The 55,367-nt window shown below is 68.1% G+C and carries 51 protein-coding genes, 2 other RNA genes and 3 pseudogenes (1 of these 56 running past the window's edge); 36 read left to right on the top strand and 20 right to left on the bottom strand.

Going from position 1 to position 55,367, the window contains the following annotated elements; translation table 11 throughout:
* From JHD63_RS01875 to JHD63_RS01865, 3 genes are all read left to right on the top strand, one after another.
* On the top strand, positions 1–507 hold the 3' portion of the coding sequence (locus JHD63_RS01875) for a pseudouridine synthase (RefSeq protein WP_012203381.1). The gene continues 237 nt to the left of window position 1, outside the view; only the last 507 of its 744 coding nucleotides appear in the window; its start codon lies off the left edge, out of view; it ends in the stop codon at positions 505–507.
* 95 nt (positions 508–602) lie between these two features.
* On the top strand, positions 603–1,925 hold the full coding sequence (locus tag JHD63_RS01870; RefSeq protein ID WP_198968960.1) for a sigma-70 family RNA polymerase sigma factor: 1,323 nt from the start codon (positions 603–605) through the stop codon (positions 1,923–1,925).
* Between the two features lie 154 nt (positions 1,926–2,079).
* The gene (locus JHD63_RS01865) at positions 2,080–4,566 is read left to right on the top strand and encodes a TonB-dependent siderophore receptor (RefSeq protein ID WP_198968959.1); all 2,487 of its coding nucleotides are present in this window, start codon (positions 2,080–2,082) and stop codon (positions 4,564–4,566) included.
* A gap of 44 nt (positions 4,567–4,610) precedes the next feature.
* On the opposite strand, the gene rnpB is transcribed toward JHD63_RS01865, so the two are convergent.
* An RNA gene (gene rnpB / locus JHD63_RS01860) (RNase P RNA component class A) lies at positions 4,611–5,043 on the bottom strand.
* 40 nt (positions 5,044–5,083) lie between these two features.
* The gene (locus JHD63_RS01855; RefSeq protein ID WP_198968958.1) at positions 5,084–5,866 is read right to left on the bottom strand and encodes an AraC family transcriptional regulator; all 783 of its coding nucleotides are present in this window, start codon (positions 5,864–5,866) and stop codon (positions 5,084–5,086) included.
* A gap of 109 nt (positions 5,867–5,975) precedes the next feature.
* On the opposite strand from JHD63_RS01855, the gene JHD63_RS01850 reads away from it, so the two are divergent.
* On the top strand, positions 5,976–6,872 hold the full coding sequence (locus JHD63_RS01850; protein WP_198968957.1) for a DMT family transporter: 897 nt from the start codon (positions 5,976–5,978) through the stop codon (positions 6,870–6,872).
* 55 nt (positions 6,873–6,927) lie between these two features.
* Entirely contained in the window at positions 6,928–7,848 is a 921-nt protein-coding gene (cysK, locus tag JHD63_RS01845; protein ID WP_198968956.1) for a cysteine synthase A, read from the top strand.
* 3 nt (positions 7,849–7,851) lie between these two features.
* Here cysK and JHD63_RS01840 read toward each other — a convergent pair whose 3' ends face one another.
* On the bottom strand, positions 7,852–8,352 hold the full coding sequence (locus JHD63_RS01840) for a kinase inhibitor (RefSeq protein WP_198968955.1): 501 nt from the start codon (positions 8,350–8,352) through the stop codon (positions 7,852–7,854).
* A gap of 95 nt (positions 8,353–8,447) precedes the next feature.
* Between JHD63_RS01840 and JHD63_RS01835 the strand changes: the two genes are divergently transcribed.
* Positions 8,448–10,115 carry an NAD(P)/FAD-dependent oxidoreductase gene (locus JHD63_RS01835; RefSeq protein ID WP_198968954.1) on the top strand — a complete coding sequence of 556 codons (1,668 nt, stop codon included), beginning with the start codon at positions 8,448–8,450 and terminating at the stop codon, positions 10,113–10,115.
* A 10-nt stretch (positions 10,116–10,125) separates the two neighbouring features.
* Here the strand turns inward: JHD63_RS01835 and JHD63_RS01830 are convergent, their stop codons facing one another.
* From JHD63_RS01830 to JHD63_RS01815, 4 genes are all read right to left on the bottom strand, one after another.
* Positions 10,126–10,494: a YXWGXW repeat-containing protein gene (locus JHD63_RS01830; RefSeq protein ID WP_198968953.1), complete on the bottom strand. Its 369-nt coding sequence runs from the start codon at positions 10,492–10,494 to the stop codon at positions 10,126–10,128.
* A gap of 25 nt (positions 10,495–10,519) precedes the next feature.
* Positions 10,520–11,101, bottom strand: a complete 582-nt coding sequence (locus JHD63_RS01825) for a GNAT family N-acetyltransferase (protein WP_233167490.1) — start codon at positions 11,099–11,101, stop codon at positions 10,520–10,522.
* A gap of 89 nt (positions 11,102–11,190) precedes the next feature.
* Complete coding sequence (gene htpX, locus JHD63_RS01820; RefSeq protein ID WP_198968952.1) at positions 11,191–12,066, bottom strand: protease HtpX; 876 nt, start codon at positions 12,064–12,066, stop codon at positions 11,191–11,193.
* A gap of 262 nt (positions 12,067–12,328) precedes the next feature.
* Positions 12,329–12,826: an IclR family transcriptional regulator gene (locus tag JHD63_RS01815; protein WP_233167489.1), complete on the bottom strand. Its 498-nt coding sequence runs from the start codon at positions 12,824–12,826 to the stop codon at positions 12,329–12,331.
* A gap of 521 nt (positions 12,827–13,347) precedes the next feature.
* On the opposite strand from JHD63_RS01815, the gene JHD63_RS01810 reads away from it, so the two are divergent.
* A complete protein-coding gene (locus tag JHD63_RS01810; RefSeq protein ID WP_370590369.1) occupies positions 13,348–13,581 on the top strand; it encodes a hypothetical protein in 234 nt (77 codons plus the stop codon).
* Between the two features lie 32 nt (positions 13,582–13,613).
* Here JHD63_RS01810 and JHD63_RS01805 read toward each other — a convergent pair whose 3' ends face one another.
* From JHD63_RS01805 to JHD63_RS01795, 3 genes are all read right to left on the bottom strand, one after another.
* Positions 13,614–14,405 (bottom strand): NYN domain-containing protein, encoded by a 792-nt coding sequence (locus tag JHD63_RS01805; protein WP_198968950.1) that lies wholly within the window; start codon positions 14,403–14,405, stop codon positions 13,614–13,616.
* Between the two features lie 379 nt (positions 14,406–14,784).
* Complete coding sequence (pyrC, locus tag JHD63_RS01800; RefSeq protein ID WP_198968949.1) at positions 14,785–15,858, bottom strand: dihydroorotase; 1,074 nt, start codon at positions 15,856–15,858, stop codon at positions 14,785–14,787.
* Positions 15,859–16,287: 429 nt separating this feature from the next.
* Positions 16,288–16,737 (bottom strand): GreA/GreB family elongation factor, encoded by a 450-nt coding sequence (locus JHD63_RS01795; RefSeq protein WP_198968948.1) that lies wholly within the window; start codon positions 16,735–16,737, stop codon positions 16,288–16,290.
* Positions 16,738–17,120: 383 nt separating this feature from the next.
* On the opposite strand from JHD63_RS01795, the gene JHD63_RS01790 reads away from it, so the two are divergent.
* From JHD63_RS01790 to JHD63_RS01770, 5 genes are all read left to right on the top strand, one after another.
* The gene (locus JHD63_RS01790) at positions 17,121–17,669 is read left to right on the top strand and encodes a TRAP transporter small permease (RefSeq protein ID WP_198968947.1); all 549 of its coding nucleotides are present in this window, start codon (positions 17,121–17,123) and stop codon (positions 17,667–17,669) included.
* On the top strand, positions 17,666–18,967 hold the full coding sequence (locus tag JHD63_RS01785) for a TRAP transporter large permease (RefSeq protein WP_198968946.1): 1,302 nt from the start codon (positions 17,666–17,668) through the stop codon (positions 18,965–18,967). Before JHD63_RS01790 ends, JHD63_RS01785 begins: the two co-directional genes overlap by 4 nt.
* Before the next feature lie 24 nt (positions 18,968–18,991).
* Positions 18,992–20,032, top strand: coding sequence for a DctP family TRAP transporter solute-binding subunit (locus JHD63_RS01780; RefSeq protein WP_198968945.1), 1,041 nt, complete (start codon positions 18,992–18,994; stop codon positions 20,030–20,032).
* Between the two features lie 151 nt (positions 20,033–20,183).
* Complete coding sequence (locus JHD63_RS01775; protein ID WP_198968944.1) at positions 20,184–21,125, top strand: AraC family transcriptional regulator; 942 nt, start codon at positions 20,184–20,186, stop codon at positions 21,123–21,125.
* A gap of 8 nt (positions 21,126–21,133) precedes the next feature.
* Positions 21,134–22,513 carry an amidase family protein gene (locus JHD63_RS01770; protein ID WP_198968943.1) on the top strand — a complete coding sequence of 460 codons (1,380 nt, stop codon included), beginning with the start codon at positions 21,134–21,136 and terminating at the stop codon, positions 22,511–22,513.
* Positions 22,514–22,595: 82 nt separating this feature from the next.
* Here JHD63_RS01770 and JHD63_RS01765 read toward each other — a convergent pair whose 3' ends face one another.
* The gene (locus tag JHD63_RS01765; RefSeq protein ID WP_198968942.1) at positions 22,596–23,561 is read right to left on the bottom strand and encodes a GlxA family transcriptional regulator; all 966 of its coding nucleotides are present in this window, start codon (positions 23,559–23,561) and stop codon (positions 22,596–22,598) included.
* Positions 23,562–23,657: 96 nt separating this feature from the next.
* Here JHD63_RS01765 and JHD63_RS01760 point away from each other — a divergent pair, with 96 nt between their 5' ends.
* Entirely contained in the window at positions 23,658–24,479 is an 822-nt protein-coding gene (locus tag JHD63_RS01760) for a dienelactone hydrolase family protein (protein ID WP_198968941.1), read from the top strand.
* Positions 24,480–24,721: 242 nt separating this feature from the next.
* On the opposite strand, the gene JHD63_RS01755 is transcribed toward JHD63_RS01760, so the two are convergent.
* From JHD63_RS01755 to JHD63_RS01735, 5 genes are all read right to left on the bottom strand, one after another.
* Entirely contained in the window at positions 24,722–25,459 is a 738-nt protein-coding gene (locus JHD63_RS01755) for an amino acid ABC transporter ATP-binding protein (protein WP_198968987.1), read from the bottom strand.
* Positions 25,460–25,502: 43 nt separating this feature from the next.
* Entirely contained in the window at positions 25,503–26,168 is a 666-nt protein-coding gene (locus JHD63_RS01750; protein WP_198968940.1) for an amino acid ABC transporter permease, read from the bottom strand.
* Positions 26,168–26,899, bottom strand: coding sequence for an amino acid ABC transporter permease (locus tag JHD63_RS01745; protein WP_198968939.1), 732 nt, complete (start codon positions 26,897–26,899; stop codon positions 26,168–26,170). The genes JHD63_RS01750 and JHD63_RS01745 overlap by 1 nt, the downstream gene beginning before the upstream one ends.
* Positions 26,900–27,027: 128 nt before the next feature.
* A complete protein-coding gene (locus tag JHD63_RS01740; RefSeq protein WP_198968938.1) occupies positions 27,028–27,927 on the bottom strand; it encodes an amino acid ABC transporter substrate-binding protein in 900 nt (299 codons plus the stop codon).
* Positions 27,928–28,249: 322 nt separating this feature from the next.
* Positions 28,250–29,221, bottom strand: a complete 972-nt coding sequence (locus JHD63_RS01735) for a LysR substrate-binding domain-containing protein (protein ID WP_198968937.1) — start codon at positions 29,219–29,221, stop codon at positions 28,250–28,252.
* A gap of 343 nt (positions 29,222–29,564) precedes the next feature.
* Here JHD63_RS01735 and JHD63_RS01730 point away from each other — a divergent pair, with 343 nt between their 5' ends.
* From JHD63_RS01730 to JHD63_RS01670, 15 genes and pseudogenes are all read left to right on the top strand, one after another.
* A complete protein-coding gene (locus JHD63_RS01730) occupies positions 29,565–30,734 on the top strand; it encodes an FAS1-like dehydratase domain-containing protein (protein ID WP_198968936.1) in 1,170 nt (389 codons plus the stop codon).
* 43 nt (positions 30,735–30,777) lie between these two features.
* On the top strand, positions 30,778–31,938 hold the full coding sequence (locus tag JHD63_RS01725; protein WP_198968935.1) for a CaiB/BaiF CoA transferase family protein: 1,161 nt from the start codon (positions 30,778–30,780) through the stop codon (positions 31,936–31,938).
* 93 nt (positions 31,939–32,031) lie between these two features.
* Positions 32,032–33,615, top strand: a complete 1,584-nt coding sequence (locus tag JHD63_RS01720; RefSeq protein WP_198968934.1) for a class I adenylate-forming enzyme family protein — start codon at positions 32,032–32,034, stop codon at positions 33,613–33,615.
* Positions 33,616–33,622: 7 nt separating this feature from the next.
* On the top strand, positions 33,623–34,789 hold the full coding sequence (locus JHD63_RS01715; protein WP_233167488.1) for an iron-containing alcohol dehydrogenase family protein: 1,167 nt from the start codon (positions 33,623–33,625) through the stop codon (positions 34,787–34,789).
* Between the two features lie 5 nt (positions 34,790–34,794).
* Positions 34,795–36,210, top strand: coding sequence for an aldehyde dehydrogenase family protein (locus JHD63_RS01710; RefSeq protein ID WP_198968932.1), 1,416 nt, complete (start codon positions 34,795–34,797; stop codon positions 36,208–36,210).
* A gap of 43 nt (positions 36,211–36,253) precedes the next feature.
* Positions 36,254–37,216, top strand: coding sequence for a Bug family tripartite tricarboxylate transporter substrate binding protein (locus JHD63_RS01705; RefSeq protein ID WP_198968931.1), 963 nt, complete (start codon positions 36,254–36,256; stop codon positions 37,214–37,216).
* A 43-nt stretch (positions 37,217–37,259) separates the two neighbouring features.
* Complete coding sequence (locus tag JHD63_RS01700; RefSeq protein WP_198968930.1) at positions 37,260–38,303, top strand: NAD(P)-dependent alcohol dehydrogenase; 1,044 nt, start codon at positions 37,260–37,262, stop codon at positions 38,301–38,303.
* 9 nt (positions 38,304–38,312) lie between these two features.
* Positions 38,313–39,104, top strand: a complete 792-nt coding sequence (locus JHD63_RS01695) for a crotonase/enoyl-CoA hydratase family protein (protein ID WP_198968929.1) — start codon at positions 38,313–38,315, stop codon at positions 39,102–39,104.
* Positions 39,105–39,116: 12 nt separating this feature from the next.
* Positions 39,117–39,683, top strand: a complete 567-nt coding sequence (locus JHD63_RS01690) for a DUF2889 domain-containing protein (protein WP_198968928.1) — start codon at positions 39,117–39,119, stop codon at positions 39,681–39,683.
* Positions 39,684–39,864: 181 nt separating this feature from the next.
* Complete coding sequence (locus JHD63_RS01685; RefSeq protein ID WP_198968927.1) at positions 39,865–40,686, top strand: SDR family NAD(P)-dependent oxidoreductase; 822 nt, start codon at positions 39,865–39,867, stop codon at positions 40,684–40,686.
* Complete coding sequence (locus JHD63_RS24935; RefSeq protein ID WP_370590371.1) at positions 40,662–40,754, top strand: hypothetical protein; 93 nt, start codon at positions 40,662–40,664, stop codon at positions 40,752–40,754. The genes JHD63_RS01685 and JHD63_RS24935 overlap by 25 nt, the downstream gene beginning before the upstream one ends.
* 14 nt (positions 40,755–40,768) lie before the next feature.
* Positions 40,769–41,389 (top strand): glutathione S-transferase N-terminal domain-containing protein, encoded by a 621-nt coding sequence (locus JHD63_RS01680; protein ID WP_198968926.1) that lies wholly within the window; start codon positions 40,769–40,771, stop codon positions 41,387–41,389.
* A 54-nt stretch (positions 41,390–41,443) separates the two neighbouring features.
* A pseudogene (locus JHD63_RS01675) lies at positions 41,444–41,575 on the top strand (IS3 family transposase); the annotation flags it as partial.
* The gene (locus tag JHD63_RS24930) at positions 41,565–41,681 is read left to right on the top strand and encodes an IS3 family transposase (protein WP_370590370.1); all 117 of its coding nucleotides are present in this window, start codon (positions 41,565–41,567) and stop codon (positions 41,679–41,681) included. The pseudogene JHD63_RS01675 and the gene JHD63_RS24930, both read left to right, overlap by 11 nt.
* Before the next feature lie 40 nt (positions 41,682–41,721).
* Positions 41,722–42,228 (top strand): annotated as a pseudogene (locus JHD63_RS01670) (IS4/Tn5 family transposase DNA-binding protein); the annotation flags it as partial.
* A gap of 117 nt (positions 42,229–42,345) precedes the next feature.
* Here JHD63_RS01670 and ssrA read toward each other — a convergent pair.
* The 4 genes from ssrA to ompA all read right to left on the bottom strand — a co-directional run bounded on the left by ssrA (position 42,346) and on the right by ompA (position 44,892).
* Positions 42,346–42,732, bottom strand: a transfer-messenger RNA (tmRNA) gene (gene ssrA, locus JHD63_RS01665).
* A gap of 12 nt (positions 42,733–42,744) precedes the next feature.
* The gene (locus JHD63_RS01660) at positions 42,745–43,410 is read right to left on the bottom strand and encodes an HAD family hydrolase (protein ID WP_198968925.1); all 666 of its coding nucleotides are present in this window, start codon (positions 43,408–43,410) and stop codon (positions 42,745–42,747) included.
* Positions 43,411–43,415: 5 nt separating this feature from the next.
* The gene (gene ubiG / locus JHD63_RS01655) at positions 43,416–44,135 is read right to left on the bottom strand and encodes a bifunctional 2-polyprenyl-6-hydroxyphenol methylase/3-demethylubiquinol 3-O-methyltransferase UbiG (protein ID WP_198968924.1); all 720 of its coding nucleotides are present in this window, start codon (positions 44,133–44,135) and stop codon (positions 43,416–43,418) included.
* An 88-nt stretch (positions 44,136–44,223) separates the two neighbouring features.
* On the bottom strand, positions 44,224–44,892 hold the full coding sequence (gene ompA / locus JHD63_RS01650; RefSeq protein WP_198968923.1) for an outer membrane protein OmpA: 669 nt from the start codon (positions 44,890–44,892) through the stop codon (positions 44,224–44,226).
* A 227-nt stretch (positions 44,893–45,119) separates the two neighbouring features.
* Between ompA and gyrA the strand changes: the two genes are divergently transcribed.
* The 8 genes and pseudogenes from gyrA to JHD63_RS23845 all read left to right on the top strand — a co-directional run.
* Complete coding sequence (gene gyrA / locus JHD63_RS01645) at positions 45,120–47,780, top strand: DNA gyrase subunit A (protein ID WP_198968922.1); 2,661 nt, start codon at positions 45,120–45,122, stop codon at positions 47,778–47,780.
* Between the two features lie 112 nt (positions 47,781–47,892).
* Positions 47,893–48,999 (top strand): 3-phosphoserine/phosphohydroxythreonine transaminase, encoded by a 1,107-nt coding sequence (gene serC / locus JHD63_RS01640; protein WP_198968921.1) that lies wholly within the window; start codon positions 47,893–47,895, stop codon positions 48,997–48,999.
* A complete protein-coding gene (gene pheA, locus JHD63_RS01635) occupies positions 48,996–50,096 on the top strand; it encodes a prephenate dehydratase (protein ID WP_198968920.1) in 1,101 nt (366 codons plus the stop codon). The genes serC and pheA overlap by 4 nt, the downstream gene beginning before the upstream one ends.
* A 2-nt stretch (positions 50,097–50,098) precedes the next feature.
* The gene (locus JHD63_RS01630) at positions 50,099–50,974 is read left to right on the top strand and encodes a prephenate dehydrogenase (protein ID WP_198968919.1); all 876 of its coding nucleotides are present in this window, start codon (positions 50,099–50,101) and stop codon (positions 50,972–50,974) included.
* Positions 50,975–50,977: 3 nt separating this feature from the next.
* Complete coding sequence (locus JHD63_RS01625) at positions 50,978–52,990, top strand: bifunctional 3-phosphoshikimate 1-carboxyvinyltransferase/cytidylate kinase (protein ID WP_198968918.1); 2,013 nt, start codon at positions 50,978–50,980, stop codon at positions 52,988–52,990.
* A gap of 155 nt (positions 52,991–53,145) precedes the next feature.
* The gene (gene rpsA / locus JHD63_RS01620) at positions 53,146–54,831 is read left to right on the top strand and encodes a 30S ribosomal protein S1 (RefSeq protein WP_198968917.1); all 1,686 of its coding nucleotides are present in this window, start codon (positions 53,146–53,148) and stop codon (positions 54,829–54,831) included.
* 78 nt (positions 54,832–54,909) lie between these two features.
* The gene (locus JHD63_RS01615) at positions 54,910–55,236 is read left to right on the top strand and encodes an integration host factor subunit beta (RefSeq protein WP_198968916.1); all 327 of its coding nucleotides are present in this window, start codon (positions 54,910–54,912) and stop codon (positions 55,234–55,236) included.
* A 37-nt stretch (positions 55,237–55,273) separates the two neighbouring features.
* Positions 55,274–55,367: pseudogene (locus JHD63_RS23845) on the top strand (DUF1049 domain-containing protein); the annotation flags it as partial.

The following is a 55,367-nucleotide window of genomic DNA, read 5'->3' as shown; positions in this document are numbered from 1 at the left end:
GGCCGGCCCTATGGCCGGGTGCGCAGCGCCCACTCCCTGCTGGGCGAAGCCAGCATGGCCCAGGTGGACACGCCCATGCCGCTGCTGGTGCTGGCCCAGCACTTCAAGAACCTGGAATCCTTCCTGCCCCTGCCGCTGCCGGCCAGCGGCCTCATCGTCTACACCCAGGACAAGCGCGTGGCGCGCAAGCTGGGCGAGGAAGGCATGTGGCTGGAGCAGGAATGCATCGTCGGCGTCGAGGGCCAGATCCACGAGGACGGCCTGGAGCTGATGAAGGCCGGCCTGCCGATCGGCAAGCGCCAGCTGCCGCCCTGCCGCGTGAGCTGGCAGAACGAGAACCACCTGCGCTTTGCGCTCAAGGGCATCGCGCCCGACGAGATCGACGCCATGTGCACCGAAGTGGGCCTGCGCGTGGTCAGCCTGCGCCGCCTGCGCATAGGCCGCCTCTCTCTGGCCAAGGTGCCCGAAGGCCAGTGGCGCTACCTGATGCCCTGGGAGCGGTTCTAGGCCGGCATTGCCGGGTGCGCGGCGGGCAGCGCATTTGGAAAATGAGAATCATTTCATAGAATGCGGGATTCCCGTGCTGCCTTCGGGCCTCCCGCATGCCCGCGCCCGCCTCTTTCTCTTCTTCCCTGCTGAGCACCTTCCAGGACAGCTACCACGAGCTGGTGCGCTTCGTGGCGCGCCGCGCCGGCCCGCAGGCCGCGCGTGACCTGGTGCATGACGCCTGGATACGCCTGGCCGAACGCCAGCGCGGCGAAAGCGATGCGCCCGCCGCGCCGGACAGTCCGCCAGGCGCCAGCCGCGCCTATCTCTACGCGGTGGTGGAGAACATCGCCATCGACCACCTGCGCCATGGCCAGCGCACGGCCGAGCGCTTCGACACCAGCGCGAGGGAAGGCGAGCCGCCCTCCCCCCTCAGCCCCGATGTGGCCGACACCCACTCCTACCGCCAGGCCCTGGCCGGGGTCGAAGGAGCCCTGGCGCAGCTGCCGGCGCGCTGCCGCGACATCTTCCTGGCCGACCGCATCGAGGGCGCCTCGCATGCCGAGCTGGCCGAGCGCCACGGCGTCTCGGTCAAAACCGTGGAACGCGAGGTCATGCGTGCCATGGACAGCGTGGAAGCCTCGCTGCGCCGCTGGCGCGGAGACACCGCAGCACCCGCACCACGCACGGGCCGCCGCCGCGCCCTGTCCACCCTGCTGGGGATGGCGGGCCTGGGTGTCGGCAGCCCGGCGATCTGGCTGGCCTGGCGTCAATGGATGCCGCAATATCAGGTGCGGCTGGCCACCGCCACCGGCCGCCTGCTGAACCAGCCCCTGCCCGACGGCAGCACCCTGACGCTGGACGCCGCCAGCCGTGCCGAGGTGGATTTCTACGCCACGCGCCGCCAGGTGCGGCTGCTGGCCGGCAGCGCCTTCTTCGCCGTGGCGCGCGACACGGAACGGCCTTTCGTGGTCCAGGCGGCGAACGTACAGGTCACCGTGCTGGGCACGCGCTTCGAGGTGGCGCTGGAGGACGATGCGGTGCTGGTCGCCGTCGATGCGGGCCGCGTGCAGGTGCGCGACGGCAGCGGCGCCCGGCATGAACTGGGTGCAGGACAGATGTTGCGCCTGGCGCCAGGCCAGACGGCCGCCGTGCAAACCGTTGCGGCAGTGGCCGCCTGGCGCGAGGGCTGGCTGGACTTCCAGAACACGCCGCTGGCCGAGGTCGCCCGCCGCCTGGAGCGCTACAGCCTGCAGCCCCTGCGCGTGGAGCCCGACGCCGCCGCCCTGCCCGTGCTGGGGCGCGTGCGCATTGCGGCGGCCCAGGGCTGGCTGCGCATGCTGCCGCGCACCCTGCCGGTCAGCGTGCAGGAAGAGGTGCAGGAAAAGGAGCAGGGCCCGGGAACCGGGCGCACCCTGGTCATCCGCCGCCGCAGCTGATGCGCTGATGCGCCCATAGCCCCGGAATGCACGGCGCATGCGCACCAGGCGTGAGGGAATGTCTGCGCCCGTTCGTATAGGCATGAGGACCCGGGAACGCGACGCATTCGCAGCCCGGGAATCGCCATTGCCCAGATCCGCCACGGGACCTTCCATGTCTTCCTTCCCCTCCAAGCCTTCCCGCCTTGTCTGCAGCCTTGCCCGCCACCATGCCGTTGCCGCGGGCATCGCGCTGCTGGCCCTGCAGCTGTCTCCAGCCGCTCTGGCCCAGGCGGCACCGGCCACAGCCACGGCCGCCAGCACCGACTTCCACATTCCCGCCCAGCCGCTGGACCAGGCACTGGCCCAACTGGCCCGCCAGGCTGGCCTGCAGCTGCTGGCCGCGCCCGAACTGGTACAGGGCCGCCGTGCGCCCGCCGTGGAAGGGCGCCTGAGCACCGCCGCCGCCGTGGCCCGGCTGCTGCGCGGCAGCGGGCTGGAAGGCCATGTGAACGAGGGCACGCTGGTGGTGGAAAAGCCCGCCGGCACCGTGGCCCTGCCCGAAGTCACGGTCTCCGCCGTGGGCGAGACCACGACCACCGAGGGCTCGGGCTCCTACACCACGGGGCTGATGAGCACCTCGACCAAGCTGCCGCTGTCCATCCGCGAGACGCCCCAGTCCCTCACCGTGGTCACCCGCCAGAAGATGGACGACCAGGGCATGCTGTCCATCGACGACGTGGCCAACAGCGCCACCGGCATCACCATCAACCGCTGGAGCGACGACCGGGCGCGCTATTTCTCGCGCGGGTTCGTGATCGGCTCCTTCCTGCAGGACGGCGTGCCCGTCTCGTATGAAACCGACACCTCCACCTACGACACCATGGCCATGTACGACCACGTGGAAGTGGTGCGCGGCCCCACGGGCCTGATGACGGGCGTGGGCGACCCTTCGGGCACGATCAACTTCGTGCGCAAGCGCGCGCCGCGCACCACCCAGCGCTCGGTCACCCTGCGCGGCGGCAGCTGGAACCAGGCCGTGGGCGAGCTCGATGTGGGCGGCGCCCTCAACGAGGACGGCTCGGCGCGCGGGCGTGTGGTGGCCTCGGCCCAGTCGCGTGACCACTTCATCGATGGCTACAGCAGCCGCCGCCAGCTGCTGTACGGCACCGCCGAGTTCGACCTGGGCCGCGACACCACGCTGAGCGTGGGCGGCTCCTATGTGAACGAAGACAACCCCGGCTCGCAATGGATGGGCGTGCCCATGGGCTTCGATGGCTCCTTCCTCGACATTGCGCGATCCAGGCGTTTCTCGCCCTCCTGGAGCAAATGGGACAAGAAGGAGGTCAGCCTGTTCGCCGACCTGGAGCACCGCTTCGACAACGGCTGGAAGGCCAGGCTGGCCGCGCGCGCCCTGCAGGCCAAGTCCGCGCTGGACGGCGCCTACCTGGTCTCGGGCGGCCTGGACGACCAGGGCCGCACGCGCTACGACGTGGCCGGCGGCCTGTACGACTACGACAAGCGCCAGCTCAGCCTCGATGCCTCGGCCCAGGGCCCCGTGCGCCTGTTCGGCCGCGAGCATGACCTGGCCTTCGGCGTCAGCCGCCGCACCATCCGCTGGAGCGACCAGGGCTACAGCTACCTGTCGCCCACGGGGGAATGGCTGATCGCCAATGGCGTCGATCCCTATACCTGGAACCCCGACTCGCTGGACCGCTCCGGCCTGCTGGCCGAAGACCTGTGGACGCGCCGCCAGAAGACCACGCTGACCTCGGCCTACGCCACGGGCCGCTTCCTGCTGGCCGAGCCACTGAACCTGATCGCCGGCGCGCGGCTGGACTGGTACGACTTCACCAACGTCCAGCGCCAGGGCAGCTGGAGCCGGGAGCGCGAATTCAGCGAGAAAGCCCATGCCACGCCCTATGCCGCGCTGACCTATGACATCAGCAAGACCTACTCGGCCTATGCCAGCTACACCAGCATCTTCCGGCCGCAGGATTTTCTGGATGTCTCGGGCAGCATGCTGGCGCCGGTGGAGGGCCGCAACTTCGAGCTGGGCCTCAAGGGCAGCTACCTGGACGAGCGCGTGAACCTGGCCGTTGCCGTGTTCAACACCACGCAGGACAACCTGCCCCAGGCCATCGCGGACATCAACTCCTGCACGGTGAAGACCAATTGCTACCGCTCCGTCGGCAAGGTCAAGAGCAAGGGGCTGGACATGGACATCAGCGGCGAGATCCTGCCGCGCCTAAACGCCGGCCTTGGCTATACCTTCACCCAGGCCGAGATCGCCAGCGACAGCACCGAAGGCGCCAAGGGCGCGCCCTATGCCAGCTACACGCCGCGACACCAGCTCAAGCTGTCGGCCATGTACCACCTGGGCGGCGAGCTGGGCGCATGGCGCGTGGGCGGCGGCCTGCGCTACCAGAGCCGCACCACGTCCGAGTCGCTGACCAGCGCCGAAGGCTATGCAATCCGACAGTCCGCCTATGCCGTGGCCGACCTGGTCATCGGCTATCGGGTGAACCGGCAGCTGGACCTGCAGATGAACATCAGCAACCTGTTCGACCGCCGCTATTTCGAGACCCTGGGCACGAACAACGGCGGCAACTATTTCGGCGTGCCGCGCAGGCTGCTGCTGACGGCCAAATACCAGTTCTGAACCGCCCATGAAAATGCCCCGCCGGTGGCGGGGCATGGAAGAAAGTGTGAAGCGCGCCGATAAGCCGGATTCTGTGCACGCGGTTGCCCGCATGTGACCGCCATTAATCTGGGCCGGGCGTCGCCGCCCGGCTCGGTGCTACCTACCCGCACACTCCGGGGGCCCCGTCAACGTGTGCCTACTTGGTATTGCTGCGCGTAGAGATTGCCCGTTTCACCCGGGGACGCGTTCCGCGTCCCCGGGTGGCTATGGGGCCCAGGCTTTCGCCTGGGCGTCTGGCTTGCGCCAGCCGTCGCCAGCTTGCGCTGGCACCCCATAGAACACCAAGTTGGCGGCACATGTCCCCGACTCGTCTCTGTTGCTCTGATCCTCACCTCACGGTGGACAGCCGTTAGCTGCTACGCTGCCCTGTGCAGTCCGGACGTTCCTCCAGTGCGGCCTTTCGGCACTTGCACCAGCGGCGGTCCAGCGGGCTTCACGGGGTGGATTATCGCCGCGACGCGAGGCGGCACGCCAGTCAGCCGGCGGCCTCGCGCCGGTACTGCTCGGGGGTGCTGCCGGCCTGGCGCTGGAACATGGCGATGAAGGCCGAGGCGGTGCCGTAGCCGAGGTCGAAGGCGATTTCCTGCACCGGGCGGCCGGCCTCGAGCGCGTCGATGGCGCGCAGGAAGCGCAGCCGCTGGCGCCAGTCGCCGAGCGACATGCCCAGTTCGCGCTGGCAGTGGCGCGCCAGCGTGCGCTCGGTGGTGTGGACCTGGGCCGCCCAGTCGGCCAGCGAGCGGCGGTCGCCCGGGTCCTCCATGAGGGCGGTGAGCACGCCGGCCAGCGCCGGGGTGTGCGCAAAGGGCAGGTAGCAGCGCTCGACCGGCGAGCGCGCCAGCTGGTCGACCAGCACCTGGGCCAGGCGCAGGTCGGCGGCGTCCTCGGGCACGTGCACCTGGCGTTCGGTGAAATCGGCCAGGATGCTCTTGATGATGGGCCGGATCTTCAGGGTGCACAGTTCTGCCGGCAGATCGGCGCACAGCTCGGGCGCCAGGTAGACCGAGCGGTAGACGACGGCGTGCGGCACGTAGCAGCTGTGCACCACCTGCGGCGGTATCCAGATCGCGTACTGCGGCGGCGACAGCAGGCGCTGGCCCTCGGCGTCGATCTGCAGCATGCCGTGCGCGGCATAGTTCAGGTGGCCCCAGGCGTGGCTGTGCGGCGCCGCGTGGCTGCCGGTGCCGAATTCGTCGTAGCGGAAATAGACCGACCCGGGTACGCCTTCCAGGTCCTGGATCTTGACGCTCAGGGGATCCATGCATGCTCCTCTGTTCATCGTCCGACGCGCCGGACGATATGTCCGAATCCAGCTATAAACATCAGGACGGACAGAGGGATGATAGCGGCCGGCTTTCAACCCGTTCGCTATGTGGCAATACGCATTCCCTCTGCTGGCCGTTCTCATCTGGTCCGGCAACACCGTCGTCAGCAAGATGGCGGCCGGCAGCATCGGCCCCGCTGAAATCAGCTTCTACCGCTGGCTGGTGGCCGGCCTGCTGTTCACCCCCTTCATGCTGCGGCCGGTGCTGCGCAACTGGCCAGCGATACGCCCGCACGCCGGCAGGATCGTGGTGCTGGCGCTGCTCGGCATGGTGGCCTGCCAGAGCCTGGCCTACTACGCGGCCTACCTGACCACGGCCACGCACATGGGCATCCTCAATGCGCTGATCCCGATCGCGGTGCTGGCGCTGGCGATCCCGCTGCTGGGCCAGCGCCTGACCGCAGGCGCCGTGGCGGGGGCGCTGCTGTCGATCACGGGGGTGCTGATCGTGGTCTCGGGCGGCCAACTGCGCAGCCTGGTGGCCAGCGGCACCGGCGCCGGCGACGCGCTCATGCTTCTGGCCGTGCTGGCCTATGCCGCCTACGCCATCCTGCTCAAGAAATGGGACCTGCGCGCCATCCCGGCGCTGCAACTACTGTATGCGCAGATCGTGGTGGCCATCGTCGCGCTGCTGCCGCTGTACCTGCTGTCGCCGCGCACCGGGCTGTCCGCGGCCAACCTGCCGCTGGTGCTCTACGCCAGCGTGCTGGCCTCGATGGCCGCCACGCTGCTGTGGATGCATGCCATCGCGCGCATCGGCCCGAGCCGCGCCAGCCTGTTCTTCAACCTGCTGCCGCTGTTCACCGCCCTGATCGCGGCTCTGACGCTGGGCGAGGCGCTGGCCGCCTACCACGCGGTGGGCGGCGCGCTGACCATTGGCGGCGTGCTTCTGGCCGAGCGCTGGCGAACGCCCCTGGGCGCCCGGCTGCCGGCGCGCGCCTGAGCCTCGAACGCCGCCACAATGGCGGCTTCGTTCAGCCACCGCCGCAAGGAGACCCATGAAGGCCACCAACGTCCTGCACACCATCGGCAATACGCCGCACATCCGCATCCACCGCCTGTTCGGCGACGCGCCGCAGCAGGTCTGGATCAAGTCCGAGCGCGGCAACCCCGGCGGCTCGATCAAGGACCGCATCGCGCTGGCGATGGTGGAAGACGCCGAGCGGCGCGGCGCGCTGCAGCCCGGCGGCACCATCGTGGAGCCGACCTCGGGCAATACCGGCATCGGCCTGGCCATGGTCGCGGCCGTCAAGGGCTACAAGCTGGTGCTGGTGATGCCCGACAGCATGTCGGTGGAGCGCCGCCGGCTGATGCTGGCCTATGGCGCGAGCTTCGACCTGACGCCGCGCGCCAACGGCATGAAGGGCGCGATCGCCCGCGCGCAGGAGATTGTGGCCAGCACGCCCGGCGCCTGGATGCCGCAGCAGTTCGAGAACCCGGCCAACGTCGAGGTGCACGTGCGCACCACGGCAGAGGAGATCGCGGCCGACTTCCCCGAGGGCATCGACGCACTGATCACCGGCGTGGGCACCGGCGGCCACATCACCGGCGTGGCGCGCGTGCTCAAGGCCAGGTGGCCCCGGCTGCAGGTGTTTGCGGTGGAGCCGAGCGCCTCGCCCGTGATTTCGGGCGGCGCGCCTTCGCCGCACCCGATCCAGGGCATCGGCGCGGGCTTCGTCCCGAAGAACCTGGACGTGGCGCTGCTCGACGGCGTGATCCAGGTCGACGCCGAGCCGGCGCGCGAGTACGCCCGCCGCAGCGCGCGCGAGGAGGGCCTGCTGGTCGGCATCTCGTCCGGCGCCACCCTGGCCGCCATCGCGCAGAAGCTTCCCGAGCTGCCGGCCCATGCGGTGGTGCTGGGCTTCAACTACGACACCGGCGAGCGCTACCTGTCGGTGGAAGGCTTCCTGCCGGCGTGAGGCTCAGCGGCCGTACAGGGCCGTGATCGACGCCTGCCCCAGCTTGGCGAAGTGGATGTTGAAGCCCACCATGGCCGCCGTGGCGTCGGCCGGTACGTCGAGCCGCGGCACCTTCAGCGCGTAGACGGTGAAGATGTAGCGGTGCGGCTCGTCGCCCGGCGGCGGGGCGGCGCCGCCGTAGCCCTCGCTGCCGAAATCGGTGCGCCCCTGCACCGCGCCCGCGGGCAGTGCGCCGCCGCTGCCGGCGCCTTCGGGCAGGCCGGTGCAGTCGGCCGGCAGGCCGTGCACCACCCAGTGCCACCAGCCGGAACCGGTGGGCGCGTCCGGGTCGTAGCAGGTCACGGCGAAGCTCTGCGTGCCGGCGGGCGCGCCGCTCCATTGCAGCGCGGGCGAGCGGTTGTCGCCCGCCGCGCCCATGGCGCTGTGCACATGGGCCTTGGGCAGGGCGCCGCCGTCCTGGAAGGCGGGGCTGGTGAGGATGAAGCGGCTGGTACTGTCGGCCATTGCGGACTCCTGGATGAAATCGACGGAGCCGCTACCGTATCATTTCGCGCCCCACCGACACCGTTTCTGCCCGATCACCACGGGCCTGACGCACCATGATCCGCCTCTCCGAAATCAAGCTGCCGCTCGACCATGCAGAGCAGGCCCTGGCCCAGGCCGTTGCCGCCGCGCTGGGCATCGCGCCCGAGGCCATCGCCCGGGTCCACGTGCACAAGCGCAGCTTCGACGCGCGCAAGCAGGAGCTGCGGCAGGTCTACATCGTCGACGTCACGCTGGCCGACCCGTGCGCCGAGCCCGCGCTGCTGGCCCGGCACGCGCAGCACCCGCACATCGCCGCCACGCCCGACATGGCCTGGTACCCGCCGCCGGCCGCGCCGGCGGGCCTGCCGCTGCGGCCGGTCGTGGTCGGCTTCGGGCCCTGCGGCATCTTCGCCGCGCTGGTGCTGGCGCAACTGGGCTTCCGGCCGCTGGTGCTGGAGCGCGGCAAGACGGTGCGCCAGCGCACCCGCGACACCTGGGGCCTGTGGCGCAAGAACACGCTCAACCCCGAGTCCAACGTGCAGTTCGGCGAGGGCGGCGCGGGCACCTTCTCCGACGGCAAGCTCTACAGCCAGATCAAGGACCCGCGCCACCTGGGCCGCAAGGTGATGCAGGAGTTCGTCCGGGCCGGCGCGCCGCCGGAGATCCTGTACGTGGCGCGCCCGCACATCGGCACCTTCAAGCTGGTGAAGGTGGTGGAGAACATCCGCGCGCAGATCGTGGCGCTGGGCGGCGAGATCCGCTTCGAGCAGAAGGTGACCGACGTGCTGATCGAGGACGGCCGCATGCGCGGGCTCGCCGTGCTCGACCAAGCCACGGGTGCCGTGCAGGAGCTGCGCGCCGACCACGTGGTGATGGCGCTCGGCCACAGCGCGCGCGACAGCTTCGAGATGCTGTACCGCCGCGGCGTGCACATCGAGGCCAAGCCCTTTTCCGTCGGCTTCCGGGTGGAACACCCGCAGGGCCTGATCGACCGCGCGCGCTGGGGCCGGCATGCCGGCCACCCGCTGCTGGGCGCGGCCGACTACAAGCTGGTGCACCACGCGAGCAACGGCCGCTCGGTCTACAGCTTCTGCATGTGCCCGGGCGGCACCGTGGTCGCCGCCACCAGCGAACCCGGCCGCGTGGTCACCAATGGCATGAGCCAGTATTCGCGCAACGAGCGCAACGCCAACGCCGGCATCGTGGTGGGCATCGACCCGCGCGACTACCCCACCGACTACCGGCACGTCGACCTGCCGCCCGAGGCCCAGGGCCGGCCCCATGCGCTGGCCGGCATCGAACTGCAGCGCCGGCTCGAATCCAACGCCTTCGCGCTCGGCGGCGGCACCTACGAGGCGCCGGGCCAGCTGGTGGGCGACTTCATCGCCGGCCGGCCCTCCACCGCCTTCGGCGCGGTGCAGCCCAGCTACAAACCCGGCGTGCGCCTGGGCGACCTGCACGCCGCCCTGCCCGCCTACGCCATCGAGGCCATGCGCGAGGCCTTCCCGGCCTTCGCCCGCAAGATCAAGGGCTTCGACCTGCCCGATGCGATGCTGACCGGGGTCGAGACACGCACCTCGTCGCCGATCCGCATCACGCGCGGCGAGGACTTCCAGAGCCTGAACGTGCGCGGCCTGTACCCGGCCGGCGAAGGCGCGAGCTACGCCGGCGGCATCCTGTCGGCGGGTGTGGACGGCATCAAGGTGGCCGAGGCCGTGGCGCGCGCAGTGGCCGCAGCATGACGGCAGCCGCTCAACGCGCAGCCCAGTGCCCCTCATGGAAGCGCCAGCCACCCGGGCCGCGATCCCAGCGGTGCGGCACCCAGACATAGCCCGGCCGCGGCGGCGCGGCCCAGTGGCCGGGACGCCAGACATAGCGTCCGCCCTCCCAGAACCAGGCTCCGCCGACCCAGACATGGCCCACGACAGGCGCCACGCCGATGACCTCGACCTGGGGCGGCGGCGGCTCGACCGGCACGTACGCGGCCGGCTCGCGCACCACCACGCGGGCCGGCGGCGGAGGCGGTGCGACGACGCAGCCGGACAGGAAGGCGGCCGCTCCCAACAACGCGGCCGGCAGTACGGAGCCGCGCCAGCGGCCCGTGGAAGAGGATGAGGACATGGTGCTCTCCAGAACAGGAATCTGCTCAACGCCGCGACCCGCAAGCTGTTGACGCCGCTGCATGAAGGCCCGGTAAAGCCCGGGCCGCGCCTTCCTGCGGCGGCACGGCCAGCGGGCGCTGCATATAGGCCGCGCCCGGGCCGTAGCCGGCAAGTTCCCCACCCGGCAGTTGCCGTGCCTGGTAGCCCAGGCGCTGCCAGTAGGCCACCGCATCGGCCAGCGCGACCAGCGCGGCCTGGCGCAGCCCCTGTTCCCGCGCCGCACGCGCGCCCGCCGCATGCAGGGCCGGCGCAACGCCCTGCCCGCGCGCGCGGCGCGCCACCGCGCAGTCGTGCAGGTACCAGCGGTCCGGCGGCGCCGGCAATGCGGGCAGTGGCACGCCCAGCGCAGGCACGGCGTCGCCGCGCCAGGGGTAGGAGACGAGGTAGCCCGCCAGCGTGCCGTCGGGTGCCTGCGCGGCCAGGCAGCAGGCCGGCGCCAGTTGCAGCCGGTTGGCGAAGAAATCATGGCCTTCCAGTTCGAACGTGGCACTGGCATAGGCCTCGGCCTGCAGCGCCAGCACTTCGGGCAGGTCGGCAGACCGCATGGGGCGGATGGAGATGGTCATCGAAGCGCGCAGCAGGGAAGCAGGAGACGTCAGAAACGACATCGCCGCGTCCCGGGGGGCGGACGCGGCGACGGACGGAGATCGAACGATCAGACCTGCCGGGCCTGCAGCGCGGCGATGCGCTCCTCGATCGGCGGATGCGAGGAGAACAGCTTGCCGATGCCGCCGGTGATGCCCATGGCCTGGATGCTCTTGGGCAGTTCGCCCGGCACCATGCCGCCCAGGCGGGCCAGCGCGTTGACCATGGGCTGCTTGCGGCCCATCAGCTGCGCCGCGCCGGCGTCGGCGCGGAACTCACGCTGGCGCGAGAACCAGGCGACGACGATGGCCGCGGCGAAGCCGAGCACGATGTCGAGCACGATGGTGGTGACCCAGTAGCCGATGCCGGGGCCGGAGCGGTTCTCGTTGTTCTTGTTGAGGAAGCTGTCGACCGCGTAGCCGACGACGCGCGAGAGGAACACCACGAAGGTGTTCATCACGCCCTGGATCAGGGTCATGGTGACCATGTCGCCGTTGGCGATGTGGGCCACCTCGTGGCCGATCACGGCCTCGACCTCTTCGCGCGTCATGCCCTGCAGCAGGCCGGTGGAGACCGCCACCAGGGCGCTGTTCTTGAAGGCGCCGGTGGCGAAGGCGTTCGGGTCGCCCTCGAAGATGCCGACCTCGGGCATGCCGATGCCGGCCTTGTCGGCGAACTTGCGCACGGTCTCGACGATCCAGGCCTCGTCGGCGGTGGCGGGCTGGTTGATCAGCCGCACGCCGGCGCTCCACTTGGCGACCGGCTTGCTGATCAGCAGCGAGATGATGGCGCCGCCGAAGCCCATGACCAGCGCGAAGCCCAGCAGCGCGCCCAGGTTGAGCCCGTTGGCGGTGAGGAAACGGTTGACGCCGAGCAGGCTGGCGACGATGCCCAGCACGACGACGACGGCCAGGTTGGTTAGAACGAACAGAGCGATACGTTTCATGAGTTCTCCGTGGGATGGGACCAGGCCCGTAGGATCCTTTGCGCGGAAATATGGAGGCGGACCCCGCCCCTTCAAGCCGCGCCGCAGTTCCCGCTCTGTTGTCGTCTATCTGTGCAGCCCTGCGAAGGCGTGAGGATAGAGTCGATCATAGGCGGAAAGTTCGCGCCCTCCGTGATACCGCGCTTCGGCAATGCTTCTTTTTTTGTAGCAGAAGGCCCCGACGGTACCTGGGCTTGCCTGGGATTCCTTTTGAATCCGGTCGTCATTCCTCGGGATAGATCTGCGCCGGCAGCGTCATGCCCGCCTGCCGCAGCGGCGGCAGCATGACGGGGCGCAATTCGCGCATCTCCATGTGCTCGGCGCGCACCGCGATGCCGATGGCCGCCACCGGCGTGCCGGCACGGTCGGTCACCGGCACCGCCATGGAGCGTACGCCCAGCTCCATTCCGCCGTCGCAGCTGGAAAAGCCGTCCTCGCGGCCGCGCGCCACCAGCGCCAGCACGGCGTCGGCCGCGCACACGGTGCGCGACGGGAGGGCCGGCCGTGCCATGCGGCGCACGCGCAACTCCGCCTCCTCCGGCGGCATGCAGGCCAGCAGCGCGCGGCCCTGCGCCGAGCAGTACAGAGGCAGGCGCGATCCGACGGCCACGGCCAGGCCGAAGCTGCGCCGCGCCGTGGCGCGGGCGACGATGGCCACCTCGTCGTCCAGCAGCATGCCCGGCGCGGCGGACGCACGCGTGCGGTCCGAAGGCGTTTCCAATCAGGCGCGCCACCTCGGACTGGGTCAGCCGGCCGTGCCTGCGGTTGAAGCAGGTCAGCACCTGCAGCCCTTTCTGCAGCGACGCGACATGGTCTCGCACCGCCGCACGGCCCATCACAGCCGTCCCACGCCCAGGAGACCGTCGGGGACGCCATTCGTGTGCGGAGATCGCCAAGGCTTGCGCATCGCGCAAATCTGGCTTGTCCATGCGCGAGATGCACTGGAGACCCGCCCCGGGTCTCCACAACTGAACAGGCAGCACTCTCCATTCCCCGCCCCCATCGCTTCGACTGCGCATGAGCGCATCCCCTCTGCTGTGACGAGAGTCCGCTTCATGAACTACCCCATGGCGCAACGCGCCGCCGCCTGCGCCCGCCCGATCGGGCCCGGCGCGCCCATCGCCCCGCAGCCCACGCACGCACCGGGCCACGACGCCGCGGCGCTCGGCCTGCTGCCGCTGCCGTCCGCGCTGCGGCACGTGGAAGCCGGCCGCCTGCCACGCCGGCGCGGTCGATGCGGTGGTGGCCTGCCCGCTGCACGAGGCTGCGATCCAGCGCGCCGGCATCGCGTTCAGCGGCTACCCCTCGCTGCTGGCCAGCGTGGGGCACGGCGCGGCCATGGACATCGCCGGCCGCGGCAAGGCCGATCCGCGCGCGCTGCTGCACACCATCGCCCTGGTGTCCGGCGACGGCATTAGCTACAAAATCAATAGCAGAAAGCCAAGACATCACCTGGGCTACAACGTCCTTTCATGAAAAACATGGCGCCACGGAGCCCCGCGGCGGCGTCAAGGCCGGCGCAGCAGCTTGACCTGGCGCGCGGGGCCGTCCTGGGGATGGATCTCGAAATAGGCCGGGTACTTGCGGAACAGCTCGTGCAAGGGCTTGCTGCCCCGCTTGATGCCCGCGTCGTACAGCGGCTTGCCCAGCGCATTGAGCTGCTTGATGCCGCCGATCTGCCAGTCGGGGATGGCGGCCAGCACCTGGCGCATCTGCTCGGACACCTCGCGCTCGGCCGGCTCCGGGCGCGCGGCGCCGGCCACGCTGCGTGCGGCGCGCGGCGCCCGCACCGGCGCGGCAGCCACCGGCGCCGGCGCAGGAGGGGCCGCCCTGGCCACCAGCGAGGGCCGCGGCCGCGGTTCGAAAGCCGCCGTGACCCGGCCGCCGACGTGGATCACCGCGTCGTAGGCCTGGGCGATGTCGGCCGCGGCCTTGTCGGCCTGGGCAAAGCAGATCACGCGCACGCCGGCCTCGCGCAGCCGCACCACCAGCGGCACGAAGTCCGCGTCGCCCGAGCCGATGGCCACCGTGCCGGGCGCGAACTGGTACAGCACGTCGACCGCATCCACCGCCAGCGCCACGTCGGTGGAACCCTTGCCATGGTTGAGAAAGCCGCGCACCGCATGGCGCTGCATCACCTCGCGCAGGCCCGCGAGCTTGTCCGCGCCGCCATAGGCCCGGCGCACGGTGATGACGCCCGGAAGGTCGCCGAGCTTGGCGAACGCCTCCTCCACGGCCGCCGGAGACAGGTTGTCGGCGTCGATCAGGAAGGCCGTGGTATCGGTTTTCGCGTGGGGCATGGGGCAGCCTCGGTTGGGGGAAGAAGAAGAGAAAAAAGCAAAGAAGACCTCAGCCATCCACGGCGCCATGCCCCGCCCGCAGCGCATGAAACCCAAAGGCACAAACGGCCGCGCAGCAGGCCATGCCAGGACATCCGCAGAACCGGCTTTGCCGGTCCGCCGGATGTGCCCCCTCGCAGGGGGAAGGCGAAGACGCGAAGCGCGCAGCCTGGGGGTGGTCCCATTCCAGCAACACCCGCAGCGAATGAAACCCAAAGGAACGAAAGGCCGCGGAGCAGGCCATGCGCAAACATCCGCGGAGCCGGCTGCGCCGGGCCGCAGGATGTGCCCCCTCGCAGGGGGAAGGCGAAGACGCGCAGCGCGCAGCCTGGGGGTGGTCTCATTCTGCCAGCCGCCAGGCCAGCGTCTCGCCGCCGCGCAGGGGCTTGAGCGTGGCGTCGCCAAAGGGCACGGTCTCGGGCACGGTCCAGGTCTCGCGCCTGAGCGTGACCGTGGCGGTGTTGCGCGGCAGTCCGTAGAAGTCCGGGCCATGCAGGCTGGCAAAGCCTTCGAGCTTGTCGAGCGCGCCGGCCTGGTCGAAAGCCTCGGCGTACAGCTCCAGGGCGACCAGCGCGCTGTAGCAGCCGGCGCAGCCGCTGGCGTGCTCCTTCAGGTGCGCGGCGTGCGGCGCGCTGTCGGTGCCCAGGAAGAACTTGGGGCTGCCGCTGGTGGCGGCGGCCACCAGGGCCTGGCGGTGCAGTTCGCGCTTGAGGATGGGCAGGCAGTAGTAGTGCGGCCGGATGCCGCCTGTGAAGAGGGCGTTGCGGTTGTAGAGCAGGTGCTGGGGCGTGATGGTGGCCGCGACGAAGCGGTCCGCCGCGCGCACGTAGTCTGCGCCTTCCTTGGTGGTCAGGTGCTCGAAGACGATCTTCAGCTCGGGGAAGTCGCGGCGCAGCGGAATCAGCACACGGTCGATGAACACCGCCTCGCGGTCGAACACGTCCACCGCCGGGTCGGCCACCTCGCCGTGGATCAGCAGCAGCAGGCCGTGCCGCTGCATGGCCTCCAGCGTCGGATAGGTGCGGCGGATGTCGGTCACCCCGGCATCGCTGTTGGTGGTGGCGCCGGCCGGATAGAGCTTGAGCGCGACCACGCCGGCGGCCTTGGCCCGGGCGACTTCCTCGGGCGGCAGGCGGTCGGTGAGGTAGAGCGACATCAGCGGCTCGAAGGCGACGCCGGCCGGCACGGCCGCCAGGATGCGCTCACGGTACTCGGCCGCCTGCTGCGCCGTGGCCACCGGCGGGCGCAGGTTGGGCATGACCAGCGCCCGGGCCATCTGGCGCGCGCTGGCGGGCACGACCGCCTGCAGCGCGGCGCCGTCGCGCAGGTGCAGATGCCAGTCGTCGGGGCGGATCAGGGTCAGCGTATCGGGCGCGCCCGGGCGCGGGGAATGGGAGTGGGAAGGCTCGGTCATGGCGGGCGATTTTCGCACCCGGCCGGCTCAAACAAGGCGCACCCGCACCCGGGCCCATGAAATCTCACGCCCCCTGCGCAGACATCCGCGGCTCCGGCTGCGCCGGTCCGCAGGAGAGGTCTTGCAGACCGCGCCGGGCCAGCGGCCCGGCCCTTCGCCAGTCACGAAAGGTCCGCTGGACCTTTCGTGTACGGGCTCAGCCCCCTTTGAGGGGGAAGGCGAAGACGCGCAGCGCGCAGCCTGGGGGAGATTTCAACGACCCACGGCGCTGATGCACCATCCGCAGCGCGCGAAACACAAATGGACGAGAGGCCGCGGAGCAGGCCAAGCGCAGACATCCGCGGCTCCGGCTCCGCCGGTCCGCAGGATGTGCCCCCTCGCAGGGGGAAGGCGAAGACGCGCAGCGCGCAGCCTGGGGGTGCTCCCCAGTCACCCCAGAAAGTCCCCGCTGTCCTCGGGCTGGAACACGATGGCGCGCACCTCGGCCGTCAGTTCGCGGCCGTCGGGCGCAGTCCAGTGCGCGGTCTGCCCCGGCGACAGTCCCAGCAGGTGCATGCCCATGGCCGACAGCACCGACACCCGGCCCGCGGCGGGGTCGGCCGCCTCGGGGTAGCACAGGGTCACGGTGCGCTCCTCGCAGCCCACGGGGCCGACGATGCGCACCTCGGAGCGCATGGTGACGACCTCCGGGGGAACGGCATAGGAGGACACGACCTCGGCGTTGTCGAGCAGGTCCTCGAACTCGGCGCGCTCGGACTCCGGCAGGGCGCCGGGCTGGCTCAGGCGCTTGCGAATGCGCACCAGGTCGAGTTCGGTGATGGTGCGCGGGACGACGGACGACGATGCGGACGACGCGACAACGGAAGAAGAGATGGGCATGGATGGCTCCTGGACATGAAAGGCGCCCGGCACCGAAGCCGGCCGGGCACGGCCGCTCTGCAAAGGGCCCGGCGATCCAGAAAGCGAGGAGGAGGAAGGGAGCCGCCGGGCTCAGGAAAGTGCGGCGGACAGGCGCTCGGGACGCGCCGCCGCGGCCGTGCGGCGGGCGGACGCGCGATGCCAGGACTCCGCAACACGCGCACAGCGGCACGCCGCGGCAAGGAGCCGGGCATGCGGGGGCTGGATGCGGGGAGGACGGGACGTGGCCGCCCATCATAGTCCGCAACCCCGACCAGTGGGAAATCACCAATGGCCGGGCGAGGGTCGTTCCCCTAGCATCTCCCCCCATTTGCGGCATTTCCGCCGTTCTTCCCGCGCTCTACATGCCACAGCCACCCGAGTCCGGCCCCTTGCTGGACGCCGCCAGCCCGGCCCCCGATCCCACCCCTGATGCAGACGAACCGACGCGGGTACCGCTGGCGATAGAGGACTGGCTCACCGTGATCGTCATGGCGGTGCTGGCGCTGATCACCTTCGCCAATGTGCTGGTGCGCTATTTCACCAACAGTTCCTTCGCCTGGACGGAGGAGTTCTCCGTGTTCCTGATGATCGTGCTGGCGCTGATCGGCGGCTGTGCGGCGGTGGCGCGCGACCGGCACATCCGCATCGAGTACTTCGCCGAGGGCGGCTCGCCGCGGCGGCGCACGCGGCTGGCGCAGTTCGGGGCGCTGATGGTGGCGCTGCTGTTCCTGCTGATCGCGGTGCTCAGCGTGCGCGTGGTCTGGGACGACTACCGCTACGGCGAGACCTCGCCCGGCATCGGCGTGCCGCAGTGGTGGTATTCGATCTGGCTGCCGGTGATCTCGCTGGGCATCGCGCTGCGGGCGCTGGGGCTGTTCATGCGGCGCCGCCGGCAGGGCCGCGGCGCATGATCGCGACGCTGCTGTTCGCACTGTTCGTCGTGATGATGCTGGTCGGCGTGCCGATCGGCGCGGCGCTCGGCCTGGCCGGCGCGGCGGCCATCGCGCTGGCCAATCTGGACACCCAGTGGTATGGCCTGCTGGCGGTGCCGCAGAACTTCTATGCGGGCCTGGGCAAGTACCCGCTGCTGGCGATCCCGATGTTCGTGCTGGTGGGCTCCATCTTCGACCGCTCCGGCGTGGCGCTGCGGCTGGTGAATTTCGCCATCGCCATCGTCGGCCGCGGCCCAGGCATGCTGCCGCTGGTGGCGATCGTGGTGGCGATGTTCCTGGGCGGCATCTCGGGCTCGGGGCCGGCCAACGCGGCGGCGGTGGGCGGGGTGATGATCGCGGCCATGTCGCGCGCCGGCTACCCGGCCAGCTTCTCGGCCAGCGTGGTGGGCGCGGCCGCGGCCACTGACATACTGATCCCGCCTTCGGTGGCCTTCATCGTCTATTCGGTGCTGGTGCCGGGCGCCTCGGTGCCGGCGCTGTTCGCCGCCGGCATGGTCCCGGGCGTGCTGGCCGGCATCGCGCTGATCGTGCCGGCCGTGTGGCTGGCGCGCCGCCACGGCATGGGTGCGCTCGAATCGACGCTGCCGCGCCCGGCCTTCTGGAGGAGCCTGCGCGAGGCGGTCTGGGGCCTGGCCGCGCCGGTGCTGATCCTGGGCGGCATGCGCGCGGGCTGGTTCACGCCGACCGAGGCCGCCGTGGTGGCGGTGTTCTACGGCCTGTTCGTGGGCATGGTGATCCACCGCACTATCCAGGTGCGCCACCTGTTCGTGATCCTGCGCGAGTCGGGCGAACTGTCGGCGGTGATCCTGCTGGTGGTGTCGCTGGCGGGCATCTTCGCCTATTCGCTCTCCACGCTGGGGGTGATCGACCCGATCACGCGCGCCATCGTCCACTCCGGCCTGGGCGAGTACGGCGTGCTGGCGCTCCTGATCCTGCTGCTGATCACGGTGGGCATGTTCCTCGACGGCGTCTCGATCTTCCTGATCTTCGTGCCGCTGCTCTGGCCGATCGTGCAGCACTACAAATGGGACCCGGTGTGGTTCGGCGTGATCCTCACGCTCAAGGTGGCGCTGGGCCAGTTCACGCCGCCGCTGGCGGTGAACCTGATGGTGTCCTGCCGCATCGCCCGGGTGCGCATGGAGGAGACCGTGCGCTGGGTCGGCTGGATGCTGTTTGCCATGTTCCTGGTGATGGTCGCGGTCATTGCCTGGCCCGAACTCGCGCTGTGGCTGCCGCGCAGGCTCGGCTATCTGTAGGTTTTTTCAACAAGGAGATCGCCCATGAAGTTCCGCCGTTCCATCCTCGGCCTGGCGCTGGCCGCCACCGGCCTGGCCCTCTCGCTCGGCGCCGTGGCGCAGACGCCGGCCAACTACAAGGCCGAATACAAGATGTCGCTGGTGCTCGGCCCGGCCTACCCCTGGGGCAAGGGCGGCGAGATCTGGGCCAACCTGGTCAAGGAGCGCACCCAGGGGCGCATCAACATCAAGCTCTACCCCGGAACCTCGCTGGTGCAGGGCGACCAGACGCGCGAGTTCACCGCGCTGCGCCAGGGCGTGATCGACCTGGCCGTGGGCTCCACGCTCAACTGGTCGCCGCAGGTCAAGCAGCTCAACCTGTTCTCGCTGCCCTTCCTGATGCCGGACTTCGCCGCCATCGACGCGCTCACGCAGGGCGAGGTCGGCAAGGAGATCTTCGCCGACATCGAGAAGGCCGGCGCCGTGCCGCTGGCCTGGGGCGAGAACGGCTTTCGCGAGATCAGCAACTCCAAGCTCGCGATCCAGTCGCCCAAGGACATGAAGGGGCTGAAGATCCGCGTGGTCGGCTCGCCGCTGGTGCTCGACACCATGAGCACGCTCGGCGCCAACCCCACGCAGATGAGCTGGGCCGACGCGCAGCCCGCGCTGGCCAGCGGCGCGGTCGACGGCCAGGAGAACCCGCTGGCGGTCTACACCGCGGCCAAGCTGCAAACCGTGGGCCAGAAGCACCTCACGCTCTGGGGCTACGTGGCCGATCCGCTGATCTTCGTGGCCAACAAGGAAGTCTGGAACAGCTGGACGCCGGCCGACCGCGAGATCGTCCGGCAGGCGGCCATAGAGGCCGGCCAGCAGGAAATCGCCCTCGCCCGCAAGGGTCTGATCGAGGCCGACAAGCCCTTCGTACAGGAACTGAGCGCGCTGGGCGTGACCGTGACGCAACTGACGCCGGAGCAGCACGACGCCTTCGCCAAGGCCACGCGGCCGGTCTACGACAAGTGGAAGCCCATGGTCGGCACCGACCTGGTCAACCGCGCGGAGAAGGCGATCGCGGCACGCAAGAAGTAGGTGCCACAAGGTGTTTGCCATGGCGCTGCGGGCAACCCGCAGCCCATGAAACACCATGGCACCAGAGGCCGCGCAGCAGGCCATGCCGAAGTCCTCAACTGAGCAAGGTCGGACACGCCGAGCGGACACGCATGCGGAAGAATAGGGCAGCATGTCAGAGCTTGCCCCACCCTCACTCGCTGCCACCAATCACCCTCGTGACCTTGAGCGCCTGGGCAAGGCCGTGGCCTACCTGGAGAGCCACCTGTCAGAGGCCATCGACACCGGACAACTGGCAGCCCGGGCCGCGCTCTCGCCCTTCCATTTCCATCGCCTCTTCCACGCCTATTTCGGCACCACGGTGACGGGCTACATCACCTGGCGGCGCCTGCAAAAAGCCTGCGGTCTGCTGGCCCAGGCGGATACCGCGGTTCTGGCCGTGGCGCTTGAAGTGGGCTACACCAGCGCTCAAGCCCTGGCCAAGGCGATGCGGCGCGAAATCGACACTACCCCCACGGCCGTGAGAGCGGGCGTTCGCCCACAGTGGCAACAACTTTTTGAGCGGCGCGCCTGCGTCTCTCCGGCGAAGGCGAAGCGCACCCTGCAGCCCCGGCTGACCCATACCCCCGAGCTGCATGTGCTGACCGCCGTCGGGCGCGGCATGGACCAGGGCAACATGGGCCGGGCAGCCCGCCAGGCCCTGGGCGAGCTGATCCCCAAACTCACCCAGGCCGGCCTGATGCCCCGCATGAAGAGCTGCCTGGCCCTGATGGCTGACGAGCCCCAAGGTCCGGACGACCAGCAGGCCCGGATGCAGGTCGGCGCGATCTTCGACTTCCATCTGAATCGCCGAGAGGGCCAGATCACACGACCACCTCTTCGACTCAGCGGCAGCCTGAGCTGGCAGACACTGCCCGCTGGCATCTACGCCGTCTTCACCCACAAAGGCCTGCACAGGCTGCTGCACAAAAGCTGGGACGCCATCTACCGTGAGTGGCTGCCCCACACCGGGTACACGCTGCGTGACGCGCCGCCCTTTGAGTACTTTCTGAATGACCCGCGCTACACCCCAGCAACTGCGCTTCGCACCGAAATCTATATCCCGCTGGACTGAGCCCTACCATGAACACCGCCCTGCCCGCCCTCAGCCCCACCGCGCTGCTGGACCTCAATGCCCGCGCGCAGATCGCTGCCCTGGCCCGCGGCGATTGCACCGCCCTGGCCCTGTGCGATGCCGCCATTGCCCGTATCGAGGCACTGGACGGCCCCATCAATGCGGTGGTGGTGCGGGATTTCGACCACGCCCGCGAACAGGCGAATAGCGCCGACGCAGCCCTGGCCAGCGGCGAGCGCCGGCCCTTGCTGGGGCTGCCGATGACGGTGAAGGAGTCCTTCAACCTGGCCGGCCTGCCTACCACCTGGGGCTTCGAGTTCGCCCGCGCGTTGCGCGCCACGGCCGACGCCCTGGCGGTATCCCGCCTCAAGGCCGCAGGCGCGGTGATCCTGGGCAAGACCAATGTGCCAGTCGGCCTGGGCGACTGGCAGTCGTCCAACCCCCTCCATGGCCGCACCTACAACCCGCTCGATCCCACACGGACGCCGGGGGGCTCGTCAGGCGGCGGTGCGGCTGCCCTGGCGGCGCACTATGTGGCCCTGGAGCTGGGCTCGGACATTGGCGGCTCGATACGTGTGCCGGCGCATTTCTGCGGCGTCTACGGACACAAGCCCAGCCTGGGCCTGCTGCCGACGCGAGGCCATGGTTTTCCAGGCCTGGGCTCGGGTGCGCCCAATGAACTGGCGGTCATCGGGCCCCTGGCCCGCAGCGTGGACGATCTGGAACTCGCGCTGGAAGTGCTGGCCGGTCCCGACCTGCCGCAATCCCTGGCCTACCACCTGCAACTGCCGCCCGCACGGGACATGCGCCAGGCCCGCTGTCTGCTGATCGACAGCCACCCGGTTCTGGCCGTTTCAGAAGACATCCGCGCCGCGCTGGCTCAGGTCGAGCGCGACCTGCAGACCGGCGGCTGCACGGTCCAGCGCCAAAGCGAATGCCTGCCGGACCTGGAGGCCGGCCACAAGGTCTATGCGGGCCTGCTCAACACCTACATGACCCGGGGCAAGCCCGGCGCAACCAGCATGCCGACCTATGAATGGCTGGTGCTGCTGGACCGCCGCGCCGAGCTGCAACGCCAATGGCAGCAATTGTTCGAACAGATCGATGTGGTGCTTGCCCCCACCCTGGGCTGCACCGCCTATCCGCACATCGAACCGATGGACTGGGCCAGCGCCACGGTGCAGATCGACGGTCAGTCCCAGCTTCTGGGCCCCCAGGTGTTCTGGCCAGGCCTGGCCACCGTGGCCGGTCTTCCGGCCACCAGCGCTCCGGTGGGGCGTGACCGCGACGGCCTGCCCATCGGCCTGCAGGTCATCGGCCCGCAGTTCGAAGACCGCACGCCGCTGGCCCTGGTGCGCCGGCTGGAGAGCCTCAGACGCCAGGCTTGAACCCTTAGCCCGTGGGCGAAGCATGGCTCGCCGGATTCCCCAGGCGGGCAGCCGACCCTGCGGACCCGTGTCCGACCCGCGTCTACGCCCTGTACCGGCTGGGGTTGGCGCCTGCCAGCTTCTTCATCATCCGCCGCAGCGCCGTGGCATCCTGGTAGCCCACGGCGCCGGCCACCTGCTCGACCGTCATGCGGCTGCCCTCCAGCAGCGCGCGGGCGCGCTGCAGCCGCACGCTCTGCACCAGCGCCTGCGTGCTCCGGCCGGTGGCCTTGCGGATGTGGCGCGACAGCGTGCGCTCGGACATGCAGAACTCGCGCGCCAGCGCACTGACCGCCGGTGCCTCGGGCAGCGCCGACTCGACTCTTGCGGCCAGCCGCGCCACCAGTTCATTGCCGTTGGCCAGCAGTTCCGGCACCACGAACGGCGCCTGGGCCTGGCGCCCGTCGACCAGCAGCATGCGCGCGACCAGGTCGGTGAGCGCGCTGCCGCAGCGCTCGCGCAGCAGGTGCAGCATCAGGTCGGTCTGCGCGAACGCGGCGCCGGCCGTGACCACCGGGCCGTCGGCGCAGACCATGCGGCCGGCGTCGACGATGCAGCCGGGCGCCATGCGCGCGAGCAGCGGCGCGTACCACCACGAAGTGGTCGCGCGCCGGCCCTGCAGCAGGCCGGCCGCGTGCAGCAGGAACACGGCCGAGCACGAAGCCGCGACCTGCCCGCCGGCCTTCGCATGCCGCACGAGGCCGGTGATCGCGCTGACCGCCTCGTCGCTCCCGAGGCAGCGGCGGATGTCGCCCGGGGTGTTCAGCCCGAGCCCCGGCACAACCCAGGTCGAGCGGTCGGCGCGCGGCCGCGCGGGCAGGCGCGCCGTGTCGATGCCCATGCCGGCCTGCAGCGGCACCGCTCCGCCCTGCACCGAACACAGCCGCCAGCGCGGCGGCGCCACGCCGGCCCGCGGCGCCAGGGCCTGCGCGGCGCCGAGGATGTCGAGCGTGGCCGCGACACTGGAATTGAAGGCGCCGGACAGCACCAGGATCGTGAAGTCGTGCATTTCGGCCTTGTCTGATTCAGCCCTTAAACAGTCGAATGAGACACTGCCATTCTGCCGGCGCGAAGGGTCCAATGGACGGACTGCGAGACAACACCCATGACCAGCACCCGGCCCCTCACCGAAGACGACCCGCTCGACGATTTCGCCGCGCGCCCGATCACCCTCGACGGCGTCGAGAAGAAGGTCTACCTGGCCGGCCGGGGCCCGGCCGTGATCGTGATGACCGAAATGCCGGGGATCAGCCCGCACGTGGCCCGCTTCGCGCGCTGGGTGCGCGACGCGGGCTTCACCGTCTACATGCCCTCGCTGTTCGGCCGCGACGGCGCCGTGCCGGGCGCGGAGGAAGGCGTGGCGGTGCTCCGGCGCGCCTGCGTGAGCGCGGAGTTCCGCGCCTTCGCCGCCAACGAATCGAGCCCGGTCACGCAGTGGCTGCGCGCGCTCGCGCGGCTCGCGCATGCCGAGTGCGGCGGGCCGGGCGTGGGCGCGATCGGCATGTGCTTCACCGGCAACTTCGCGCTGTCGATGATGCTGGAGCCCGCGATGCTCGCGCCGGTGGTGTGCCAGCCTTCGCTGCCGATGGACGACCCGGCCGCCACGCACATGGCGCCCGAGGAGTTGGCCGCCGTCCGCGAGCGGCTGGAGCGCGAGGACCTGACGGTCATGGCCTACCGTTTCGAGGGCGACAGGCATTGCAGGGCGCAGCGCTTCGCGGCCTTTGCCGAGGCGCTGGGCAATCGCTTCGTGGCCCGCGTGCTGCCCGACAGCGCGGCCAACCCCGGCACCGCGCCCTTCTTCGCGCAGGTGGTGGCAAGCCCGCACAGCGTGGTGACCGCGCACCTGATCGACGAAGCCGGCCAGCCCACCCTGGCCACGCGCGACGAGATCCTGGCCTTCTTCGCGCGGCGGCTCAGCAGCTGAAGCATGCAAAAAGCCCCGCAGCGCAAGCCGCGGGGCTTTTCATATGATCGACCGATGCTACAAATTAAATAGCAAAAATCCCAGGTGATATAAGGGCTAGAGGCATATTTCACCAAAATCCGCCACACCCCGAAAACCCGCGCAGCCTATGCGCAGACATCCGCGGAACCGGCTTTGCCGGGCCGCTGGATGTGCCCCCGGAAGGGGGAAGGCGAAGACGCGAAGCGCGTAGGGGGTGAGCCTCAATGCGCCAGGATCTTGTTGAGAAAGTCCTTGGTGCGCGGCTGGCGGGCGTCGGGGTTGCCGAAGAAGTCTTCCTTCGAGCAGTCTTCCAGGATGCGGCCGCCGACGTCGATGAAGATCACGCGGTTGGCAACCTTGCGCGCAAAGCCCATTTCGTGCGTGACCACCATCATGGTCATGCCTTCCTTGGCCAGGGCCACCATCACGTCGAGCACTTCGCCGACCATCTCGGGGTCGAGTGCCGAGGTGGGTTCGTCGAACAGCATCACGATCGGGTCCATCGACAGCGCGCGGGCGATCGCCACGCGCTGCTGCTGGCCGCCGGAGAGCTGGCCCGGAAACTTGTCCTTGTGCGCCATCAGGCCGACGCGGTCGAGCATCTTCAGGCCGCGCGTCTTGGCCTCGTCGGGCGAGCGGCCGAGCACCTTGATCTGGGCGATGGTGAGGTTCTCGGTCACCGACAGGTGCGGGAACAGCTCGAAGTGCTGGAACACCATGCCGACGCGCGAGCGCAGCTTGGGCAGGTTGGTCTTGGGATCGTGCAGCGGGATGCCGTTGACGGTGATCTCGCCCTTCTGGAACGGCTCGAGCGCGTTGACGGTCTTGATCAGCGTCGACTTGCCCGAGCCGGACGGGCCGCACACCACCACCACGTCGCCCTTGTTGATGCTGACCGAGCAGTCGTTGAGCACCTGCACCGGACCGTACCACTTGGAGACGTTCTTGATTTCGATCATTTTTTCGGACATTTCTTTCTCCTGTCGGTTGCCGCGCCGGGCACTACCGGATGATGGCGATTTTCTTGTGCAGGCGCTTGACCAGCCAGGACAGCGCATAGCAGATCACGAAATAGGCGATCGCCGCGACGAGGTAGGCCTCGATCGGGCGGCCGTAGTTCTTGCCCGCTGTCTCGAAGCCCTTGAGCATGTCGTAAGCGCCGATGGCATACACGAGCGAGGTGTCCTGGAACAGGATGATGGTCTGCGTCAGCAGCACCGGCAGCATGTTGCGGAAGGCCTGCGGCAGCACCACCAGGCGCATGTTCTGGCCGTAGGTCATGCCCACGGCCTGCCCGGCGTAGACCTGTCCACGCGGGATCGACTGGATGCCCGCGCGCATGATCTCGCTGAAGTAGGCCGCCTCGAACGCGATGAAGGTGACGTAGGCCGAGATCTCCGCCCCGATCGGCCGCCCGATCAGGAAGGGCACCAGCAGGAAGAACCACAGGATCACCATCACCAGCGGAATGCTGCGCATGCCGTTGACGTAGATCACCGCCGGCACTTCCAGGAACTTCTTGCCGGACAGGCGCATGAGCGCCAGCACGGTGCCGAGCAGGATGCCGCCGAGGGTGGCGACGATGGTCAGGGTGATGCTGAACCAGAAGCCCTTGAGCACGAAGGCCCGGATCAGCTCCCAGTTGAAGAACGAGAAATCGAGATTCATCAGTGCCCCCCTCCGGCACGCCCGGCGACGGCGAAGCCGGGGATGCGCAGGCGCTTCTCGATGACCGCCATGATGCGGTTGATCGCGAACGCCGAGATGATGTAGAGCGCGGTCACGGCCAGATAGACCTCGATGCCGCGCGAGGTTTCTTCCTGCACCTGCATGGCGAACATGGTCAGCTCGGACACGGACACTGCGAAGGCCACCGACGAGTTCTTGAAGATGTTCATCGTCTCGCTGGTCAGCGGCGGAATGATGATGCGCAGCGCCATCGGCAGCAGCACGTAGCGGTAGTACTGGAAGGTGGTGAAGCCCACGGCCATGCCGGCATAGCGCTGGCCGCGCGGCAGCGCCTGGATGCCCGAGCGCACCTGCTCGGCGATCCGCGCCGAGGTGAAGAAGCCCAGCGCGAGCACCACCAGCACGAAGCTCGAAAGCCCGCGCATGGCCGGAATCAGCGCCGGCACCACGTGGTACCAGAGGAAGATCTGCACCAGCAGCGGAATGTTGCGGAAGAGTTCCACCCACGCATTGCCCAGTCGGACCAGGACCGGGCTGTTGGGCAGCGTGCGCAGCGTTCCGATGATGAAGCCCAGCACCAGGGCCACCACCAGCGCCAGCAGCGACACCGATACTGTCCAGCCCCAGGCGGAGAGCATCCATTGCCAGTAGGTCGGGTACTCGCCTCCCGGGTCCTGCAGAAACATCTGCCAATCCCAATTCGATCCCATGGGGATTCCTTCTCAAACGTTTGCCTGATTCGCGGGCCGTTTCTCCGGCCTGTCCTGATGCCGCGCGGCAGAGGACAACAAAAAACGCCCACCGGACAGGTGGGCGTCGGTCAGCGCATGCTCAGCGCTTACTCCTTGATGGAATATTCTTCCATGGGCTTGTCGTTCGGATGCTCCCACGCGTCCTTGGTCGCGGCGGATAGCGGAAGGCCGATCTTGACGTTGTTCGGCGGGATCGGCTGCATGAACCACTTGTCATAGAGCTTGGCCATCTCGCCCGACTTGATCTGGGCCACGATGCTGTCGTCCACCGCCTTCTTGAAGGCCGGATCGTCCTTGCGGATCATGATCGCGATCGGCTCGACGGAAAGCACCTCGCCGACCATCTTGTAGTCGTTCGGGGCCTTGGACTTGGCGGCGTTGGATGCCAGGATCGAGCCGTCCATCACGAAGGCGTCGGCGCGGCCGGACTCCAGCAGCAGGAAGCTGTCGGAGTGGTCCTTGCCGTAGACCTCCTTGAAGGTCAGGCCTTCGGCGCGCTTGTTCTTACGCAGGGTCTGCACCGAGGTGGTACCCGTGGTGGTGGCGATGGTCTTGCCGTTCAGATCCTTGATGCCGTTGATGCCGGAGTTGGCCTTGACCAGGATGCGGATTTCTTCCACGTAGGTGGTGTAGGCGAAGGCCACGTCCTTGGCGCGCGCCTGGTTGTTGGTGGTGGAGCCGCACTCCAGGTCGACGGTGCCGTTCTGCACCAGCGGGATGCGGTTCTGCGAGGTCACGGGCTGGTACTTGGTTTCGAGCTTTCGGCCCACGACCTTTTCCAGGTCCTTGATGATGTTGGCGCAGACGTCGTAGTGGAAGCCGGTGTACTTGCCGTCGCCGAGGGTGTAGGAGAGGCCGGAAGACTCGCGCACGCCTTCGGTGATAACGCCCGATGCCTTGATCTTGGCCAGGGTGTCGCTGGCCTGGGCAAACGCCCCGCCAGCAGTCAGTGCCGCGACCGCGAGGGCCAACAGTTGTTTATTCATGCAAATCTCCTTGGTGAACGAGGATGAAAGTAAGGCGGAGTCTAGAACGGAATCGAGGCCTGCAACGCGCGGGTTACACCCCAAGCACGCCAAATTGGTGCAATGAGCTGGCATAACGGTGTCTTTCCGGTGCACTGGCAGACCCGTAGCCCCTCCGTTGGAGACGAGCAATCGCAAGGTCCGTGCCCAGATTGGCGCATCAGCAGGTCGCCGACTGTACGGCGGCCGGCCACAGCTGACCAATGCCAGTTGCTCCCCGCTTCATGCAAAAAAAACATGGACTAATGAAAAACCCTGATGCCGGCCAGGAGCCGCAAGGCGGCTACTGGCCGGTGAGACGCAGGGCGGGCGCATTCTGCAGGAATGCCCAGAGCGCGTCGGCCGGCCGGCGCGCCGCCGCGCGGCCACGGATGACGCCGCCCTCGCGCGGCGCGGCCGGCTTCTCGCGGTAGGCGCGGATGTCCATCGTCATCTGCAGGCCGGGCTGATCCGGCGGCAGTGCGCTCACCAGCCGGCGGCCGCGCAGTTCGCGCCGTACCGCGCTGTGCGGCAGGAACGCCACGCCATGGCCCTCCAGCGCCATGGCCTTCAGGCCTTCGGCCATGTCGGTCTCGTAGACGCGGTCCAGATGGATCGGGACGCCGGCTTCCTTAAGCAGCGTCTCCACCACGCGGCCCAGGTAGGCCCCGGGCGCATAGGCCAGGTAGGGCAGCGGCTGGCTCGCGCGGCCGGGCAGCTCGAACATCGGGCGGCCGTCGGCATCGGGGCGCGAGAACGGCGCCACCGTCTCCTCGCCCAGCACCACCATCTCATAGCGCTCGGTGTCGAGCTGAATCGGCTGGGTGCTGTGGTGGTAGGCGATCAGCAGGTCGCAGTTGCCCTCCATCAGCCGCAGCACCGCGTCGTGCACGTTCAGGGCGATCAGGCGGCTGCGCATCGGCCCGAAGCGCTCGCGCAGGCCCGACACCCAGCTCGGGAAAAAGGTGAAGGCCAGCGTGTGCGGCACGGCGAACTGGATCACGTCCTTGCCCGCTGCGATGTGGCCGCGCAGCATGGCGCGCGTGGTCTGCAGCGCCTGCAGCATCTCCAGCGACTGCGCATAGAGCGTCTCGCCAGCCGGGGTCAGGCGCGTGGGATAGGAGGTGCGATCGACCAGGTCGGCCCCCGCCCAGCCCTCCAGCGCCTGGATGCGGCGCGAGAAAGCCGGCTGTGTCACATGGCGCAGTTGCGCCGAACGGCTGAAGCTGCGCGTTTCGGCGAGGCTGACGAAGTCCTCGAGCCACTTGGTTTCCATGGGGCGAATTATGGAATTTCCCCGGCACGCCCGCTCGCCATGCCGGATCGCTGCATTTCTGCATCTCCCAGTGCAAACATCCGGTTGTGCGGGGGCCGCGAAGGAGACTTCAGCAGCGGCCTTGCCGGCGGCACTGGCCGCGTGCGCCAGCCAGCCGGCACAGGCCCTGCCAATGTTCTACCGCCCGGTCCGGCCCGGCTGCGCGGTCGACCCGACCGCACGCAGCGTGGCGGAGAAGACGCCACACCCTTTTGCGCACGCGACGTGCGCAAAAGCCGCATTGACCCGCAAGTGTTTTAGCCCTATAGTCATAAATCGCAAATACGATCAATAGTACGCATATATGAACCAAAAAGAGGCATCCAAGGCAAGCATCACCAAGGAGCTTGCCCTCGGCAAGTTCACGGACAAGATGCTCGGCGACATGCGCGCGCTGATTGGCACCGAGTTGCGCACCGAGTCCTGCCTGAACAACGAGTACGCTACACGCCTGGCCGTGATGCGCTTCTGCGAGGGCATCGGCGACGACAACCCGCTGTGGACCGACGCGGAATACGCCAAGAACGGCCCCTTCGGCACGCTGGTCGCTCCTCCCAGCTTCATCTTCGCGTGCCTGGGTTCGGTGCAGGTCGGCTGGCCGGGCCTTGGCGGCTTCCACGCAGAAACCAAGATCACCTTCGGCGATACGATCCGTGTGGGCGAGAAGATCACGGCCAAGGTGACGTTCGACGGTTTCGACGGCCCGATCGCCGACAGCAACTTCGGCGGCCGGCGCATCAAGGACTACCTGCGCCAGGAGTACCGCAACGAGGAAGGCGAACTCAAGGCCACCTTCATCTGCTCGCGCATGCGCTTCGAGCGCGGCGAGATGCAGAAGCGCCGCGAGAGCCGCGCCATCGAGGTGCCCCACCCCTGGAAGGACGAGGAGATCGCCGAGATCGAGGCGCAGATCCTGGCCGAGAAGCCGCGCGGCGCCGAGCCGCGCTACTGGGAAGACGTGCAGGTCGGCGACGAGATCGACGTGATCACCAAGGGCCCGCTGGGCTTGACCGACTTTATCGCCTTCATCGCCGCCGGCGCGGCGCCGATCCCGCGCGTGGCCGCGCATGCGGTCTCGCTCAAGCGCTACCACAAGCACCCCAAGTGGGCCTTCCGCGACCCCCGCACGCACGCGCTGGAGCCCGTCTACTCCGTGCACTACAACGACTACGCCGCGCAGCTGCAGGGCGCCCAGATCGCCTACGACGTGGGCATCCAGCGTACCTGCTGGCAGATCCATTCGCTGACGAACTGGATGGGCGACGCCGGCCGGCTGGTGGCGCTGACCGGCCAGTACCGCTCGCACGTGTACCTGGGCGACGTGCTGCGCCTGGGAGGCCGCGTGGAAGCCAAGGAGGTCGATGCCGAAGGCCGCCACATCGTGCGCCTGGTCACCTGGGCCACCAACCAGCGCGGCCAGCAGTGCATGCCAGGAACCGCGGTGGTTGCCCTGCCCACGCGCCCCGCCGTCTGAGCGGGCGGGCATCTGGCGAACAGAACAAAGAAGCGAGACAACCATGACCACTTCCAGCGACGCCGAGCTGCCGCTCAGCGGTGTGCGCGTCCTCGACCTGACACGCTATCTTTCCGGACCCTATGCGACGCTGCTGCTCGCTGAGATGGGCGCGGAGGTCATCAAGGTCGAAGTGCCCGAGGCCGGCGACGACACGCGCCACATCGCGCCGCTGCAGGGCGACGTGAGCTTCTACCACTCCACCATCAACCGCAGCAAGGCGTCGGTGGAACTCGACCTGAAGTCCGAGGAAGGCCAAAAGCTCGTCCACGCGATGGTCGCCGACTGCGACGTGTTCATCCAGAACTTCCGCACCGGAGTCGCCGAACGCCTGGGCTTCGGCTACGACGTGCTCTCCAAGATCAACTCGGGGTTGGTCTACTGCTCGATCTCGGGCTTCGGGGGAACCGGCCCGGAAAGCCGGCGCGCCGCCTTCGACCTGATCGTGCAGGCCGAATCCGGCGTGATGAGCCTCAACGGCGAAGGCGACGCCCCGCCCAGCAAGCTGGGCCTGCCGGTGGCCGACCTGGCCTCCGGCATGTTTTCGGTCCACGGCATCCTCGCGGCACTCCTCAAGCGCTCTCGCACCGGCAAGGGCAGCCTGGTGGAGGTCAGCATGATGAGTTCGCTGCTGTCGCTGTCCGTCTACAACGCCACCCGGTATTTCGTGACGGGCGAAACGCCCAAGCGTATGGGCTCGCGTCACCCGGGAGTGGTGCCGTACGGCCAGTACGCTACTTCGGACGGCAACGTCCTGCTGTCCACCTTCAGCGACGGCTCGTGGAAGCGGATCGTCGATGCCATGGACCGGCCGGAACTCGCGGAAGACCCCCGGTTCCTGACCGCCGCATCCCGCGTCTTGCACCGGGACGCCTGCGACGCCTTGCTCGGCGAGGTGTTCTCGGGCTTCACCTCCGAGGAGGTCGTCAAGCGCCTGCACGAGGCGGGTATCCCCTGCGGCGTGGTCCGCAATCTCGGCGAGGCGCTGGAAATGGAGGCCGCCAGCGGCTCCGGCTCCATCACCGATGTCGAATACCCCGGCAACGTGGGTTCCATCCGCAGCGTGCGGATACCCATCAAGTTCGATGGTCAGTGGTGTCCCGCCAAGCCTGCTCCGGCGCTCGGCCAGGACAACGCGATCCTCGATCGCTACAAGAAATCCTGAACGCTCAGTGAGGCGGCACACGCCTCCCGCGGCTGGCTCTCGGCGGCGAACACAAAAAACGCGCACACCAGCCGCACCAACACGGAGACATCAATGTCCTCAGCAGAAACGACATGGGGCAAGGAGATCGCGACGGAAACCGTCGGCGGCATTTCGTACCGCATGTACATCGACCGCCCGCGCCGGGTCGAGCGCGTGCTCGACTTCGCCAGCCGCTGGGGCGCTCTGCCCCACGTCATCCAGGGCGAGCGGGTCGTCACGTTCGAGGAACTGCGCCGGGGTGCGTTGGCCAAGGCCCGCCAGCTCGCCGACATGGGGATTCGCCGCGGCGACCGCATCTTCATCCTCGGCTGGAACAGCCCCGAGTGGGTTCTCAATTTCTGGGCCTGCCTGCTGGTGGGTGCCGTGCCGGTCCTGGCGAACGCCTGGTGGAGCGAGGTGGAAGTGGGCAACGGCCTGGCGGCCCTGCAGCCGGCCATGACCCTGGCCGACGACCGTTGCGCGGCGCGGGTGCCTGCTAACGCGCAGGGCGGCCCCTGGGGCATCGACATGGCTTGGTGGCAGGAAGGCGACGCCTTCGCCGACGACGGAGCACGCGGCGAGGAAGAAACCGCGCTCATCATCTTCACGTCGGGAACTTCGGGCCAGCCCAAGGCGGTGGTGCTGACGCATCGCGCACTGTTGGCGCGCCTGCAGATGACGCTGCACATCACGCGTAAGCTGCCGCATCAGATCGACGAGACGGCGCCGCGCGACGTGACGCTGATCACCGGCCCGCTGTTCCACGTGGGCGGCATGCAGACCCTCATGCGCGCAGTCATCGTCGGCGACACGCTGGTTCTGTCGGAAGGCCGGTACGACCCCGCCGAGGTGCTCGCATCCATCGAGCGCAACAAGGTCAAGCGCTGGAACGCCGTGCCGACCATGGTGACGCGGCTGCTGGACCACCCGGACGTCTCGCGCCGGGACTTGAGCAGCCTGAAGTCCATCAGCATCGGCGGCGCCCCAGTGCATGCCGAGCTGATGCAGCGCATCCGAACCCAGTTGCCCAGCGTCAGTCCGAGGATTCCCACGGGCTACGGCCTGACGGAGAACGGCGGACAAGCCACGGCCGCGGCGGGCTCGGAGGACATCTCGGAGCTGGGCTCTACCGGCAAGCCGCTGCCCTGTGTCGAGATCCGCTTCCTTGTCCATCCGGGCCTGCCTGATGGCGAGATCCTGCTGCGCTCCCCCACGCAGATGTCCCGCTTTTTCGGGCTCGAAGAGTCGCCCATCGATGCCGAAGGCTGGCTGCATACAGGCGACCTGGGCCGGCTGGACGACAAGGGCAACCTGTGGATCACCGGCCGCTGCAAGGACATGATCATCCGCGGCGGCGAGAACATCGCGCCGGCCGCCATCGAGCGCGCGCTGCTGAACATCCCCGGCGTGGCCGAAACCGTGGTCTTCGGTGTGCCGCACCCTGACCTGGGCGAGGAAGTGATGGCGGTGGTCGTCACCGATGCCGACCTCACGCCGCAGCAGTTGCAGGATCAGCTACGCGGCCAGATCGCGTCGTTCGCGGTGCCCAGCCGCTGGCGCATCCAGCGCGAGGCGCTGCCGACCAACGACACCGGCAAGGTGGACAAGAAGGCGACCAGTGCCCAGGTCCGGGCCGAACTTCAGAACGGGGGCTGAAATGGCCATGCAGAACTTCCAACACGTCACGCCGCCGCTGCGCCTGTTCCACGGCCCCGACAGCCTCGCTCACCTGGGCCGCGAACTCGACCGCATCAAGAGCCAGCGGGCCGTGGTCATCTGCGGCGACTGGCTAGCCAAGGGCCCGTTGTTCGAGCGCGTGAGCGCCGCGCTGGGTGCGCGCTGCGCCGGCGTCTACGGCGAGGTGCTGGGCCACAGCCCGGTCGCTTCGGTCGAGGACGCGGCCACGCTGCTGCGCAGCCTGGACGCCGATGCCGTGATCGCGGTGGGCGGCGGCTCAGCCATCGTGACCGCCCGTGCCGCCAGCATTCTGGCGGCCGAGGGCAAGCCGGTCTCCGAACTGTGCACCGTGACCGAGGCCGACGGCAGCCTGCGCAGTCCCAAGCTGTCGGCGCCCAAGCTGCCGCAGTTCATCGTGCCGACGACGCCGACCACGGCCACCGTCAAGGCCGGCAGCGCCGTGTTCGATCCTGTCAGCGGGCAGCGGCTGGCGATGTTCGATCCCAAGACGCGCGTGCAATCGGTGTTCATCGACCCCGAGATGATCCTCTCGGCCCCGCGCGGTCTGGTGGCCACCGCCAGCATCAACACCCTGTCGATGGCGATCGAAGGGCTCACCTCGCGCTCGCAGGACGCACTGGCTCAGGGCGCGCTGATGCAGGTGCTGCGGCTGATCGGCCAGAACCTTCCGCGGGCGGCGCGTGAGGACGACCCGGCCGTGCGCGGCCAACTGGTGCTGGCCGCCATCCTGTGCGGTCAGGGGACCGATCACACGGCGGCCGGCATCACCACGGTGCTCGGCCATGCGATCGGCGCCCGCCACGAGATCGAGAACGGGACCGTCAACGCCATCGTGCTGCCGCATGTGCTGCGCTTCAACGCCGAAGCCGCGGCTGCGGGCGTGGCCGACGTGGCGGCCGCGCTCGACCTGCCGCGCTCCACCGCGCAGGAAACCCTGGAGCAGATCACCCAGAAGGTGACGTCGTTCTTCGACGATCTCGGCGTGCCGCGGCGCCTGCGCGACGTCAACGTGCCGCGCGAGGGCCTGGCCGACATCGCCGCGCACGGGATGGGCGACTGGTTCCTGCGTGGCAATCCGCGGCCGGTGCGCAGCGCCGCCGAACTGCAGCAAATTCTCGAAGAGGCATGGTGACCATCATGATCGAACGCAACAAGATCTACATCGACGGCCAGTGGGTGCCGTCGTCGTGCAAAGAGGTCCTGACCGTCGTGAATCCGGCAACGGAAGAGACCATTGCCACCGTGCCGCGCGGCACTGCCGAAGACGTCGATCACGCCGTGCAGGCTGCCGTCCGCGCGTTCCCGGCCTGGTCCCAAAGCACGGTGGACGAGCGCGTCGCGCTGTTCACCAGGCTGGCCCGATTGACGGAAGCACGCGCGGACGAGATTTCGCAAACGCTCGTGACCGAACTCGGCTACCCCATCACCGCGTTGCGCAAGTCGCAGACCCTGGGCGCGGTGGAGGAATTGGACATCATTGCCGAGTCGCTGGCCCAGATCCAATGGGTCGAGCACGTGGGCAACACGCAGGTGCGCCGCGTGCCCTCCGGCGTGATGGGCGGCATCACGGCGTGGAACGCCCCCCTGCGCTCCGTCATCTCCAAGGCGGGCGCGGCCATCGCCGCCGGATGCACCGTGGTCCTCAAGCCCTCCGAGGTGGCACCGCTGACCGCCTTCCTGTTCGCCGAGCTGTGCGAGCAGGCTGGCATGCCGCCGGGGGTGTTCAACCTCGTATGCGGCACCGGGCCCGAAGTCGGCGAAGCCATTGCGGCACATCCGCAGGTCGATATGGTGTCCATCACCGGATCGGTGCGCGCCGGGCGTCGCGTCATGGAGGTGGCGTCCGAGTGGGTCAAACGCGTGCATCTGGAGCTGGGCGGGAAGTCCCCGAACATCATCCTGGCCGATTCCGACTTCGAGCGCGCGGTGAGCGACGGCATCGCGGACGCCTTGCGCAACACCGGCCAGGTCTGCGGCGGCCTGACCCGCATGCTGGTCCCGCGTGAACGCCTGCAGGAGGCCGAGGAACTCGCGGTGCGCAAAGCCAACAGCTATGTGCTGGGCGATCCGCTGGACGAATCGACCACGCTGGGCCCGGTTTCCACGTCTGCGGCGCGCGACCGGGTGCGCGGCTACATCCGCTCGGCGCAAGAGGACGGCGTGCGCATGCTGACCGGCGGCGCCGAGCCACCGGAAGGACTGCCGCGAGGCTGGTACGTGCGTCCCACCATCTTCTCCGGCGACAACAACAGCCGCATCGCGCGCGAGGAAATCTTCGGGCCGGTGGTCGTGATCATTCCCTTCGATGACGAAGAGGACGCCATCCGCATCGCCAACGACTCGCAGTATGGCCTGGCGGGCGGCGTGTGGTGCAACGACGTCGAGCGTGCGCGCCGCATCGCATCGCGCCTGCGTGTCGGGCGCGTGCGCATCAACGGCGCGCCGCTGGACAAGCGCGGCACCCACGGCGGCTTCAAGCTCTCCGGCGTCGGCCGTGAGTGGGGCCGCTTCGGCATCGAGGAATTCATGGAGTACCAGTCCGTCCTGGGATGAGCTAGCGCAGCCCCTCAGCAACAAGAGCATAGGAGACAGAATAGTGAACAAGCGCAGCTTCATCAAGACGCTCGGCCCGGTGCTCGCGCTGCCCAGCGGCTTGGCCTGGTCCCAGGCCGTCCGGGGACGTGCGACACGTGTGGTCGTGCCGTTGCCGGCCGGCAGTTCGAACGACTACGTGACACGCGTGCTGCTGCCCCTGGTCGGCGCGGCCAACGGCCAGAGCTACTTCATCGACAACAAGTCCGGTGGCAATGGCACCATCGGCACGCTGGATGTGGTGCACGCCGCCCCGGATGGCGCCACGCTGCTGTGCGCGTCGAACTCGCCGTTGGCGGCCAACGTGGCGTTCTTCAAGAATCTGGGCTATGACCCCCGCAAGGACCTGACGCCCATTGCTGCGGTGAGCCTGACGAACCATGTGCTGATGGTCAAGGGCGACTCCCCGATTCGCACCTTCGCCGACTTCATCGCTTATGCCAAGACACGCCCCGGCAAGGTCAGCGTCGGCTTCTCGACCACCTCGGTGCAGACCCAGATCGCGACGATGAACCGGCTTGCAGGCATCGATCTGCTGCCCATTCCCTACAAGGGAAGTCCGGCCACGATCACCGACGTGATCGGCGGCAACCTGGACGCCACGCTGACCGATCAAGGCAATGCCCAGGCCCAGGCCAAGGCGGGTCAACTGCGGCCGCTGGCCGTTTCCTCCCTGAAGCGCAATCCGGTGATGCCCGGCTGGCCCGCGATCTCGGAGACCCTGCCCGGGTTCGACTTCCCGTCCTGGAACGCGTTGATGGGCCCCGCGGGCCTGCCGCGGGACCTGGTCACCCGCGTCAGCGATGCGGTGATCAAGGTGCAGAAGTCGCGGGACCTTATCGACAAGTACGCCACGCAGGGCGCCACGCCGCTGTCGATGGGCCCGGACGAACTCAAGGCCTTCATCGATTCCGAAACCAACCGGTGGGTGCAACTGGCACGCGCGGCCAACATCCAGCCCGAGTGATGCGTAGTTGCCACACCGCGCGTCGGTCGGCGGGGAGTTTTTCATGATCACTTCGAGGGCGCGCTGCATCAACGGCCCCGACCAGCCTTTCGTTCCAACGACGATCGAGCGCCGCAATCCCGGGCCGCGAGACGTCCTGATCGAGATCGCCTACGCTGGCATCTGCCATTCGGACGTCGAGCATGCGCGCTGCCTGCGCGGAGGAAAGACCATCTACCCGATCGTGCCGGGCCACGAGATCGCGGGCATCGTCTCGGCAGTGGGCGTCGAGGTCAGCCGGTTCAGGGTCGGGGATCGCGTCGGCGTGGGCAACATGGTCGAGGCGTGCGGGGTCTGCGAGAACTGCCAGGCTGGGCTTGAGCAGTACTGCAGCGGCGGCCGCACGCTGACCTACAACGCCATCGGCCGCGATGGCAATCCCACCTACGGCGGCTACAGCCAGAACATCGTGGTTGATGAGGGCTTCGTCGTGCGGATTCCGGCTGGCATCCCGCTGGACAGCGCCGCGCCGCTGCTGTGCGCCGGCATCACGATGTACTCGCCGCTGCGCCACTGGCGGGCCGGTTCCGGCAGCAAGGTGGCGATCATCGGCTTCGGTGGCCTGGGCCACGTCGGCGTGCAGATGGCGCGTGCGCTGGGCGCGCGCACCACGGTCCTGGATCTCTCGCCGGACAAGCGCGACGACGCACTTCGCCTCGGTGCGCACGACTATCGGCTCAGCACGGACCCGGACACGTTCACGGCTCTCGCCAGCGCGTTCAATCTCATCTTCTCGACCGTACCCATCCATGCCGACCTGGATCGCTACCTGGGCCTGCTCGCGCGCGATGGCGTGTACGTCAACCTGGCCGTGGCCGCCCAGCCCCTGAGCGTCTCTGCCACAGCGTTGCTCACCAACCGGCGATCGATCGCCGGCACGCGCAGCGGCAGCATGGCCGAGACGCAGGAAATGCTCGACTTCTGCGCCGAGCACGGCATCGGCGCCGAGGTGGAGGTCATCCGTGCCGACGGCATCGACGACGCCTACCGGCGACTGCTCACGGGCAACGTGCGCTTTCGCTTCGTGATCGACAACACCACTCTGTGAGCCCCCACCATGTCTGATTTCCTTCTCTATGAGCAAGACGGCCCTGTCGTCACGCTGACCATGAACCAGCCCGAGCAGCGCAACCCGCTGACCGGCAACACCGCCATCCCCGAATTCCTCGCGGCCATCGAGCGCATCCACGACGACCGCAGCGTGCGCTGCGTGATCCTGGCGGCCAATGGCCCCTCGTTCTGCGCCGGCGGCAACCTCCACAAGATGAAGCGTCAAGCCCTGCCCGAAGTCACCGAGGTGGACATCCGCCAGGACTACCGGCGCGGCATCCAGCGCCTGACCTTGAACCTGTTCAACCTCGAAGTACCCGTCATCGCTGCCGTAAACGGGCATGCGATCGGCGCGGGCCTGGACCTGGCCTGCATGTGCGACATCCGCATTGCCTCCGAGAAGGCCAAGTTTGCCGAGAGCTTCATCAAGCTCGGGATCATCCCTGGCGACGGCGGGGCCTGGCTGCTGCAACGCATCGTGGGCATGTCGCGGGCGGCGGAACTGGCCTTCACCGGGGACACCATCGATGCGCAACAGGCGCTGGATTGGAACCTGGTGTCGCGCGTGGTTCCCCACGACCAGTTGATGCCCGCCGCGCGCGAGATGGCAGGCCGCATCGCCGTGAATGCCGCCCACAGCATCCGCCTGACCAAGCGGCTGATGCGCGAGGCCATCCACGGGCGCCTGAGTGAAGTACTCGAACTGTCCGCGGTGTTCCAGGCGATCTGCCACAAGACGCCCGACCACAGCGAGGCCGTCAACGCGTTCCTGGAGAAGCGCGCCCCGCAATTCAGTTGAGGGAGCAAGGCCATGCTCGATCCGAACGCCACCTGTGAGGAAGAATTGCACTTCCGCCGCATCGATATGCGCGGCTGGCGGCGCAGCGACGGCCTGTTTGAGCTGGAAGGACGCGTGACCGACCGCAAGCCGCACGACTTCGAGCACTGGCGCGGCGGCAAGGATGTTCCCGCGGGCGAGCCCATCCATGACATGGGCGTGCGGCTGGTGTTCGACCAGGACCTGTGCATCCACGGCGTCGAGACCTTCACCGAGGCGGCGCCCTATGGCGAGTGCCCCGAGGGAGGCCGCGCGCTGCAGTCCCTGATCGGACTGCGGATGACCAGCGGCTGGAGCAAGGAAGTGCGCAGCCGGCTTGGTGGTGCGCGCGGTTGCACCCACCTCATGGAGCTGCTGATCCCGATGGCGACGACCGCCTTCCAGTCGCTGAGCCAGGTCAACCGTGGCCAGGCCGAGCGCGTGGATGCGACGGGCCGGCCGCTCAAGATCGACAGCTGCTATGCCTACGGACAGGAGCGCGAACTGGTTCGCGTCCACTGGCCGCAGTTCTATCGACCGAAGCCATCCGACACGGGGTAGCCATCGAAGACATCAAAAACAGCAAGAGACAAACATGATCATCGACCTGGTACAGCTGCGGACCTTCGTTGCCGTGGCGGAGGAACACCGGAACAGCTGCGTACCTTCGTGCACGCGGAGATCGAGCGCTGAGGCCGGCTCGTGGAGCTGGCCAAGATCCCGAAGAAATAGGTCCACATCCATGGCTGAAATTCAACGTCTTAGCAACCGTCGCATCGTCATCACGGGTGCCGCTTCCGGCATCGGCCTGGCAACTGCCCGGCTGTTCGCCCCGGAGGGCGCTGCCCTGACTTTGCTGGACCGCAATGGCCCCGCTCTGCGGGCGCTCACACGCGACATCCAGGCACAGGCTTTTGAAGCCGACATCTGTGACGAGGGCTCTGTCGAGCGCGCTGTGACGCAGGGTGCGGCGGCCATGGGCGGCATCGACGGCGTGGTCAAAGCAGCGGGCGTCATGTTGCGGGGATCGGTGCTGGAAATCGACCTGGCGCAGTGGCGCCGCGTCCTGGAGATCAACCTCACGGGGACGTACATCGTCGTCCGCTGCTGCCTGCCCTGGCTCAAGCAGGTGCCGCATGCCTCCATCGTTAAGGCAACGCTGAACAAGTCCCTCGCGTGTCGCGCATCCCTGCCGTGGGCGGTCTGCGGCGTTGCAAATCCTCGCCATAGCTGCGGCTATGGCTGCGGTTTGCGCCTTGCATCCCATCCCACACCAGGGCGCGCGCCACCGCGCGGACTTATTCAGCGTTGCCTTAACCTCGGCTCGGGTCAGTCGCTGCTGCCCAATACGCCGAACCGGACCGCGTACTCGGCGTCGAAAGGCGGTGTCTTGAATTTGAACCGAGCGCTGGCCGCGGAACTGGCCCCTTCGATCCGCGCCAACACCGTATATCCGGGCCTAGTGAACACGCCAATGGCCGAAGGTGTCCAGGGCAACGTCGGCAACTATGCGCTGCGCGGACTGCCCAGCCCGAGGAGATCGCGCGTTCCATCCTCTACCTGACCAGCGATGAGTCGTCTTACGTCACCGGCGCCGCGCTCGCCGTCGATGGCGACAAGTCGTTTCATTAAACAACCGACTTACTATGAATCAAGCGAAATTTATTCTACGCTCCTCGCTCACATCTCCTTTCGTTCGCAAGGTCCGAATGGCGGCGGAGGTACTCTCCCTTATGGAGCGCATCGAGTTGGTACCGACCGATGCGGCGGATCCGAACGACGACCTGCGCCGCCAGAACCCGCTGGGCAAGTACCCGTGTCTAGTACAGGAAGACGGCACTGCCGTCTACGACAGCAGCGTCATCATCGAATTCTTGCAAGATGTCGCCGGCACGGAGCGTCTGCTGCCTCGAAGCGGACCGGAGCGGATCGCCATGCTCACGCGCACGCGCCTGGCCGACGGGATCATCGACGCGGGCGCCGCGGTCATCTATGAGGAGCGCTATCACGGCTCGGCCCAGCGATCAGCGCGCTGGCTGGAATACCAGCGCGACAAGATCATGCGCGCTCTGGCGGCATTCGAAGCCCAGCCACCTGATCCGCACCGTACGGACGCGGTGACCATCGGCCTGAGTTGCGCACTCGGCTTTCTCGATCGGCGCCAGCCCGTGGTGTGGCACACGCCATACCCTGGGCTGGTCCAGTGGCTCGCCGCCTTTGAACGCCATGAGCCGGCCTTCGACCGGACTCGCCCACCCCCAGCCTGAACCAGGGGCATGCCAAATCAACGGCAGCGGTGTCACTGCATGGCCTGACACACCCAGGCCCGCCAAGCCGTGATGGACTAGATCGCCTTCTACAACCACTCTCGACTACATTCGGCGCTGGACTATCTAGGCTCGATGCAGTTCGAACAACGCTGGTTGGCGGCGCAGCGCAAATCTGCCGCTTGATCATCGGGCTACGCTCGAAGCGAGCGAGCATGATTACGCCCACTACTACAACCACGAGCGCATCAAGCTCGGGCTGAAGGCATCCCATTACACACATCTCCCCTGATGTCCAATAGCGTCCCCGAGGACGTACGAAGCAGGTAGTGATGAGCTGGGCGCAGGAAGAATTCAGGACACTGGGTCTGGGTGATGAGCGCCTGAGAGCGCGCGCCGTGCTGCTGGCCGAGCGCCTGGGCAGCAAGCCCAGCGAGAGCATCCCCAACGCGTGCGGCGGCTGGGCCGAGACCCAGGCGGCCTACCGCTTCCTGAGCAACCCGCGCACCGACTGGCAGGCGGTGCTGCAGCCGCATTGGGATCGCAGCCTGGAGCGCATGCGCAGCCACGCGGTGGTGCTCAACATCCAGGACAGCACCGAGCTGGACTTCAACGGCCGCGCCAGCCACGGCCTGGGGCCGCTGAGCTACGAAGCCCAGCGCGGCATGTACCTGCACCCCACCTACGTGATCACCCCGGCTCGAGAGCCCCTGGGCGTGCTCGACGCATGGAGGTGGGCGCGCGAGCCCAAGGCCGCCGATGGCCAGCGCGGCGGCGTCAAGGAAAGCCTGCGCTGGATCGACGGCTACGAGCGCGTGGCCGAGCGGGCGCAGGAAATGCCCGATCAGGCCTTGCGGCGGGCGCCCGAGTCCGCAAGTCCAAGTGAAAAGCCCCGCCAGGCTCGAGGCCCGACGGGGTTCATCGAAATGCAAAGAGGGTGTCTTTGCATGTTTTAGTGGTGGAGCTGGGGGGATTCGAACCCCCGTCCGCAAGCCTTCTTCGCGCAGATCTACATGTTTAGCGGTCTGATTTGAGTCTCGCCACCGTTGTCGCGCAGTCGCACGCTACACCGGCCGCCAGCACCCTATTTTCTCGCCCCGACCCAAGGTACCCGGATAGAAGCCAGCCAATGTCATTATCTTTGCAGCCGGGAGGCGCCAGATTGCTCTAGAACCCCCTTGCCCAGCCCATTGGCCTGCTGTTGCAAAGCTCACCGGCAATTAAGCGGCGAGTGCGAAACGTTCGTCGTTTGCAGTTAGTTTGTTTCAGTCTGATTTACGAGCGCACTGAGCTCGACATGCACCGCTGCGATTCCGAACCCACGTCGAAACCAATGCAGCCCCAGGGCCTCTATTTTAGGCCATTGGCAGCCATTGCAAGAGTTCATGCGGCAAATTGATGACGGCATGCGCGCCCCAGGTGGCCGGACCGCCCTGCTGCCCGAGGTAGCCCCAGCCGGCGGCCACGGTCGCCATGCCGGCAGCGCGGCCGGCGATGATGTCGCGCTCGTCATCGCCCACGTAAACGCAGCGGGAGGGCTCCACCCCCAGCCGGCGCGCGGCCTCCAACAAGGGGGCGGGATGCGGCTTGGCATGCGGCGTGGTGTCGCCGCTGACGACGGTGCGCGCCGATGCCAGCAAGGGCATGGCCCGCACCAGCGGATCGGAGAAGCGCGACGCCTTGTTGGTCACGATGCCCCAAGGCATGTCGCGACGATCCAATTCCTGCAGCAAGCCGGCCACGCCATCGAAGGCATGGGTGGATGCGGTCATGCGGCGCTCGTAGTTGCCGAAGAATTCCTCGCGCATGGCGGGGAAATCAGGATGCTCGGGCGCCATGCCGAAGGCTTCGGCCAGCATACCGCGTGCACCGGCGCCGGCCATCGGGCGGTAACGCTCCAGCGGCAGAGAGGACAGACCGCGCGCGACGCGCATCTGGTCGGCGGCAGCGCCCAGGTCCGGCGCACTGTCAAGCAGGGTGCCGTCGAGGTCGAACAGCACGGCGTGGACGTCAGCGAACATATCCCTCACTCCGCATCGGCAGGACGCCGGGTGGCCATCAGGTAGTTGACGCTGGTGTCCTCGCTCAACCAGTAGCGCCCGGTCAGCGGGTTGTGCTGCAATCCCCGCGCATGCTGCGGCTCCAGGCCCGCCTCGCGGCAGAAGGCCGCCAGTTCGCTGGGACGGATCAGCCTGGCGTACTCATGCGTGCCCCGCGGCAGCAGGTTGAGCAGATACTCCGCGCCCACGATGGCCAGCAGGAAGGCCTTGGCATTGCGGTTGATGGTGGAGAAGAACACCCAGCCGCCAGGCTTCACGAGTTCCGTGCAGGCCCGCACGATGGATGCCGGCTGCGGCACGTGCTCCAGCATTTCCATGCAGGTCACCACGTCGAACCGCCCCGGCTGCTCCATCGCCAGCGCCTCGGCGCTGACCTCGCGGTACTCGACGCCAGTCGTCTGCGCCTCCAGTGCATGCAGCCGCGCCACCTTGAGCGACCTGGCGGCCAGATCTATGCCCAGCACGTCCGCGCCCCGTCGCGCCATGGCGTCCGCCAGGATGCCGCCGCCACAGCCTACGTCCAGCACCTTGCGGCCCGCCAGGGGGGCATTGGACTCGATCCAGTCCAGCCGCAGCGGATTGATCTGGTGCAAGGGCCGGAATTCGCTTTCGGGGTCCCACCAGCGGTGGGCCAGTTCGGAGAATTTGGCCAGTTCGGCCGGATCGACATTCAGGTTTGCACTCATGGCCCGCATTTTCCACGACGAATAAGGTACAGACGTAAAAAAGCCCGCAAGCCGAAGCCTGCGGGCTTTTTTGGTAATCCCGGAAGGATTAGTTGGCGCGGGTGCCGACCACTTCGATTTCCACGCGGCGGTTCTTTGCGCGGCCTTCGGCGGTCTTGTTGTCCGCGATCGGCTGGCTCTTGCCCTTGCCTTCGGTGTACACGCGGTTCTTCTCGATGCCCTTGGACACGAGGTAGGCCTTGACGGCTTCGGCACGGCGGACCGACAGCTTCTGGTTGTAGGCAACGGTACCGATGGAGTCGGTATGGCCCACGGCGATGATCACTTCGAGGTTCACACCCTTGATCTTGCTGACCAGGTCGTCGAGCTTGGCGCGGCCTTCGGGCTTGAGCACGGACTTGTCGAAGTCGAAGAACGCGTCGGCAGCATAGGTCACCTTGCTGGCAGCCGGCGGTGCAGGCGGTGGCGGCGGTTGCACGGCGGGCGGTGCCGGCGGCACGACGGCAGGAGGAGCGACCGTGGTGGCCACGGGGACCAGAGCACCGTCGCAACCCTTGGCTGCAGTAGCGGGGGTCCAGTTGGAATCGCGCCAGCAGTACTCATTGGTGCCGTTCTTCCAGACCAGTTCACCCGTGCCGTTCTGCCAGTTGTCGACCACGCTGCCGTCGTTGGCTGCAGTGACGCGGGTCTGGGCGCCAGCGGCGGAGGCGAGCGCTGCAGCGGCAAACAACATCGCTACTTTGTTCAGTTTCTTCATGGTTCTCCTCTTGGGGAAAAAGCCGCAGCCGCGCTGCGATTTCAGTACGTCGTCAGTGACCATCACCAAAAACGTTGAATTCATTGTGCCATAGCGCTCTGGGGAATCGTTGCCAAAACGGCACGCCCCCCGTAGGACAGCCACGCATTCACGGCGATGTGTTGCTGCAGAGCGACAAGGAGTTGCCCGTAAAATCGGTCCTCCTTCCGCCGTAAAGCCTGCTCTTCATGACCCAGTTCGCCAAAGAAACGCTGCCCATCAGTCTTGAAGAGGAAATGCGGCGCAGCTACCTCGATTACGCCATGAGCGTGATCGTGGGCCGCGCGCTGCCCGATGCGCGCGATGGCCTCAAGCCGGTGCACCGGCGCGTGCTGTATGCCATGCACGAGCTCAACAACGACTGGAACCGGCCGTACAAGAAGTCGGCGCGTATCGTCGGCGATGTGATCGGCAAGTACCACCCGCACGGCGACAGCGCGGTGTACGACACCATCGTGCGCATGGCGCAGGATTTCTCGCTGCGCCACATGCTGGTGGACGGCCAGGGCAATTTCGGCTCGGTCGACGGCGACAACGCCGCGGCCATGCGGTACACCGAAATCCGCCTGGCCAAGATCGCCCACGAGATGCTGGGCGACATCGACAAGGAAACGGTCGATTTCGGCCCCAACTACGACGGCAGCGAGAAGGAGCCGCTGGTGCTGCCCAGCAAGCTGCCCAACCTGCTGGTCAACGGTTCGGCCGGCATCGCGGTGGGCATGGCCACCAACATTCCGCCGCACAACCTGAACGAGGTGGTGGATGCCTGCCTGCACCTGCTGCGCCACCCCGAGGCGAGCATCGACGAGCTGATGGAGATCATCCCGGCGCCGGACTTCCCCACCGCCGGCATCATCTATGGCATCAACGGCGTGAAGGATGGCTACCGCACCGGACGCGGCAAGGTGGTGATGCGCGCCAAGTGCCACTTCGAGGACATCGACCGCGGCCAGCGCCAGGCGATCATCGTGGACGAGCTGCCCTACCAGGTCAACAAGAAGACCTTGCAGGAGCGCATGGCCGAGCTGGTGCACGAGAAGAAGATAGAGGGCATCAGCCACATCCAGGACGAGTCGGACAAGTCCGGCATGCGCCTGGTGATCGAACTCAAGCGCGGCGAAGTGCCCGAGGTGGTGCTCAACAACCTCTACAAGCAGACCCAGTTGCAGGACACCTTCGGCATCAACATGGTGGCGCTGGTGGACGGCCAGCCGCGCCTGTGCAACCTGAAGGACCTGATCTCGGTGTTCCTGCAGCACCGCCGCGAAGTGGTGACGCGCCGCACGGTGTTCGAGCTGCGCAAGGCGCGCGACCGCGGCCACGTGCTCGAAGGCCTGGCGGTGGCGCTGGCGAACATCGACGACTTCATCGCCATCATCCGCAACGCGCCGACGCCGCCGGTGGCCAAGGCCGAGCTGATGGCCCGCCCGTGGGACAGCAAGCTGGTGCGCGAGATGCTCACCCGCACGCGCGCCGACGGCGGCGTGATCAATTCCGACGACTACCGCCCCGAAGGCCTGGAGGCCAATTTCGGCATGGGCGCGGACGGCCTCTACCGGCTGTCCGAAACCCAGGCGCAGGAAATCCTGCAGATGCGCCTGCAGCGCCTGACCGGGCTGGAGCAGGACAAGATCGTGGCCGAGTACAAGGAGGTGATGTCGGTCATCGAGGATCTGCTCGACATCCTGGCCAGGCCAGAGCGCGTCTCGACCATCATCGGCGACGAGCTGAGCGCGATCAAGACCGAGTTCGGCCAGAGCAAGCTCGGCGCGCGCCGCAGCCTGGTGGAGCACAGCTCCTTCGACCTCTCCACCGAAGACCTGATCACGCCGACCGACATGGTCGTGACGCTCAGCCACACCGGCTACATCAAGAGCCAGCCCCTCAACGAGTACCGCGCGCAGAAGCGCGGCGGCCGCGGCAAGCAGGCGACGCAGACCAAGGAAGACGACTGGGTCGATCAGCTCTTCATCGCCAACACGCACGACTACATCCTGTGCTTCTCCAACCGCGGCCGGCTCTACTGGCTCAAGGTCTGGGAAGTGCCGGCGGGCTCGCGCGGCTCGCGCGGCCGGCCGATCGTGAACATGTTCCCGCTGCAGGAAGGCGAGAAGATCAACGTGGTGCTGCCGCTGACCGGCGACAAGCGCAGCTTCCCGTCCGACCAGTACGTGTTCATGGCGACCTCCATGGGCACCGTCAAGAAGACCGCGCTGGATGAATTCAGCAACCCGCGCAAGGCCGGCATCATCGCCGTCAACCTCGACGAGGGCGACTACCTGATCGGCGCCGCGCTGACCGATGGCCAGCACGACGTGATGCTGTTCAGCGACGGCGGCAAGGCGGTGCGCTTCGACGAGAACGACGTGCGCCCGCTGGGCCGCAACGCCCGCGGCGTGCGCGGCATGCTGCTGGAAGAGGGCCAGGGCGTGATCGCCATGCTGGTGGCCGAGGACGAGCAGCAGTCGGTGCTGACCGCCACCGTCAACGGCTACGGCAAGCGCACCCCGATCACCGAGTACACCCGCCACGGCCGCGGCACCAAGGGCATGATCGCCATCCAGCAGAGCGAGCGCAACGGCAAGGTCGTCGCCGCCACGCTGGTGCACGCCGACGACGAGATCATGCTGATCACCGACCGCGGCGTGCTGGTGCGCACCCGCGTCTCCGAGATCCGCGAGCTGGGCCGCGCCACGCAGGGCGTGACGCTGATCGGGCTGGACGAGGGCTCGCGCCTGTCCGGGCTGCAGCGCATCGTCGAGAACGATGCCAACCCCGGCGTGGCCGAGGACGGCGAGCAGGCCGCCGACGCGCAGGACGGCAGCGAGCCGCCATCCGACGCGAGCTGATGCCCCGCGCGGCGCGCGGCGAGCCTCCCGCGCCGCTACGTATTTGATAGCTAGAAGCCGGCAGCGCACCTGGGCTTCAGGCACTTTTTAATTGAAATCGACTGCGAGCCCGATGAACCGTCCCTACAACTTCTCCGCCGGCCCGGCGGCCATCCCCGAAGAGGTGCTGCAGCAGGCCGCGGCCGAAATGCTCGACTGGCACGGCAGCGGCATGAGCGTGATGGAGATGAGCCATCGCGGCAAGGAATTCATCTCCATCTACGAGCAGGCCGAGGCCGACCTGCGCGAGCTGCTGGCCGTGCCCGCGAACTACCGCATCCTGTTCATGCAGGGCGGCGGCCTGGCCGAGAACGCCATCGTGCCGCTGAACCTGTCGCGCGGCGGCACGGCCGATTTCGTCGTCACCGGCGGCTGGAGCCAGAAGTCGGTCAAGGAGGCGCGCCGCTACTGCAGCGCCCACGTCGCCGCCAGCGCGCAAGCCGACGGCTTCCACCGCATCCCCGATCCGGCCACCTGGCAATTGAGCGCCGGCGCCAGCTACCTGCACCTGTGCAGCAACGAGACGATCCACGGCGTGGAATTCCAGGAGCTGCCTGACCTGAAGGCGCTGGGCAGCGATGCCCCGCTGGTGATCGACTTCTCGTCCCACGTCGCCTCGCGCCCGGTGGACTGGTCGCGCGTGGGCCTGGCCTTTGGCGGCGCGCAGAAGAACCTGGGCCCGGCCGGCCTGACGCTGGTGGTGGTGCGCGAAGACCTGCTGGGCCGCGCCCTGCCCGCCTGCCCGAGCGCCTTCGACTACCAGGTCGTGGCCGAGCACGCGTCCATGTTCAACACGCCGCCGACCTGGGGTATCTACATCGCGGGCCTGACCTTCCAGTGGATCAAGCGCCAGACCGAAGGCGGCCTGCAGGGCGTCGCGGCGCTGCAGGCGCGCAACGTGGCCAAGGCGCGGCTGCTGTACGACGCCATCGACCGCTCGCAGTTGTACGTGAACCTGGTGGACCCAGCCTGCCGCTCGCGCATGAACGTGCCCTTCCTGCTGCGCGACGAGAGCCGCAACGAGGCCTTCCTGGCCGGCGCCAAGGCGCGCGGCCTGCTCCAGCTCAAGGGCCACAAGTCGGTCGGCGGCATGCGCGCGAGCCTCTACAACGCCATGCCCATGGCCGGCGTGCAGGCCCTGGTCGACTATCTGCACGATTTCGAGAAGACACAGGCATGAGCACAGAACTCCCCAGCGGCCCCACCCTCGCCGATCTGCGCGTGCAGATCGACTCGCTCGACCAGCAGTTGCTGCACCTGCTCAACGAGCGCGCGCGCGTGGCCGAGCAGGTGGGAGAACTCAAGAAGCGCGAGGGCACGCCCTTCTTCCGCCCGGACCGCGTGGCCCAGGTGATCGAGAAGATCCAGAACACCAACCCCGGGCCGCTCAAGAGCCAGCATGTGGCCGCCGTCTGGCGCGAGATCATGTCGGCCTGCCTGGCGCTCGAATCGCCGCAGCGCGTGGCGGTGCTCGGCCCGGCCGGCACCTTCTGCGAGCAGGCGGCGGTCGAGTTCTTCGGCGGCGCCGCGGACCTGGTCTACTGCGCCAACTTCGACGAGGTGTTCCACGCCACGGCGGCCGGCAGCGCCCAGTACGGCGTGGTCGGCGTCGAGAACTCGGTCGAGGGCGTGGTCACCCGCTCGCTCGACCTGTTCCTGCACACGCCCACCCACATCGTCGGCGAGGTCAGCCTGCTGGTGCGCCACAACCTGCTGCGCCTGAACGATTCGCTCGACGGCATCAAGGCCGTGCTGGCCCATCCGCAGGCGCTGGCGCAGTGCCAGGCCTGGCTGTCCAAGCACCTGCCGCATGCCGAGCGCCGCCCGGTGTCGAGCAATGCCGAGGGCGCGCGCCTGGCCTCCACCAACCCGGCCTGGGCCGGCCTGGCGAGCGAGCGCGCGGCCACGCAGTTCGGCCTGCACATCGTGGCCCATGCGATCCAGGACGATGCCTACAACCGCACCCGCTTCGCCGTAATCTGCCTGCCGCAGACCCTGGCCACGCCGCCGGCCTCGGGCAAGGACTGCACCAGCCTCGTGGTCTCGGTGCCCAACCAGCCCGGCGCGGTGCACGACCTGCTGGTGCCGCTGAAGCAGCACGGCGTGTCCATGACCCGCTTCGAGTCGCGCCCGGCGCGCACCGGCCAGTGGGACTACTACTTCTACATCGACCTTGACGGCCACCCCGCGCAGCCCAACGTGGCCCAGGCGCTGGAAGAACTGCGCAAGATCTGCGCGTTCTACAAGGTGCTGGGCACCTATCCGGTGGGAGCCTGAGCATGGTCGAGCAGTTGGGACTGATCGGCTGCGGGCTGATGGGCGGCTCGCTGGCGCTGGCGCTCAAGCGCGCCGGGCTGGTCAAGCGCGTGGTCGGCTACAGCAAATCGCCCACCACGACCGAGCACGCCCGCCAGCTCGGCATCATCGACGTCGAGGCGCCGTCGGCCCTGCTGGCCGCGGCCGGCGCCGACGTGGTGGTGCTGGCGGTGCCGGTGGCGGCGACCGAGCCCACGCTCAAGGCGATCCGCCACCTGGTGACGCCGCAGATGCTGGTGATGGACGTGGGCTCGACCAAGGCCGACGTGGTCGAGGCGGCGCGCCATGCGCTGCGCGACCGCATCGGCTCCTTCGTGCCGACCCACCCGATCGCCGGCGCCGAGGCCGCGGGCGTTGCCCAGGCGCGCGCCGACCTCTACCGCGACCGCCAGGTGATCCTGACCCCGGTCGAGCGCACGCTCACCGCCCAGTTGCAGCGCGCCACGGCGATCTGGGAAGGCATCGGCTGCCGGGTCCGCCAGATGGCGCCGGAAACCCACGATGCCGCCTTCGCCGCGGTCAGCCACCTGCCGCACCTCATCGCCTTCGCGGCGGTCAATGCGATCGCCGGCCAGGCGCAGGCAGGCGAGTTCCTGAGCCTGGGCGGCCCGGGCTTTCGCGACTTCAGCCGCATCGCAGCGGGCAACCCGGTCATGTGGCGCGACATCCTGCTGGCAAACCGTGACGAGCTGCGCCGGCAGTCCCAGGCGTTCCAGTCGGCGCTGGCCGCCCTGGAGGAGGCCATGGAGCGCGGCGACGGCGCCGCACTCGAGGCGCTGATAGCGCGTGCCCACGCCACCCGCAGCGCCTGGCGCATGCCCACGGCCGCATCCGAGTAACGCATGTACACCACCGACTTCCTCGATCTGCCCGCCCTCGCCGCCGCCGGCGGAACGGTCGAACTGCCCGGCTCCAAGAGCATCTCCAACCGCGTGCTGCTGCTGGCCGCGCTCAGCGAAGGCACGACCGAGGTCCACGACCTGCTCGACTCGGACGACACCCGCGTGATGCTGGCGGCCCTGGCGCAGCTCGGCTGCGGCGTGGCGCGCCGCGATGGCAGCGTCCGCATCACCGGCCTGGGCGGCCGCGCCCCGGCAGCGCCGGCCCGGCTGTTCCTGGGCAACGCCGGCACCGCCATGCGCCCGCTGGCGGCCGCGCTCGCCATCCTGGGCGGCGACTTCACGCTCGAGGGCGTGGCGCGCATGCACGAGCGGCCGATCGGCGACCTGGTCGACGCGCTGCGCGCGCTCGGCTGCCAGATCGACTACCTGGGCACCCCGGGCTTTCCGCCCCTGGCCATCGGCCGTCCCGCGCTGCGGCTGCAAGCCCCCATCCCCGTGCGCGGCGACGTCTCCAGCCAGTTCCTGACCGCGCTGCTCATGGCCCTGCCGCTGGTGGCCCGGCAGGACGTGGTGGTGACGGTGCAGGGCGAGCTGATCTCCAAGCCCTATGTCGACATCACGCTCAACCTGCTGGCGCGCTTCGGCATTGCCGTGCAGCGCGAGGGTTGGCAGCGCTTCACCATTCCCGCCGGCAGCCGCTACCGCTCGCCGGGCCGCATCCACGTCGAGGCGGACGCCTCGTCTGCTAGCTATTTCATAGCATTAGGGGCAATAGCCACTAGGGCTGCAGGCCAAAAAGGCATAAAAATCCAGGGATTGGGCGAACAATCGATCCAAGGCGATATCCGCTTCATCGAGGCCGCGCGCCTGATGGGGGCGCGCATCGACAGCGGCCCGAACCACCTGGAGATCACCCGAGGCGCCTGGCCGCTCAAGGCGATCGACCTGGATTGCAACCACATTCCCGATGCGGCCATGACGCTGGCGGTGATGGCGCTCTACGCCGACGGCCCCAGCACGCTGCGCAACATCGCCAGTTGGCGCGTGAAGGAGACCGACCGCATCGCCGCCATGGCGGCCGAGGCGCGCAAGCTCGGCGCCACGGTGGAAGAAGGCCCGGACTGGCTGCGCATCCACCCCCTGCCCGCGGGCGCCTGGCGGCCGGCGGCCATCCACACCTATGACGACCACCGGGTGGCGATGTGCTTCTCGCTGGCGGCCTTCAACCCGGACGGCGTGCCGGTGCGCATCCTCGACCCGAAGTGCGTGGCCAAGACCTTCCCGGACTATTTCGAGGCGCTGTTCGGCGTCGCCGACACACCGGTGGAGCGCATTCCCGTGCTCTGCATCGACGGGCCGAGCGCCTCCGGCAAGGGCACGGTGGCCGCGGCCGTCGCCGAGCGGCTGGGCTACCACTTCCTCGACTCCGGCGCGATGTACCGCATCACCGCCCTGGCCGCGCTGCGCGCGGGCCTGGCGATCGACGCCGCGCACGAGCCCGCCATCGCGCAACTGGCGCGCAGCCTGCCGGTGCGCTTTGCCGGCGGCCGCGTCTGGCTCGGCACGGACGACGTCACCGAGGCCATCCGCACCGAGGAGGCCGGCATGAACGCCTCGCGCGTCTCGGTGCTGCCGGCCGTGCGCGAGGCGCTGGTCGCCTTGCAGCACGGTTTTCGCCAGCTGCCTGGCCTGGTGGCCGACGGCCGCGACATGGGCACCGTGATCTTCCCCCAAGCGTCGCTCAAGGTGTTTCTCACCGCCAGCGCCGCCGAGCGCGCCGCGCGGCGGCATAAGCAATTGATTTCCAAGGGGAATTCGGCTAGCATTGCCGACCTTCGCGCTGATCTGGAAGCGCGCGACCTGCGGGACGCCTCCCGCAGCGTGGCGCCCCTGAAGCCGGCGCAAGACGCCCTCTTGCTGGACAACTCCGGCTTGACCATCGAGCAATCGGTCGAGCAGGTACTTGCCTGGTGGCAGGGCCAGCAGCCTTTCGACGCCTTGTCGGCCGGCTGATACGGCTCCCTTGCAGTTCCCGCCGCGCAGCATGCGCACAGACTGCAGGGGTTTTCCAACCTAACCGCGGCAACCCCGCACACCATCACCGCATGCAGCCATAAGAACGATAGCAATCCCGCTGTCGGAAACCTGTCGTGCGGATAGGAAACTCCATGTCTGAATCTTTTGCCGCCCTTTTTGAAGAATCGTTGCAGCGCTCGGAAATGCGCGCCGGCGAGGTCATCACCGCCGAGGTCGTGCGCATCGAGCACAACTTCGTCGTCGTGAACGCCGGCCTCAAGTCCGAAGCCTACGTGCCGCTCGACGAGTTCAAGAACGACAAGGGCGAGCTCGAAGTCCAGGTCGGCGACTTCGTCTCGGTGGCCATCGACGCCATCGAAAACGGCTACGGCGACACCATCCTGTCGCGCGACAAGGCCAAGCGCCTGGCCTCCTGGCTGGCGCTGGAAAAGGCCCTGGAATCCGGCGAATTCGTCGTCGGCACCACCAGCGGCAAGGTCAAGGGCGGCCTCACTGTGCTGGTCAACGGCATCCGCGCCTTCCTGCCGGGCTCGCTGATCGACACCCGTCCGGTCAAGGACCTGACCCCGTACGAGAACAAGACCCTCGAATTCAAGGTCATCAAGCTCGACCGCAAGCGCAACAACGTGGTGCTGTCGCGCCGCGCCGTGGTGGAAGCCTCCATGGGCGAGGAGCGCGCCAAGCTGATGGAAACGCTGCGCGAAGGCGCCATCGTCAACGGCGTGGTCAAGAACATCACCGAATACGGTGCGTTCGTGGACCTGGGCGGCATCGACGGCCTGCTGCACATCACCGACATGGCTTGGCGCCGTGTCCGCCACCCGAGCGAAGTGGTGCAGGCCGGCCAGGAAATCACCGCCAAGATCCTCAAGTTCGACACCGAAAAGAACCGCGTCTCGCTGGGCCTCAAGCAAATGGGCGACGACCCGTGGATGGGCGTTTCGCGCCGCTACCCGCAGGGCACGCGCCTGTTCGGCCGCGTCACCAACATCGCCGACTACGGCGCGTTCGTGGAACTCGAGCCCGGCATCGAAGGCCTGGTGCACGTCTCCGAGATGGACTGGACCAACAAGAACATCGCCCCCAACAAGCTGGTCTCGCTGGGCGACGAAGTCGAAGTCATGGTGCTCGAGATCGACGAAGACAAGCGCCGCATCAGCCTGGGCATGAAGCAGTGCAAGGCCAACCCGTGGCAGGAGTTCGCGCAGAACACCAAGCGCGGCGACCGCGTCAAGGGCCCGATCAAGTCGATCACCGACTTCGGCGTGTTCGTGGGCCTGGCAGCCGGCATCGACGGCCTGGTGCACCTGTCCGACCTCTCGTGGAACGAAACCGGCGAAGCCGCGGTTCGCAACTACAAGAAGGGCCAGGAAGTCGAAGCCATCGTGCTGGCCGTCGACGTGGACCGCGAGCGCATCTCGCTGGGCATCAAGCAGCTCGACAGCGACGAATTCACCACCTTCACCACGGTGAACGACAAGGGCCAGACGGTGACCGGCAAGGTCAAGACCGTGGACGCCCGCGGCGCGGAGATCGAACTGGCCGACGGCATCATCGGCTACCTGCGTGCTTCGGAAATCTCCCGCGACCGCGTGGAAGATGCCCGCAACGTGCTCAAGGAAGGCGACGAAGTCACGGCCGTGGTCGTGAACGTGGATCGCAAGACCCGCAACATCCAGCTCTCGATCAAGGCCAAGGACATGGCCGACGAGCAGGGCGCGATGGCCAGCCTGAGCCAGCAATCCTCACGTGAAAGCGCCGGCACCACCAGCCTGGGCGCCCTGCTGCGCGCCAAGCTCGACGGCAACAACAGCTGAGACTGAAAAGCCCGGGCGTGGCGCCTGCCGCCGCGCCCGGTGTTCCAAGCATCTGCTTTTTCCGCCATCGTTCTGTCCATGACCCGCTCCGATCTCGTCGAGGAACTCGCCGCGCGCTTTGGCCAATTGGCCCATCGCGACGCGGAAACGGCCGTCAAGACCATTCTGGACGCCATCAGCGACGCCTTGGTAAAGGGACATCGCATCGAGATCCGCGGTTTCGGCAGCTTCTCGGTCAGCCACCGGCCGCCGCGCATGGGGCGCAATCCCCGCAGCGGCGAAAGCGTGGCCATACCCGAGAAGCGCGTCCCCCACTTCAAGCCAGGCAAGGGCCTGCGCGAAGCGGTGGACAAACGCACCGCCGAGATGCTGCTGGAGCCGCCGGCCGCAGCCCGACGCAAGTGACACACCCTAAAATCTCCTCGTCACGCACGAGGAGACGATGAAATATCTCTCGTGGCTGCTCAAGGCAGCCATTTTTTTTACGCTGTTCGCCTTCGCCCTGAATAACCAGCAGGAGGCGACGGTCTACTTTT

The organism is Xylophilus sp. ASV27 (assembly GCF_016428875.1).
GTDB lineage: Bacteria > Pseudomonadota > Gammaproteobacteria > Burkholderiales > Burkholderiaceae_C > Xylophilus.
This window is presented reverse-complemented; position numbering and strand designations above follow the sequence as displayed.

What these genes read in the sequence shown, in the direction of transcription:
- JHD63_RS01870 (WP_198968960.1), top strand. Translation starts at nt 603, where the DNA reads ATGCCCGCGCCCGCCTCTTTCTCTTCTTCCCTGCTGAGCACCTTCCAG.
- JHD63_RS01865 (WP_198968959.1), top strand. Translation starts at nt 2,080, where the DNA reads ATGTCTTCCTTCCCCTCCAAGCCTTCCCGCCTTGTCTGCAGCCTTGCC.
- JHD63_RS01855 (WP_198968958.1), bottom strand. Translation starts at nt 5,866, where the DNA reads ATGGATCCCCTGAGCGTCAAGATCCAGGACCTGGAAGGCGTACCCGGG.
- JHD63_RS01850 (WP_198968957.1), top strand. Translation starts at nt 5,976, where the DNA reads ATGTGGCAATACGCATTCCCTCTGCTGGCCGTTCTCATCTGGTCCGGC.
- cysK (WP_198968956.1), top strand. Translation starts at nt 6,928, where the DNA reads ATGAAGGCCACCAACGTCCTGCACACCATCGGCAATACGCCGCACATC.
- JHD63_RS01840 (WP_198968955.1), bottom strand. Translation starts at nt 8,352, where the DNA reads ATGGCCGACAGTACCAGCCGCTTCATCCTCACCAGCCCCGCCTTCCAG.
- JHD63_RS01835 (WP_198968954.1), top strand. Translation starts at nt 8,448, where the DNA reads ATGATCCGCCTCTCCGAAATCAAGCTGCCGCTCGACCATGCAGAGCAG.
- JHD63_RS01830 (WP_198968953.1), bottom strand. Translation starts at nt 10,494, where the DNA reads ATGTCCTCATCCTCTTCCACGGGCCGCTGGCGCGGCTCCGTACTGCCG.
- JHD63_RS01825 (WP_233167490.1), bottom strand. Translation starts at nt 11,101, where the DNA reads ATGACCATCTCCATCCGCCCCATGCGGTCTGCCGACCTGCCCGAAGTG.
- htpX (WP_198968952.1), bottom strand. Translation starts at nt 12,066, where the DNA reads ATGAAACGTATCGCTCTGTTCGTTCTAACCAACCTGGCCGTCGTCGTC.
- JHD63_RS01805 (WP_198968950.1), bottom strand. Translation starts at nt 14,405, where the DNA reads ATGCCCCACGCGAAAACCGATACCACGGCCTTCCTGATCGACGCCGAC.
- pyrC (WP_198968949.1), bottom strand. Translation starts at nt 15,858, where the DNA reads ATGACCGAGCCTTCCCACTCCCATTCCCCGCGCCCGGGCGCGCCCGAT.
- JHD63_RS01795 (WP_198968948.1), bottom strand. Translation starts at nt 16,737, where the DNA reads ATGCCCATCTCTTCTTCCGTTGTCGCGTCGTCCGCATCGTCGTCCGTC.
- JHD63_RS01790 (WP_198968947.1), top strand. Translation starts at nt 17,121, where the DNA reads ATGCCACAGCCACCCGAGTCCGGCCCCTTGCTGGACGCCGCCAGCCCG.
- JHD63_RS01785 (WP_198968946.1), top strand. Translation starts at nt 17,666, where the DNA reads ATGATCGCGACGCTGCTGTTCGCACTGTTCGTCGTGATGATGCTGGTC.
- JHD63_RS01780 (WP_198968945.1), top strand. Translation starts at nt 18,992, where the DNA reads ATGAAGTTCCGCCGTTCCATCCTCGGCCTGGCGCTGGCCGCCACCGGC.
- JHD63_RS01775 (WP_198968944.1), top strand. Translation starts at nt 20,184, where the DNA reads ATGTCAGAGCTTGCCCCACCCTCACTCGCTGCCACCAATCACCCTCGT.
- JHD63_RS01770 (WP_198968943.1), top strand. Translation starts at nt 21,134, where the DNA reads ATGAACACCGCCCTGCCCGCCCTCAGCCCCACCGCGCTGCTGGACCTC.
- JHD63_RS01765 (WP_198968942.1), bottom strand. Translation starts at nt 23,561, where the DNA reads ATGCACGACTTCACGATCCTGGTGCTGTCCGGCGCCTTCAATTCCAGT.
- JHD63_RS01760 (WP_198968941.1), top strand. Translation starts at nt 23,658, where the DNA reads ATGACCAGCACCCGGCCCCTCACCGAAGACGACCCGCTCGACGATTTC.
- JHD63_RS01755 (WP_198968987.1), bottom strand. Translation starts at nt 25,459, where the DNA reads ATGATCGAAATCAAGAACGTCTCCAAGTGGTACGGTCCGGTGCAGGTG.
- JHD63_RS01750 (WP_198968940.1), bottom strand. Translation starts at nt 26,168, where the DNA reads ATGAATCTCGATTTCTCGTTCTTCAACTGGGAGCTGATCCGGGCCTTC.
- JHD63_RS01745 (WP_198968939.1), bottom strand. Translation starts at nt 26,899, where the DNA reads ATGGGATCGAATTGGGATTGGCAGATGTTTCTGCAGGACCCGGGAGGC.
- JHD63_RS01740 (WP_198968938.1), bottom strand. Translation starts at nt 27,927, where the DNA reads ATGAATAAACAACTGTTGGCCCTCGCGGTCGCGGCACTGACTGCTGGC.
- JHD63_RS01735 (WP_198968937.1), bottom strand. Translation starts at nt 29,221, where the DNA reads ATGGAAACCAAGTGGCTCGAGGACTTCGTCAGCCTCGCCGAAACGCGC.
- JHD63_RS01730 (WP_198968936.1), top strand. Translation starts at nt 29,565, where the DNA reads ATGAACCAAAAAGAGGCATCCAAGGCAAGCATCACCAAGGAGCTTGCC.
- JHD63_RS01725 (WP_198968935.1), top strand. Translation starts at nt 30,778, where the DNA reads ATGACCACTTCCAGCGACGCCGAGCTGCCGCTCAGCGGTGTGCGCGTC.
- JHD63_RS01720 (WP_198968934.1), top strand. Translation starts at nt 32,032, where the DNA reads ATGTCCTCAGCAGAAACGACATGGGGCAAGGAGATCGCGACGGAAACC.
- JHD63_RS01715 (WP_233167488.1), top strand. Translation starts at nt 33,623, where the DNA reads ATGCAGAACTTCCAACACGTCACGCCGCCGCTGCGCCTGTTCCACGGC.
- JHD63_RS01710 (WP_198968932.1), top strand. Translation starts at nt 34,795, where the DNA reads ATGATCGAACGCAACAAGATCTACATCGACGGCCAGTGGGTGCCGTCG.
- JHD63_RS01700 (WP_198968930.1), top strand. Translation starts at nt 37,260, where the DNA reads ATGATCACTTCGAGGGCGCGCTGCATCAACGGCCCCGACCAGCCTTTC.
- JHD63_RS01695 (WP_198968929.1), top strand. Translation starts at nt 38,313, where the DNA reads ATGTCTGATTTCCTTCTCTATGAGCAAGACGGCCCTGTCGTCACGCTG.
- JHD63_RS01690 (WP_198968928.1), top strand. Translation starts at nt 39,117, where the DNA reads ATGCTCGATCCGAACGCCACCTGTGAGGAAGAATTGCACTTCCGCCGC.
- JHD63_RS01685 (WP_198968927.1), top strand. Translation starts at nt 39,865, where the DNA reads ATGGCTGAAATTCAACGTCTTAGCAACCGTCGCATCGTCATCACGGGT.
- JHD63_RS01680 (WP_198968926.1), top strand. Translation starts at nt 40,769, where the DNA reads ATGAATCAAGCGAAATTTATTCTACGCTCCTCGCTCACATCTCCTTTC.
- JHD63_RS01660 (WP_198968925.1), bottom strand. Translation starts at nt 43,410, where the DNA reads ATGTTCGCTGACGTCCACGCCGTGCTGTTCGACCTCGACGGCACCCTG.
- ubiG (WP_198968924.1), bottom strand. Translation starts at nt 44,135, where the DNA reads ATGAGTGCAAACCTGAATGTCGATCCGGCCGAACTGGCCAAATTCTCC.
- ompA (WP_198968923.1), bottom strand. Translation starts at nt 44,892, where the DNA reads ATGAAGAAACTGAACAAAGTAGCGATGTTGTTTGCCGCTGCAGCGCTC.
- gyrA (WP_198968922.1), top strand. Translation starts at nt 45,120, where the DNA reads ATGACCCAGTTCGCCAAAGAAACGCTGCCCATCAGTCTTGAAGAGGAA.
- serC (WP_198968921.1), top strand. Translation starts at nt 47,893, where the DNA reads ATGAACCGTCCCTACAACTTCTCCGCCGGCCCGGCGGCCATCCCCGAA.
- pheA (WP_198968920.1), top strand. Translation starts at nt 48,996, where the DNA reads ATGAGCACAGAACTCCCCAGCGGCCCCACCCTCGCCGATCTGCGCGTG.
- JHD63_RS01630 (WP_198968919.1), top strand. Translation starts at nt 50,099, where the DNA reads ATGGTCGAGCAGTTGGGACTGATCGGCTGCGGGCTGATGGGCGGCTCG.
- JHD63_RS01625 (WP_198968918.1), top strand. Translation starts at nt 50,978, where the DNA reads ATGTACACCACCGACTTCCTCGATCTGCCCGCCCTCGCCGCCGCCGGC.
- rpsA (WP_198968917.1), top strand. Translation starts at nt 53,146, where the DNA reads ATGTCTGAATCTTTTGCCGCCCTTTTTGAAGAATCGTTGCAGCGCTCG.
- JHD63_RS01615 (WP_198968916.1), top strand. Translation starts at nt 54,910, where the DNA reads ATGACCCGCTCCGATCTCGTCGAGGAACTCGCCGCGCGCTTTGGCCAA.